The sequence below is a fragment of the Pseudomonas sp. Sample_11 genome (genome assembly GCF_004307505.1).
GTDB classification, from domain to species: domain Bacteria; phylum Pseudomonadota; class Gammaproteobacteria; order Pseudomonadales; family Pseudomonadaceae; genus Aquipseudomonas; species Aquipseudomonas atacamensis.
Genome location: NZ_RCOD01000088.1, coordinates 1 through 57671, shown reverse-complemented (window position 1 = coordinate 57671; position 57671 = coordinate 1). Strand labels below are relative to the sequence as shown.

Sequence of the window (57671 nt, the reverse complement as noted above, 5' to 3'; positions counted from 1 at the left end):
TGCGCATTGGGTCGCGGTGAAAGCGCTCAACGATGACGGTAAACAGGTGCTGGCCTTCGTCCGTCGCGGCACGCCGGGTCTGCGCATCGTCGATGACTGGTCGGGCTTCGGCCAGCGCACCACGGCGAGCGGCACGATTCTGCTGAACAACGTGCGCGTCGAGTCGAGCCTGGTCATCGACAACTGGAAGATCAACGACAAGCCGAACACCCAGGGCGCAGTGTCGCAGCTGATTCAAGCAGCCATTGACGCCGGCATCGCCCGTGGCGCCATCGACGACGCCCTCGACTTCGTCAAAACCCGCGCACGGCCATGGATCGACGCCAAGGTCGAGCGCGCCAGCGATGACCTCTACGTGATCGCCGATATCGGCAAACTGAAAATCGAACTGCACGCCGCCGAAGCGCTGCTGCGCAAGGCCGGCAAAGTGCTCGATGAAGTCCACGCCGCGGCGCTGACTGCCGAATCCGCCGCACGCGCTTCGATCGCCGTGGCCGAAGCAAAAGTGCTGACCACCGAGATTTCGCTGCTGGCCAGCGAAAAGCTCTTCGAACTGGCCGGCAGCCGCGCGACCCTCGCCGAATTCAATCTGGATCGCCACTGGCGCAACGCCCGCGTGCACACCCTGCACGACCCGGTGCGCTGGAAATATCACGCGGTCGGCGCCTATCGCCTGAACGGCACTTTGCCGGCTCGCCATTCCTGGATCTGAGACGACCAGTCATCTGGAGAACCCCCTATGACGCTTTCCCATCACGTCGCGCTCATCACCAGCGATGAGCAAGCCCTGATCGTCGCCAGCGACCTGGCCGAAGATTTCAAACGCGACAGCGCCCTGCGCGACCGCGAACGCCGCCTGCCATTGGCCGAGCTGGAAGTGTTTTCCCGCTCCGGCCTGTGGGGCATCAGCGTGCCGAAAGAATATGGCGGCGCGGGCGTATCCAACATCACCCTGGCCAAAGTCATCGCACTCATCGCTCAGGCCGACGGTTCGCTCGGGCAGATTCCGCAGAACCATTTCTACGCACTGGAAGTGCTGCGCGTGAATGGCAGCGATGAACAGAAACAGCGCCTGTACGCCGAGGTCCTCGCCGGCCAGCGCTTTGGCAATGCCTTGGCAGAACTGGGCACCAGAACCGCTCACGACCGCGTCACCCGTCTCACCCGCGATGGTGATGGTTATCGCATCAACGGTCGCAAGTTCTACTCGACCGGGGCGATTTACGCGCAGCGCATTCCGACGTCGGTGGTCGATGAAAACGGCGTACAGCAACTGGCCTTCGTCCCGCGCGAGAGCAAGGGCCTGACGGTAATCGACGACTGGAGCGGCTTCGGCCAGCGCACCACTGGCAGCGGCTCGGTAGTGTTCGAAGATGTGTATGTAGCGGCGGAAGACGTGCTGCCGTTCCAGAGCGCTTTCGAGCGCCCGACCACGGTCGGCCCGCTGGCGCAGATTCTCCACGCCGCCATCGACACCGGCATTGCCCGCGCTGCTTACGAAGACGCCTTGCATTTCGTGCGCAGCAAGACCCGTCCGTGGATCGATTCCGGCAACGACACGGCCACCGAAGATCCGCTGACATTGAAGAGCTTCGGCCACTTGAGCATTCGGCTGCACGCCACGGAAGCCTTGCTCGAACGTGCCGGCGAAATCCTCGATGCCGCGCAAGCCGACACCAACGCCGAAACCGTCGCCGCCGCCTCGATCGCAGTCGCCGAAGCGCGGGCGATCAGCACGGAAATTTCCCTCGCCGCTGGCAGCACCCTGTTCGAACTGGCCGGCAGCCAGGCGACGCTGAGTGAACACGGCCTCGACCGGCACTGGCGCAACGCGCGCGTGCACACCCTGCACGACCCGGTGCGCTGGAAATATCACGCCGTGGGCAATTACTACCTCAACGATGAAAACCCTCCGCTGCGAGGGACGATCTGATGACTGCTGCGAAAAAGAAGATTCTGCTCAACGCGTTCAACATGAACTGCATCGGCCACATCAATCACGGCCTGTGGACGCACCCGCGCGACACCTCGACCCGCTACAACACGATCGAGTACTGGACCGAACTGGCGCAGTTGCTTGAGCGTGGATTGTTCGATGGCTTGTTCATTGCTGACATCGTCGGCGTCTACGACGTCTACCAGAACTCGGTGGACGTCACGCTGAAAGAGTCGATCCAGTTGCCGGTCAACGATCCGCTGCTGCTGGTTTCAGCGATGGCCGCCGTCACCAGAAACCTCGGCTTTGGCCTCACCGCCAATCTCACTTACGAGCCGCCGTATCTGTTCGCCCGACGCATGTCGACGCTCGATCATTTGAGTCGCGGCCGGGTCGGCTGGAACATCGTCACCGGTTACCTGGACAGCGCCGCCAAAGCCATGGGTCTCAGCGAGCAGGTCGAACATGACCGCCGCTACGACCAGGCCGAAGAATATCTGCAGGTCTTGTACAAGCTCTGGGAAGGCAGCTGGGAGAACGGCGCGGTGCGCAACGATCGCGAGCAGCGCATCTACGCCAACCCGGACAAAGTGCACAAGGTCGAGCACCAGGGCGAGTTCTATCAGGTCGCGGGTTATCACCTCTGCGAGCCGTCACCGCAGCGCACGCCGGTGCTGTTTCAGGCCGGCAGCTCCGACCGCGGCTTGCTCTTCGCCGGGCGTCATGCCGAGTGCGTATTCATCAGCGGCCAGAACAAAGCATCGACCAAAGTGCAGGTCGACAAGGTCCGCGCCAGCGCCGTCGAAGCCGGACGCAATCCTCAGGATATCAAGGTGTTCATGGGCCTCAATGTGATCGTCGGCGCCACCGCAGAAGCAGCGTGGGCCAAGCATGCCGAATACCTGAGCTATGCCAGCGCCGAGGCCGGCGTGGCGCATTTTTCCGCGTCTACCGGCATCGACTTTGCCCAGTACGAAATCGACGAACCGATCCAGTACGTGAAGAGCAATGCGATTCAGTCGGCGACGAAAAACCTGCAGAACAATGACTGGACCCGGCGCAAATTGCTCGACCAGCACGCCCTCGGCGGCCGTTACATCACCGTGGTCGGCTCGCCCGAGCAAGTGGCGGATGAACTCGAATCGTGGATCGCCGAAACCGGTCTGGACGGCTTCAACCTGACCCGCATCGTCACCCCGGAAAGCTATGTCGACTTCATCGAACTGGTGATTCCCGAGTTGCAGCGGCGCGGCTCGTACAAGACTGCGTATGACAGCGGGACCTTGCGCGAGAAATTGTTTCACGGTGAGGCGCAGTTGCCTGAGCAACACAGCGGATCTTCGTACCGGCATTAAAAGCTTCGCGAGCAGGCTCGCTCCCACATTTGAAATGCGTGCCTCTGTGGGAGCGAGCCTGCTCGCGAAGAGGCCCTCCCCGGCACAACAAATTCATGCACTGACTGGAAAAACCACCATGACCAAAAAAACCCTGTCCCACCCAGTCAAAGCACTGGCCTTGGCCTTCGGCCTGTTCAGCTCGGCTATCTTCGCCGCCGACGCCCCGTTGAAAATCGGTACCACCGCCGCTTTCGCCATTCCGCTGGAAGCCGCCGTCGAGGAAGCTTCCAAACAAGGCCTGAAAGTCGAGCTGGTGGAATTCACCGACTGGATCGCGCCCAACGTCAGCCTCGCCGCTGGCGACATTGATGTGAATTATTTCCAGCACATTCCGTTTCTGGAGAATGCCAAAGCCGCGTCCGGTTTCGATCTGGTGCCGTTCGCACCCGGGATCATCAACAACGTCGGTCTGTATTCGAAGAAATACAAAAGCTTCGATGAACTGCCCGAAGGTGCCAGCGTCGCCATCGCCAACGACCCGATCAACAGCGGTCGCGGTCTGCAATTGCTCGCCAAGGCCGGGTTGATCACCCTGAAACCGGGCGTCGGTTACAAGGCCACCGAGGACGACATCGTCGCCAATCCGAATAAGATCAGGATCCTTCAGGTCGAAGCCGTGCAGCTGGTGCGCGCGTACGACGACGCCGACCTGGTCCAGGGCTACCCGGCCTATATCCGACTGGCGAAGACCTTCGATGCCGGCTCGGCGCTGCTGTTCGACGGTCTCGATCACAAGGAATACGTGATCCAGTTCGTCATCCAGCCGAAGAGCAAAACCGACCCGCGCCTGATCAAGTTCGTCGACATCTATCAGCATTCGCCGGCCGTTCGCGCGGCGCTGGACAAGGCCCACGGCAAGCTCTATCAGGCCGGTTGGGAAAGCTGAACATGACCGCGGCGATCCAACGGCGACTGGAGCTTCCAGAGCCACACAATGCTGAAAAAACCGAGCTGCACCCCGAGTTGAATCGCGCCCACGTACGCTTTATCGGCGTGGGCAAAACCTACAACGGCCGGCAAGGTCCGGTCGCGGCTTTGCAGGGCATCGACCTGGCGATTCAACGCGGCGAAGTGTTCGGCATCATCGGCCGCAGCGGCGCCGGCAAGTCGTCGCTGATCCGCACGATCAATCGCCTGGAGCAGCCAACGTCGGGGCGGGTGCTGATCGATCAGGTGGATATCGGCGAGTTCGATGAAGACCGCCTCGTCGCCCTGCGCCGGCGCATCGGCATGATCTTCCAGCACTTCAATCTGATGTCGGCCAAGACCGTCTGGCAGAACGTCGAGTTGCCGCTGAAAGTCGCCGGCGTGCCGAAGGAGCAGCGCGACAACAAGGTTCGCGAACTGCTCGAACTGGTCGGCCTGCACAGCAAGCACAAGGCCTATCCGGCGCAACTCTCAGGCGGGCAGAAACAGCGTGTCGGCATCGCCCGCGCGCTGGTGCATGACCCGGACATTCTGCTCTGCGATGAGGCGACATCGGCGCTGGATCCGGAAACCACGCAGTCGATCCTCGGCCTGCTGCGCGAGATCAACAAACGCCTCGGCCTGACCATTGTGCTGATCACTCACGAGATGGCAGTGATCCGCGAGATCTGCGATCGCGTTGTCGTGCTCGAGCACGGTCATGTGGTCGAAAAAGGCCCGGTATGGCAAGTGTTCGGCAATCCGCAACACGCAGTCAGCCAGACCTTGCTCGCGCCGCTGCAACACGCCTTGCCGGAAGAATTGCAAAGCCGTTTGCAGGCGGCATCCACGGCTTCTGATGCAGCGGTGGTGTTGCGTTTGCAGTTCAACGGCAGTGCCGCTGATGAGCCGGATCTGGCCGCGTTGTTCGCGGCATTGGGTGGCCGAGTGAAGCTGCTTCAGGGCGGCGTGGAACGGATTCAGGGTCACGCGCTGGGGCAGCTGTTGCTGGCCGTCAGCGGCTCGGCGTACAGCGCCGAGCAATTGCGCGAGCGCGCCGGGCAGTGGGCGCAACGAGTGGAGGTATTGGGCTATGTGGTTTGATCGCTTGCTGCAGGGTTTTATCGACACCTTCCTGATGGTCGGCGTGTCGTCGCTGATCGCGCTGCTGGCGGGGATTCCCATGGCGGTGATTCTGGTCACCAGTGACAAGGGCGGGATCTATGAGGCGCCGCTGTTGAACCGTGCGCTGGGCGCCTTCGTCAATCTGTTCCGCTCGATCCCGTTCCTGATTCTGATGGTCGCGCTGATTCCATTCACCCGCCTGATCGTCGGCACTACCTATGGCGTGTGGGCCGCTGTGGTGCCGCTGACAATCGCGGCAACGCCGTTCTTCGCACGGATTGCCGAAGTGAGTCTGCGTGAGGTCGATCATGGCCTGATCGAAGCCGCGCAGGCCATGGGTTGCCGGCGCTGGCACATCGTCTGGCATGTGCTGCTGCCCGAGGCGCTGCCGGGGATTGTCGGGGGGTTCACCATCACCCTGGTGACGATGATCAATTCGTCGGCCATGGCTGGGGCAATTGGTGCTGGGGGGCTGGGGGATATCGCTTACCGCTACGGCTATCAGCGCTTCGACAGCCAGATCATGTTGACGGTGATCGTCTTGCTGGTGGCGCTGGTGGCGGTGATTCAGTTGGGTGGCGACAGGCTGGCGCGAGGACTGAATAAGCGCTAAGGTCGATGGCGGCAGGTGGCCATCAACCAGGCCCATGTGATCGCAGTATTTTGGGCAACGCCCTTCGCAAAAATCAGATGCTTCCTACACCACTTTTGTCGTTTCGCCAGCCCGAAGCACGCGGGTTTGCAGGACGATTCCTAGAATAATTTGCCCGCTTGTACCCGAAATATCCTGTAGCTAATCTCCGGTCGTCACTGTTTTGCGGTGACTGGATTCAGTTGTCCGGCCGGCAACTGATCCGCGTGCAGCCGCCGTCCTGCTCGTTTAGTCGCGAAATGGTTGGCTCCCACTTGAAGTCAGGAGTTTACCCATGGAAAAGAAACTTGCCGATCCGCCACTCAGCCTTACCTCAAGCAAGCGGTTCACCGAGGATTTGCTCAAGGATCGCTCTGCACTGTGCCGCGCCGTCGACTCACATCTGGCCGGCAATCAGGTCACGTTGGCTGGACAGAAACGCGTCTACAGCATCAGCGAAGATGTGACGCTGGAGGACGCCCAACTGTATGTTGCCGATCTGCTGCGCTGCGCTTCGGTGACCGTCCATCAATGCGGTGACCAGCTCGGGGGCGCGGATCGAGCCATGGTGTTCTCGGTCTGGCATCTGCTGGAAATGGCCAAGGCGATGATGGACCGCTCGATCGATTGTCTGGGAGCGAAGCAGCACTGAAGCCTGGCACCCATTGCCGCCTGCACTGGCCCCAGCGCAGGCGGCGTTTTTTTGCCGGTGAAAAAGCTTATAGTCCGCCCTCACACCGCCAATACAGCGCCGATCATGAAGCAAACCCCCAGCGACCTCGAACAGATCACCGCCACTACCCTCGGTCACTACAACTCGGTGGCTGAGGATTTCCGCGAAGGCACGCGCGACCACGATGTCAGCCAGAACATCGAGGCCTTGCTGCGCCACATTCACGGTGAAGCACCTTTCACGATTCTCGATTTTGGCTGCGGTCCGGGCCGGGATTTGCAAACCTTCACGCGCATGGGCCACGTCGCGATCGGCCTTGATGGCTCACAGGAATTCGCGCGCATGGCCCGCCAGGACAGCGGTTGCGAAGTCTGGCAGCAGGACTTTCTCAAGCTTGATCTGCCGGCCGAGCGCTTCGACGGCATCTTCGCCAATGCCGTGCTGTTTCATGTGCCGTTGCAGGTGTTGCCGCAAGTGCTACGGCAACTGCACGGCACCTTGAAACCGGGTGGCGTGCTGTTCAGTTCCAATCCGCGTGGCGACAACCAAGAGGGCTGGAACGGGCCGCGCTATGGCTCGTATCACGATCTCGAGGCCTGGCGCGGCTTGCTGACGGCGGCGGGGTTTGTCGAGCTGGAGCATTACTACCGGCCAGCGGGGTTGCCGCGCGAACAGCAGCCGTGGCTGGCGAGCGTGTGGCGCAAAGTCTGAATCAGGGCGCCGCTTGTACCTGATACTGGCTGTCGCTGCCGTCCGCTAACAGTGCAGTCATGCTGTGTCCCGGTAACGTCCGGCCCTGCCAATTGCGTGGAGCGGCGTCGAAATTGGCCAGCAGTCGCGTGCCGTCGGCAAACGTCGTCTGCTGGACCAGGCGATCCTCGCTCAACCAGTCAAAAGCGGTCAGCGCTTGCGTCGCCAGACGTTCGTGCAGCGGACGAAAGAATCGATCCTGACGCACGATCAACGGCAAGCGCTGATCAAGGCTGGCCGCACTCAGGTGGTACAGCGGCGGTACGTTGTAGAGCAACTGCGTGAGCTCGTTTTCCACCCGCACGTCGCTCAGTTTCAGGTTATCGAACAACCAGTGATGACTGGTGATGACAGAGCCGTGGAACACCGCCTGATACAACGGTAAACGGCTGGCGGGGGCGAAATGAACGCGTCGGTAGTCAGCCTTCAACCGGGTCGGTTTGAAGAACACCGCTGGCTGCTCCGGTGGGTACCATTGGCCGACGAAAAAGTCCGCTGTGCCCGGCTGCTGCATGTCGCGATCGCCCCAACCGATCACTGGCGTCTGCATGCCATGTGCGAACAAGACCCCTTGAGCGGTGGCCGCATTGCCATCCTCGGAGCCGCTCGGCAGCTGCAACACTTCGCTGATCCAGCGCGATGCTCCGACGTTGCCCGCGGCATTCTGCGCCTGGGTCATCGGTGCGCCGGGACGATAACTGTCAAAGAGCATCCCAGCGGCATAGGCATCGAGAAACCAGCTGTTGAAGCCGGCAACCTTCTGGATTGCATCGATGCGCCGCTCAAGCAACGGTCGCACACATCGCGGATCGGTATAGTGACCGGACTGCTGAAACCCGCTTTTCAGCGCACCGTTTTGCTCCACGATCGCACACTCGGTATTGGCCCGATCGCCGAGGTGCGCGGTGGTCCAGTCCGGATTTTCGTCCTCGCGCAACGCGGTTTCGTAGGAGTCATAGGGGGCAATCAGATACCCCGCAGAGACGGCGGCGCGCACCGCCTCCGGGTGCCAGAGTCCACCTTCCCAGCCCTCGCCGAGCCCAAGCCATAAACGCGAAAGTCCAGCGCTCTGCAAGCGTTCAATGGTTCGCCGCGACAAGGTGCGCCCCCAGCGCGCAGGATCAGGCGCCAACGTATCCTTCAGAACAACGGCCAGCTGCACGCGCACCTCAGCGTACCCGTTGACCAGCGCCTGCATGTCCGGCACCGCACGCGCCTGCCAGGTTTTGCGCGCCTGAACGTTCAGCGCGCGATTGAGACTGCGCAGCATCACAGTCTGTTGATAGCGATTGAGTACGGTCTCGCTGGCGAGCAACCGCAGCGCTTCAGCATCCATTGCTGCCCGAAGTTCACTGACCAGCACACCCGAGCCGCGCAACCGGGCAATCAGCAGCGGCCAGTTGCGCACATCGTCAGGGCCGAGCAGGTCGTTGCCCCATAGATAGACATGCGCGGCGCCGATCAGCTTGGCGGCTTGCGGGGTCTTGATCAGCTTGTTCGCCAAGGTTTCATATTGATCGCTTTCAATGAGCCACTGCTTGTAGCGCTTGGCCCCGGCCAAGGGATCGACATCGCCGAGAAACAGGCTGAAGGTCAGCGGTTTTGAGGGTTCAAGCGATGTGAATCGATGCCGGGCCGACAGCCCCAGTGCATCACCATTGGTCTTGAAGCGCAGTTGGTTGTTGTAAGGATTGGTCAGCAGCCAGTGCAGGCTGAAATTCTCGTACTCCATCCCCCAAAGCGGCAGGCTCAAGTCCTGGGTGGTATCGAGCGCGCCCTGCGCGAGCAGGAACTTCTGCCACACCCGGTCACCGCGCGGCACGTAGCGCCCTTCGGCAAGCGGCCAGATCAGCGCCTGGCCCATTGCACTGGCGGGCTGATGAATAAACTCGATCTGCGAGGGCGAGTTAGCCGTAATCGAAAACGTCAGGTCACGCTGATTCAGGTCAACACTGAGCAACCAGCGCCCATCGTCCCATTGCCAATCGATGCGATTGCCGCGCCTGACCATGTCGCTGACCTTGTGCCGCAGCACACCGGCCGAGGCCTGCACCGGCGCAGCGCCGGCAGCTTCAACGCGCACCGCCAGCGTCGCAGGATCGACCTGCACCCGCCAAAGCTGGTTTTCCAGCAGCACTTCGGCCAGTACTGCCGGCGACAGGCTCAAGCCAGCGAGCAGCAACCATCCGCGTAACCAGCCGGAAACAGTCGACATGGCACGTCCCTCTTCGAATGAAGAAGGGACGTTAGCGCAGTCCGCTCACCCTGTAAGTCAGACCTTTCCCAAAGATCGCAGGGGCTAGCTCACTGCGCCGGCTTTTCATCCTTCTGCGGTTCGCGAATCTTGTACCAGGCCACATACAGCGCCGGCAGAAACAACAGCGTCAGCAGCGTCGCCACGACGATGCCGCCAATCATTGCGTAAGCCATCGGCCCCCAGAACACTTCGCGGGCGATCGGGATCATGCCCATGCTCGCTGCCGCTGCGGTCAGCAGGATCGGCCGGCGTCGGTGTTCGGTCGCTTCCACGACTGCATCCCACGGCGCATAGCCTTTCTGCTCGAACTCATCGATCTGCGTCACCAGAATCACCGAGTTGCGGATGATGATGCCGATCAGGGCGAGAATCCCGAGGATCGCCACGAAGCCCATCGGCGTGCCCGTCGGCACCAGCGCCAGGACCACACCAATCAACCCTAGCGGCGCGACACTGGCGACCAGGAACATCTTCTGCACGCTGTGTAACTGAATCATCAGGAACGTCGCCATGAGGAACAGCATCAGCGGCAGCACCTTGGCAATCGGCCCCTGGGCCTTGCCGCTTTCCTCGACCGTACCGCCGGTGGCGACCTTGTAGCCGACCGGCAGTTTGGATGCGAAAGCGTCAATCGACGGCTTGAGCAGTTTCACCAGATCGGTCGGCTGAATCTCGTCGCGCACCGAGGCCTTGATGGTGATGGTCGGCAAGCGGTCACGACGCCACACCAACGGCTGTTCCAGTTCATAGCGCACGGTGGCGAAGGCCAGCAGCGGAATCGAGGTGCCGCTCGGCGTGACGATCTGCAGGTTCTGCAGGGTCTCCGGCGTGCCGCGTTCGGAATCCACCGCGCGACCGACCACGTTGATCAGGTAGATATCGTCATCGACCTGGGTCAACGGCGAGCCGCTGACAATGCTGTTCATCAGGTTGGCGACGTCTTCGGACGACAGCCCCAGTTGCCGCGCCTTGTCCTGGGCGATGTCGATGCGCAGGACTTTGCCCGGCTCGTTCCAGTCATAAATGATCTCGCCGATGTGCGGGTTCTTGTCCAGTTCGGTGGCCAGGTCGATGGCGTGTTTGCGCACCTGATCGACATCTTTGCCGCTGACTCGATACTGAATCGGACGCCCCACCGGCGGGCCCATTTCCAGGGCCTGCACGTAGCTGCCGATGCCGACGAAGTCTTTGTGCAGCCGCTCACGCAAGCGCTGGCTGAGTGCCTCGCGGGCTTCGAAGTCCTTGCTGACGATCACCAGCTGCGCGTAGTACGGGTTCTGCAATTGCTGATCAAGGGGCAGGTAGAAACGGATCGCGCCCTGACCGATGTAAGTGCTCCAGCGCACGATGTCCGGGTCGCCCTTGAGCGTCGCTTCGAGCTTGTCCACCGCTTTGCGGGTTTCGTCGATCGAGGCGTTTTGCGGCAGGTTCAGGTCGACGAGAATTTCCGGGCGGTCGGAAGCGGGGAAGAACTGGTTCTGCACGAAACGCATGCAGAACACCGCCAGCACGAACAGCAGCACGGTGACGCCGATCGCCCACCAGCGATTACGCATGGCCCACAACAGACCGCCATTGAACGCCCGGCCAACGCGACCCGGCTCGGCATCGTGGGCCTTCACCTTGTCACTGAGAATGTGCACGCCGATCACTGGTGCGAAGAACACCGCGACCACCCACGAGACGATCATCGCCACGGCGATCACCGCGAACAGTGTGAAGGTATATTCACCCGCCGAACTGGCGTTGAGGCCGATGGGCACGAAACCGGCGACAGTCACCAGCGTACCGGTAAGCATCGGGAATGCCGTCGAGGTGTAGGCGAACGTCGCCGCCTGCTCCTTGCTCTCGCCCATTTCCAGGCGGGTGACCATCATCTCCACGGTGATCATCGCATCGTCCACCAGCAGGCCGAGGGCGATGATCAGCGCACCGAGGGAAATCCGCTGCATGGTGATGCCGCTGTATTCCATGAACACGAAGACCATGGCCAGCACCAGCGGAATCGAGCAGGCCACCACCAGACCGGCGCGCACGCCGAGGCTGATGAAACTCACCACGAGCACGATGATGACTGCTTCGAACAGTGCGCTGGTGAAACCGCCAACGGCCTCTTCCACCACCACCGCCTGATCGGAAACGGTGTGCACGCCGACGCCGACAGGCAAGTCAGCGGTGAGCTGGTCGATGCGCTCGTGCAGCGCCTTACCGAATTCCTGAACGTTGCCGCCCTTCTGCATGGCAATCGCCAGGCCGATCGCCGGTTTGCCGTCGAAGCGGAATTCCGGTGTCGCCGGATCGACGTAGCCACGGCTGATCTCGGCGATGTCGGCCAGACGATAGAAGCGATCGTTGAGTTTGAGATTGACCTCGGCCAGATCTTTCTCCGACTCGAACTGGCCCGAGGTGCGCACGGAGATCCGCTCCGGCCCCGCCTCGATCACCCCGGCCGGAGTCACTGCGTTCTGCGATTGCAGGCTCTGCACCACTTGGCGCTGGTCGATACCCAGTGCGGCGAGTTTGCGCGTGGAGAAGTTCAGGTAAATCGTTTCGTCCTGCTGGCCGACCATTTCGATCTTGCCCAGCCCCGGCACGCTGCGGATTTCGGCGCGCGCCTGTTCCACGTAATCGCGCAACTGACGCATGGTCAGGCCATCGGCGGTGAAGGCGTAGACCGAGCCGTACACGTCACCGAACTCATCGTTGAACCCCGGCCCCTGAATGCCCTGGGGAAACTGGCCGCGAATGTCGTCGATCTTCTTGCGCACCTGGTACCAGATTTGCGGGATGTCCTCAGCGCTGGTGGTGTCGCGCAGGTACACGTACACCGTCGATTCGCCGGGGCGGGTGTAGCTTTTCACGTAGTCGAGGGAATCGAGCTCTTCGAGTTTTTTCTCGATGCGGTCGGTGACCTGCTTGAGGGTTTCTTCCTGGGTCGCGCCCGGCCATTTGGTCTGGATCACCATGGTCTTGATGGTGAATGACGGGTCTTCTTCGCGGCCGAGATTGAAGTACGAAAACACCCCCATCAGCAGCCCGACGAACATCAGATACCACACGAAAGACTGGTGCTTGAGGGCCCATTCGGAGAGGTTGAAAGAGCCTTTCATTGACTGTCCTCGTCAAGTTTTACCGATTGTCCGGGTTTGAGACTGTTGACGCCGGCGCTGACCACGCGCTCGCCATTCTGCACGCCACCGGCCAGCACCACGCTGTTGTCGCCACGGCTGACCACGCTGACGTCGCGCGGGTTGACGGTTTTGTTTTGCGTGTCGATCACCCAGATGCGGGTTTTGCCGTCTGCTTCCTGCAACGCCGTCAGCGGCAGTTCGATGCGCGGCTTGATCGCCGAGCTGAGGGTCACGCTGATCGCGGTACCGAGGCGGAAACCGTCCGGCGTATCCGACAGGGTCAGGCGCGCGCGGCGGGTGCGCGTGGCGCTTTGTGCCTGGGGTTCGATCTCGCGGATGATCGCCGTGGTGTTGATGCTCGGGTCGAGCTGCGCAGCCACCGAGAACACCACGTCGCTGGGCAACTGATCGACCAGCGTATCGGGCAGATCGATCACCGCTTCCTTGATGTCCGGTTGCGCCAGCGTCACCACTTGTTGCCCGGCAGTTACCACTTGCCCGGCTTCGGCGTTCCACGCGGTGACCACAGCTTTGTGATCGGAGCGCAGCTCGGTGTAGCTCAACTGATCCTTGCTCTGGCTGACCGCCGCGCGTGCCTGATCAAGCGAGGCCTGAGTGGTTTTCAGATCGGTATTGGCGACGTCCAGTTGCGCCTGGGCACCGACGCCGCGATCAAACAGCGCTTGCTGACGACGTGCATTGGCCTGGGCGTTGATCAGCTGCGCCTGGATCCGCGCCAGATCGCCCTGGGCCGAGCGCAACTGGTTCTGCTGATCGGACGGATCAAGGGTGGCGAGCAAGGTGCCCTTCTGCACCTCGGCGCCGACATCGACGTTGCGGCTGGCGATGCGCCCACCGACGCGGAAACCGGTGTTGCTCTCATAACGCGCCTGAATGCTGCCGGCAAAGCGTCCGAGGCTTTCTTCGCTCAGCGCTTTGACCGTGACCGACAGCACCGGACGTACCGGTTCCGGCGGGGTTTCCTTTTCCGAGCAGGCGCCCAGCAGCAACGCCATGCACAACAGGCCGAGGCGCTTCATGGCTGCGCTCCCGGTTGCAGATCCTTGTAGGTGTTTTCGGCAATCTCGACTTTCATGCCGGGGTGCAGCAACTGGCCGCCGGCGACAATGACTTTCTCGCCGCCCTTGAGGCCTTCGCTGATGATCACTTTGCCGGTCAGGTAACGGCCGACCGTGACCGTGTGCAGTTGCGCTTCACCCTTGTCATCGACCAGCCATACCGCCGGGTCGCTGATGTTTTTCGTCAGCGCCGACCAGGGCAGTTCCACCGCCGATTTGCCGGTGCCCTTGGCGGTGGCACTGACCACCGAACCGAGCTGCATGCCCGGCGGCAGCTTGTCGAGGCTGACCTTGACCTGCACGGTGCCCGATTGCGCCGACACCGATGGCGTGATCTCACGCACGGTGCCGGTGGTTTTGATCTCGGGATTGTCGAGCAGGCTGACCACGATCGAGCGATCGGACGGCCGCTCGGCCAGCAGCGATTCGTAGACATTGAATACCGCGTCGCGGTCGCCATCGCGGGCGAGGCTGAAAATCGGCGCGGTGGCCTGCACTACCTGGCCGACTTCGGCCTGGCGCTCGGTGATCACCCCGGGTGCATCGGCGATCAGTGCGGTGTAGCTGAGCTGGTCCTTGGCGTTGGCCAGTTGCGCTTGCGCCGCGCTCAATGCGCTCTGACTGCTGCGCAGCGCGGCTTGTGCCGAATCGTATTCGCTCTGGCTGGTGTAGCCCTTGGGCAGGAGTTTTTGCTGACGCACGAAAGCGGCTGCCGCTTGCTTCACGCGGGCCTGTTCGGCGACGACTTGGGCCTGAGCAGAATCGACGTTGGTCTGCAGATCCTTCGGATCGAGTTTGGCCAGCACCTGTTTGGCGGTGACGCGGTCGCCGACATCGACCATGCGCTGGATGATTTTGCCGCCGACGCGAAATGACAGCTGGGTCTGCACCCGCGCCTGCACATCACCGGTAAGGGTCACCGCGGCGGCGTAGTTGGCCGGTTCGACCTCTTGCACAAAGACCCGTGGCAAGTATTCCTCAGCAGGCTTCTTGTCGCCGCAAGCGGTGAGCAACGCCATGGCGCTCACGGCCATCAGCACTTTCAATCCGGGACCCGCCATGCACACTCCTTGGCCTTAAATGCTGCTGTCGAGACGATACGACTTCAGAGCTTAGAACAGGGTTCCACGGTTGCGGACGCCAACACCAGATTTATCTCATTAAAGGTATGCTCCCCGCGTATCGCAGTGACCCGGAGAAGGATTTCATGCTCAACACCCTGGCCGTGGCCAATTACCGCTCGATCAACAAACTGGTGATTCCGCTCGGGCGCCTGAACCTGATTACCGGGCCCAACGGCAGCGGCAAGTCCAACCTCTATCGCGCCTTGCGCCTGCTGGCGGAAACCGCCCAGGGCGGCGTGGTCAACGCGCTGGCGCGCGAAGGCGGGCTGGACTCGACGTTCTGGGCCGGACCGGAAACCATCAGTCGACGCATGCGCAACGGTGAAGTGGCCATCGAGCCGACGGTGCGCCACGGCGCCAAGCGCTTGCGACTGGGATTCGCCGGCGAGGATTTCAGCTACGCCATCGGCCTGGGCCTGCCGGAGCCGAGCACTTCATGCTTTGCCCTCGACCCGGAAATCAAGCGGGAATGCATCTGGGCCGGCCCGGTGTTCCGCCCGGCGAGCCTGCTGGTCGACCGCAACGGTCCGATGATCCGCGCCCGCGAAGGTCGCGCCTGGGATGTGCTGGCGCAACACACGCCGAACTTCGACAGCCTGTTCGATCAGGTCGGCAATCTGCGCAGCTCGCCGGAAGTGTTCCAGATGCGCGAATTCATCCGCCGCTGGCGCTTTTATGATCACTTTCGCAGCGATGCCGACGCGCCGGTGCGTCAGCCGCAACTGGGCACTCGCACGCCCGTGCTGCACCACGACGGCCGCGATCTGGCGGCGGCCCTGCAGACGATAATCGAGATTGGCGATCCGCAGGCGTTAACAGCGGCGATCAGCGATGCGTTTCCCGGCGCGCGACTGAAAATCGCGCCGTTGGCCGGTGGACGCTTCGCTATCGAGTTTTATCAGGAAGGCTTGTTGCGGCCATTGTCGGCGGCGGAATTGTCAGACGGAACCTTGCGCTATCTGCTGCTGGTTGCGGCGTTGCTGACACCGCGACCGCCGACACTAATGGTGCTCAACGAACCGGAAACCAGCCTGCACCCGGACCTGCTGCCGGCGCTGGCGCGGCTGATCATTCGCGCTTCGGAGCAGTGTCAGGTGTGGGTGGTGTCACATGCACGGCGACTGATCTCGGCGTTGCAGGAAGACCCGGAATGCAATTGCATCGTGCTGGAGAAGACGCTGGGCCAGACCGGGATTGTCGGGCAGCGGGTGCTGGATGAGCCGGCGTGGCATTGGCCGGATTGAGCGTTTCAGCGAAAAGCCCCTCACCCTAACCCTCTCCCAGAGGGAGAGGGGACTTCACCGAGTTGTTTGCGAGAGTTACGCCGACCTGAAAGCCTGAAGTCGAACCTGATTTTGAAAAGCCCAGACATCGGCTCCCTCTCCCTTGGGAGAGGGCTGGGGTGAGGGGCGAGCCTCAGCGCTGATCCAACGGGCAATCACCCCAACCCCTTGCCCCCTTCACCAATCACACTCTCAGGCCGGGTGTCATCACTCAGCTCTTTGCGCACATATTGGGTGACCGAATTTTGCTTGGCCCATTTGGGCTGCCCACATTCATATCGCTTAAACATTATTCTGCGGGTTTGCCGGAAACGAATAAGACGGCTATTTTTCTTTGCGCTGTAGGACGGATCTTTTTTTCACGAAAGACCTCCAAGGACCCACAGCTTTTGGCCAGACTCTCCGGCCCATTCACCACAAGGAAGAACAACATGGACGTAAAAGTGCCGCAGCGGCTGGATCCGCAGGACATTGTGAAATTGCTCAGGGCGCTGCGCCGGGCGTTGAAGACGCAGGTGGCCTGAGCCTTTGATCGTTCCCACGCGCAGCACAGGAATGCAGCCCGGGACGCTCCGCGTCCCATCAAGAGCCGAACGCGGAGCGTCCGATGAGGCATTCCCACGCAGAGCGTGGGAACGATCTTTTCAACGGCTTGAAACGCACACACAAAAACGCCGATGACCATCACTGGCCATCGGCGTTTTCACGTCTGAAGCGGATTTGCTCAAGCGTCAGATCAGAACGCCGGCAATACCGCGCCGCTGTACTTCTTCTCGATGAAGGCTTTGACTTCCGGGCTGGTCAGGGCCTTGGCCAGTTTCTGGATCGCGTCGCTGTTCTTGTTGTCCTCACGGGCCACCAGGAAGTTCACGTACGGCGAGTCGGCGCCTTCGATCACCAGCGCATCTTTCTGCGGGTTGAGCTTGGCTTCCAGCGCGTAGTTGGTGTTGATCATATCCAGATCAACTTCCTTCAGCACGCGCGGCAGCAGGGCCGATTCCAGTTCCTTGAACTTGAAGTTGTGCGGGTTCTTGGCAATGTCTTTCGGCGTTGCCAGAGCGTTTTTCGGATCTTTCAGTTCGATCAGACCAGCCTTCTGCAGCAGGATCAGCGCACGGCCGCTGTTGCTGCCTTCGTTGGGGATGGCGATGGTTGCGCCGTCCGGCAGTTCAGCCAGGGTCTTGTACTTGCTCGAGTAGCCACCGAACGGTTCAACGTGGACGCCCTGCACGGTCACCAGGTACTTGGATTTGTCATCCTTGTATTTACCCTGGTTGAAGCTGTTCAGGTACGGCAGGGTCTGGAAGTAGTTGGCGTCCAGACGCTTCTCGCCGACCTGTAGGTTCGGTTGCACGTAATCGGTGAAGACCTTGATTTCCAGATCCACGCCCTCTTTGGCCAGGGTCGGTTTGATCAGCTCAAGGATTTCAGCGTGGGGCACCGGCGTTGCGGCAACTACCAGTTTCTCGCCGGCGTTGGCGAAAGAAGCCGTCAGAGCAGCCGCCAATGCGGTAAACAACAGAACCTTTTTCATGCAGTGTCCTTATCGAAAATCACGGTCGTCATCGACGACGGCATTTAATACGTGTGCCAGTGAAGTGATATCGCTGGCGTGAGGCGGACAATACCCGGATTTTTTATTCCCGGACAATAACGTTTATTCAGCTTCATATTCCATTTTGTTCATGTTGAAGAAAACGCTCACACCGCCTCGCTCAAGCGAATCAGCCAATCTTTCAAGGCCTTACGCTCTGCACTGCTACCGCCGATGTGGGTCTGCCTGACCAGACGTTCGATCTGAACCTGCGGCGCAGACGCGTCCGGCAGGTTCAGATGTTCCGGCAGGATCTCGTCGCCGGTGCTGACCAGCAGGGCAAAGTGGATGACGTTTTCCAGTTCGCGAGTGTTGCCCGGCCAGCTGTGTTGTTCGAGTACATGCTGAGCGGCTTCGCTGATCAGCGGCACGGGCAGATCGAGACGCTGGCTGTAGATGCCGAGGAAATACTCCGCGAGCGAGAGAATGTCGCCGGTGCGTGCACGCAACGCCGGTAGCTCCAGATGACCTTCACTGAGGTAGTGATAGAGACGCTCGTGGAATTTCCCCGCGTCCACGGCCTGGGCCAGATCGATGCTGGTCGCCGCAACCAGGCGCACATCCACCGGGCTCGGCTGATGCGCACCGACGCGGGTGACTTCGTGGTTTTCCAATGCCGCGAGCAACTTGATCTGGATCGGCAGCGGCAGGTCGCCGATCTCATCCAGGTACAAGGTGCCGCCGTTGGCCGAACCAAACCAGCCGGCGCGGCTGCTGGCCGAACCGCTGTAACTGCCGGCGGCGTAGCCGAACAGCTCGGCGTCGGCGTAGGTCGGGCTGATCGCGCCGCAGTTCACCGAAACGAACAGACCGCTGCGGTCGCTGGCGCGGTGGATATGCCGGGCGAGCAGCTCTTTACCGGTGCCCGTCTCACCGCGAATCAACACTGAAATCGAACGGGTCGCCAACTGCTCCAACTCCTCGCGCAATTGCCGCGAACGCGGGTCGACAAACACCAGCGCCTTGGCGCGAATGCTCAGGGGGCTTTTTTCCGCATCGGGAAAGGTCAGCAAGGGCTGACCGAAGGTTTCAAAACTCATGGCAGGCTCCCGCCCAAAACCGCCAGCCGACGGGGGCGTTGAAAAATTAGATCAGGCGCGACGGCGGGCGTGATGTTCGAGGCGGTTTTGCAAGCGATAGAGATAGGCGAAACCCTGCTCCCAACGCTGATGCCCGGACTTGACGTTGATGTGCCCGGCCCCGGCCAGAATCCCCGCCTCCGCACCCCAGTTGCGCGCCAGTTCGAGCGCGCGCGGGGCACTGACGGCGGCGTCGTTGTCGGAGCTGATGACCTGACTTGGGAACGGCAGCAGGTCCGTCGGTATTGGTGCGAAATTGCGCAGCGCCGGCGCGCACGCAGGACGCTCGACATCGGCGGGCGCAACCAGCAACGCCCCGCGCACCTGACGCAGGTATTGCAACGGCGCTGTCGCCGCCCAGTGGGCAACGGTGATGCAGCCGAGACTGTGAGCGATGAGAATGACCGGCGTGCTGTCGGCGGCAATCGCTTCGGCCAGCGCGGCGACCCAGTCCTCACGGCGCGGCGTCAGCCAATCGGCCTGTTCCACCCGTGCGCTGTTCGGCAGGCTGTTCTGCCAGTGGCTTTGCCAATGATCTTCTGGCGATCCTTGCCAGCCAGGCACAATCAGGTAACGGATTGATTCATTGCGCATGGGGAAGCTCTCCTGCGGCGTGTCTGTTCCGGGTCGAGTATAAGGATGGGAGTTATATTCGTTAAGGAATAAGAAGCTATTTATTAATACCCATAATGCATATGAGGCGCGAATCCTGTGGGAGCGAGCCTGCTCGCGAATGCGGTGCATCAGTCGGCGCTGATGTTGTGGTCAATGGCGCCTTCGCGAGCAGGCTCGCTCCCAGAGGGTGAGTGTGTTGTGGCAATAACGCGGGATAAAAAAAGGGCCGCACCCTGCCAAGGAGACGGCCCCGGAAAAGCAAAAACCTGTCACCGCGCAGTAATCACCGACAACCTGGTAATCCCCGCCCGTTCGATCGAAGCCATGGCTCGCGCCACTTCGCCGTAGTTCACCCCGTCATCGGCCTGCAATTGCACGCGCACTTCCGGGTCCTTGGCCTTGGCCGACTTGAGGTTGAATTCCAGCAAGTCCGGCTGAATCTGGTCCTTGTTGATAAACAGCTTGCCGGCGCCGTCGATGCTCACCACCAGCGGATCCTTCTGCTCGACCGGCGCCACCGCTTCGGTCTTCGGCAGGTTGATCGGGATCGCGTTGGTCAGCAGCGGCGCGGTGACGATAAACACCACCAGCAGCACCAGCATCACGTCTACCAGCGGCGTCACGTTGATTTCGCTGAGCACCTCATCAGTGTCTTGCGTGGAGAAGGCCATATCAGGACGCCTCCTTCACTTTTGCCGCGTTGCCCGACGTCGCCACCTTGTGTGCGGTCGGGTGGATCAGCACGCGGAACGCGCTCTTCTGCGCCAGGCTGTAGAAGTCGTGGGCGAAATCATCGAGATCCGCCGCGGTCAATTTCAGACGACGCAGAAAGTAGTTGTAAACCAGCACCGCCGGCACCGCGACGGCGATCCCCACGCCAGTCGCGACCAGTGCCGCACCGATCGGCCCGGCCACCGTTTCCAGGCTCGCCGAACCGGCGGCGCTGATGCCTTTCAAGGCCTCCATGATTCCCCACACCGTGCCGAACAAACCAATGAACGGCGAGGTGCTGCCAATACTCGCGACCACCGCCAGACCGGTTTCCAGCGAACGGCGCTCGCGGACGATCTGCTGGCGCAAGGCACGCTCGAGGCGATCCTGATGGTTGATCGCCTGGCTCAGATCATTCGCCTGCGGCGCCTCGCCCACCTGGATCGCTGCATAGCCAGCCTGCGCCACTCGCGCTGCGGCGCCGGGCTGGGTTTCGCTCAACTCTGCCGCGGCGTCCAGACTCGACGCCGCCCAGAAACGTTTGTGAAAGCGCCGATCCTGAGCTTTCAGACGACCGAACTGCACAGCCTTGAGCAACGCCAGGCCCCAAGTGACAACGGAAAAAACCACCAGCAGCCAGATCACCGCGCTTTCGATGGATTCCAGTGGAGATGCCAGTAACGTCATGATGTGTTCCCTCGTGTAAACATTTCGCGCGAATTTGGTTTCGGTTTAATGAATCTTGAAATCGATAGGCACGCTGACCCAGCCGTCCTGGGCGACATCACCCTGCTTGGCCGGGACGAAGCTCCAGCGCTTCACAGCGTTGAGCGCGGCGTCGTCGAGCTGCTGGCGGCCACTGCTTTTGGCAATCTGAATCTCGCCCGGTTTGCCGCTGGCCAACACATGCACCCGTAACAACACCGTGCCCTCCCAACCGCGACGCTGGGCCAGCGACGGGTATTCCGGTGCCGGGTTTTTCAGATACGCGGCGTTGGCTGACGCCGGGGTAACGGGCGCCGGTGCCGGTGGCGCAGCCGGCGCTGGTGCGGCGACGGGCGCTATCGGTTTCGCTGGCGCTAGCGGCTGCTCTACTGCCTTTGGCGCCGGTTTGGGCGGCGGTTTCACCATCGGTTTGGGTTTGGCGATCGGCTTGGGCGGCGGCGGTTTCACCGCCAACTCATCCTCCACTGGCGGTGGCGGTTCGACCACCGGCGCCGGTGGTGGCGGCACCACAACCTGCGGCGCTGGCGGAGCCGGGCGCGAAAACTCGATGGTCATCGGCGGAATTTCCGGCGGCACTACCGGCAGCACCGGCGTCGGTTTCTGGCTGACCCAGTAAATCACCGCGCCATGCACCACCAGCGCGAGGACACCGAGCAGAAGGGTTTCGCGCCGACTCAAAATACCCTTGGGCGCTCGCTGCAAACGCAACTGCCCCAACGGCACCCGGTGCGGCCGGCCAAGATCGACCAGTTCGCCACTCGGCGTATGCCGCCACAGCAATTCCCCTGCGCTGACGGCGGTCTGGACATTGCCCATTGTTCAACTCCCTGCGGTCTCTTTCGTTCTATGAGCCAAAGCGATCGACCCGCCAATCCTGACGCCCCCACGGCGTAGTCGATGGGGCGATCATTGGCTGTGGTCGCTTATCACCGAAAGTAATCTTTAACGTTATGCATAGGCCTTCAAGGAATATGCAAATCGCCAGTTTTCACCGAAGCCGCGCACCACAAGGGCTGCAGCGATCGGCCATAAACCCCATGCTTTTGCGGCATGAAAAGTATTCGGATACGGCATCCGTTAACGCCTTAAAAGGCTGGTTTTGGTTCGCTGAATGCCGACGTCAGGCGCGATTGCCGCCGTCGCTGTCGATCAGCTGCGTCTGCTTGCCGGCGCCGCTGAGGATTGGTTGAACGGCCATGTCCAGGTCAGCGCCTTGAAAGCTCAATTAAAAGTCGTAGCGACCGGTAACGCCGAGGGTTCGCGGGGTGCCGAGCAGGCCTTCATAGCCGCCGTTGCCGCCGGTCCACAGAGTCGTGTAGTAGGTTTTGTCGAAGGCGTTTTTCAGCCACAGCGAGACATCCCACTGGCCCTGATTGAAATCACCGCGCAGGCCAGTAGAAAAGTTGACCACCGCGTAACTGGGGATCTGCCCGTAGTCGGAATCCTCGACCGTGCCCACCGCTTTGGAGCGGAACGCGTAGCTGCCGGTGACGTAGGGTTCGAAGCCGTTAGCCAGATTCCATTTGTATTCGCCGTTGGCGTTGCCGATCCATTTCGATGCGCCGACCACTTGATGACCGCTGAGGTCGCAGGAGGCCGGTGCGCCTGGGGCCTGGCTGACTTCCGGCGGGCACGGTGCATCCTTGTACGAGAGGTAGCTGACGTCGTTGTACGAACCGTTGAAATTCAGCGTCAGCCCACGCAGCGGCACCACGGTGCTTTCGAACTCGATGCCGCGCGAGCGCACCGAACCGGCGTTGGTCAGGTATTGCACGCGGTTGGCGGCGTCATAGGCATTGGTCTGGTACGCGTTGACCTGGGTCCAGAACACGTTGGCGTTGAGTTGCAGGCGGCGGTCCCACAGGGTGCTTTTGAAGCCGAGTTCGGCGTTGTTGGCGCGCTCGGTGCCGATCAGTAACGAGTCGGCACCTGCGGTCGGAGCAGAGCCGACCGCGAGGTTGACCCCGCCGGATTTTTCGCCATGGGACAGGGTGGCATAACCGAGCACATCATCGGTGATGCGATAGCTCAGGTTGAGCAGTCCCGAGGGGCTGGAGCTGTACTGATTCAAGTCACCGGAATCGTAGGCGCCGGCACGTCCACGGCGCGCAGTGGCTGCCGCGCCCGCCACCGCCACACCGCCGAGCGGCGCGTTGCGGCTGACCGAAGCGTTTTTCTCTTCGTAGGTGCCACGCACCCCGGCGGTGAAATCCAGGCGTTCGCTCAGGTGCCAGGTGCCTTGGGCAAACAGGGCGAAACTGTCGGTCTTGATATGGCCGTTGCCGACGCTGGTGACATTGGCCAGGGCGCCGGCCGGCGTGCCGTTCCAGATGTCGGCCTGCGGGCCGTAATAGGCGAAGGATTTGTTGTCCAGGTCCGAGCCGAAATAGTAGGCACCGACCACGTAATCAAAGAACTCGCCCTTGGGCGAGGCCAGGCGAAATTCCTGTGAATACTGTTTGTCTTCCACCGAAACGCCGGCGTTGTAGCTGGCCGGCACGTTGAGGCCGTCGTCATTGCGCGGGGTGAAATTCCAGAATCGGTAGGAGCTGATCGAAGTCAGGGTGAAATCGCTCGGCAACGTCCAGTTGGCTTCCACCGAAGTGCCGCCCTGATGCACGGTGACGTGCTGGTCATTGTCGAGGTTGACCTTGCGGTGCCGTCCGTTGACCAGCGTCGCCCCGGCCGCGCTGGCCCGCGATTCATACAGATTGACGCCGTTGATGGTCGGCCCGGTGTTGTACAACACGCGGGTGCCGGCGCTGGAATCTTCTTCGTTGTAATCGCCGATCCAGCGCAGATTGAAATCTTCGTTGGGCTTGAACAACAGCTGCGCGCGGAAGCCCTCGCGGGAGCCACCGTTGAGGTCGTGGCCGTCGTATTCGTTCTTGATATCGCCATCACTGCGCGTGCGATAGGCGGAAAAGCGTCCGGCCAACTGATCGTTGAGCGGCCCGGAAATCGTGCCCTTGGTCTGAAAATAACCATCCTCGCCGACCGAGGTTTCGATGCTGCGTTCAGGCGTGAAGGTTGGCGCGCGGGTGCTGATGTTGATCACTCCGGCGGTGGTGTTCTTGCCAAACAGCGTGCCCTGCGGCCCACGCAGAACTTCGAGCTGCTCGATGTCCATCAGATCGAACACCGCCATCCCCGGACGGCCCAGATAGACGTTGTCGATGTAAAGGCCAACGCTGCCTTCCAGACCATCACTGGCCGGGTTGTTACCGAGGCCACGGATCGACACGCTGGACTGCCGCGCATGCATGTAAGCGACGTTGACGCTGGGCACCAGTTGCTGCAAATCCTGAATCCGATAGACCCGTTGCGTCTCCAGGTTCTGCCCGCTGACCACGCTCATCGGCGTCGGCACGTCTTGCGAGCTTTCTTCGCGGCGGCGGGTGGTGACGGTCACCGTTTCCAGCTGTGAACCATTGGCCGCCGCTGTGCCTGCCGGAACCGGCGCCGGTGTTTCGGTTTCTGCGGCATAAGCGTGAGTCCAGCTGGCGCTGCCTGCCAGCAACAGGGCCAAAGGCAGGCGTTTGAGCCGTCGGGTTGATGGGGGGGACGCAAGGTTCAACGGACTCATGGCGCGGCTCCTGGTCAAAAAACACACAGACATCTTCAGCGCTGCATATTCTTTTAAGTTATTTATTTATGGATTTACAAATATTTACTGCATAAGAGATTGCCTTTATAAGGAGTCGACCTAATGCATATCCAATGCATTTCCCGGATATTTTTTATGTGAAAAATGCATATCGATTTGCGCCAACTTCGTCACTTCATCGCGCTCGCTGAACAACGCAGCTTCGTCGCTGGCGCGCAGGCGGTGAACCTGTCGCAGTCGGCGTTCAGCCGCAGCATTCAGGCGCTGGAACACAGCGTCGGCTGCCAGTTGGTCGACCGTGGACGCAAGGAATTGCCGCCGACCAAACAGGGCCAGGTCCTGCTCGAACACGCACGGCGACTGGTCAGTGGTGCGCAGCAGATGGCCAACGAGATCAGCCAGTTCAACGGCCTCGAAGCCGGGGAGTTGCGCTTCGGTTGCGGGCCGGCGCCGGCGGCCGGATTGATCCCACGCGCGATCGGCGCGTTCATCGGTCGCTACCCGAAAGCACGGGTGCAGTTTCAGGTCGATGACTGGCAAAGTCTGAGCAAACGCCTGCTCAGCGAAGAGTTCGAATTCTTCGTCGCCGATACCCGGCAATTCGAGGCCGATCCGGATTACCAGACCTACCGCTTGCGGGCACGCAAATGGCATTTCTGCTGCCGCGCCGGGCATCCGCTGGCGGTGTTCGAACGCATCACCGCCGAGCAGTTGCTGAGTTATCCACTGGCGGCCAGCATCCGCCCGCCGAACCTGCGCAAGGTCATCGTCGACCTCAGCGGCCGCCCTGATTTCACCCCGAATGTGGAATGCGAAAACGGTTCGACGCTGTTGAGCGTGGTGCTGCGTTCGGAGGCGATCGGAATTGTCGGCGCGTATTCCGATACGCTGCATCTGGCCAAGGGTGAGCTGGTCTGTTTGAAGATCGAAGGCCTGGCCGATGATCTGGAGGAGCTGTACACCCGCTACGGCATTGTCAGCCGCGCGGGGTATCGGCTGTCGCCGCTGGCCGAAGCGATGATTGAGCAGATCAAAGTGGTTGATGCGGAGGATGAGGAGGTGTGTTCGCTGGAGAATTTCGCTGTCTGAGCTGGCCCCTTCGCGAGCAGGCTCACTCCCACAGGAATACGCATTTCAAATGTGGGAGCGAGCCTGATCGCGAAGAGGCTGATGCAATCGCTGCATAAAAACCATTCCCCAAATGCACTTGCCGAACACCCTCACCGACAGCGAAAACCCTCACCTGTCCCACTGACCGGTGAACTCCATGCCCACCCCATCCAACCCCGTGCGCAACGTGCTGTACATCATGTGCGATCAACTGCGCCGCGATTACCTGTCCTGCTACGGCCACCCGCATCTGCATACACCGAATATCGATCGCCTCGCAGCTCAAGGGGTGCGTTTCAGCCGTGCCTATACCCAAGGCACGATTTGCGGTCCTTCAAGGATGTCGGCCTACACCGGGCGTTATGTCAGCAGCCATCAAGTGGCCTGGAACGCGGTGCCGTTGCCGCTGGATGAATTGACGATCGGCGATTACCTGCGACCTCACGGCATCCGCACCGCGCTGGTCGGCAAGACCCATGCGACGGCCAATGTCGACGCCTTGCAGCGTCTGGCGATCAACCCGGAAAGCGCGCAAGCCGAGTTGCTCAATGAGGTCGGCTTCGAACCGTACCTGCGCCACGACGGCATCTACCCCGACGATCCGCTGTTCGACGACAAGCGCGAATCCGCCCCCTACACCCATTACCTGCGCGAGCACGGTTTCGATGGCCGCAACCCTTGGCACGACTGGGCGAATGCCGCCGAAGGCGAGAACGGCGAAATCCTCAGCGGCTGGAAAATGCGTCATGCGAATTTGCCAGCACGAATTCCCGAGCAACACTCAGAGACTGTCTACACTACAAATCGCGCCATCGACTTCATCACCGAGCAAGGCGAGAAATCCTGGTGTTTACACCTCTCGTACATCAAACCGCATTGGCCCTACATCGTACCGGCACCGTACCACGCCTTGTACAGTACGAAATCGATTCTCGAAGCGGTCCGCGCGACGCCCTCCGCAGCCAGCAAACACCCCGTATACACTGCCTTTCGCCAACATGAGGAAAGCCTCAACTTCTCCCGCGATTCAGTACGATTGACTGTCATCCCCACCTATATGGGCCTGATCAAGCAAGTGGATGATCAGTTGGGGCGGCTGTTCGATTTTCTTCAGAACAACGGCCGTTGGGATGACACGTTGATCGTGTTCACTAGCGATCACGGCGATTTCCTTGGCGATCATTGGCTCGGTGAGAAGGAGTTTTTGCTCGAGCAGGCGGTGGGCGTGCCGTTGATCGTGCGCGACCCTCGGGCGGCGGCGGATGTCACTCGTGGCACTGTCGATGAGCGGCTGGCGGAAACCATTGATGCGTTGCCGACGTTTCTTCAAGCGTTAGGATTAGCGGGCGCGGAGCACCGGCTCGAAGGGCGCTCATTGATCCCGCTGCTGCACGGGGAAAATCCCGATTGGCGCCGCTATGCAATCAGCGAATACGACTACGCCTTTCAGGCCCCGGCGCGGGAACGCCTCGGCCAGCCGATCGACCGTTGCCGCATGACCATGGTGCGCAGCGAGCGCTGGAAATACCTGGCGTACGACGGGTTTAGACCGCAGTTGTTTGATCTGTTGAATGATCCGCAGGAGCTGAATGATCTGGGTGAGGACCCGGCGTACGCGGCGGTGCGCGAGGAGCATGCGGGGTATCTGTTTGAGTGGATGCGTGGATTGAAGCGGCGGACGACGATCAGCCATCCGGAGATCGATTTGCGCGGGCAGCGGTTTCGTTATGGTGAGCCGGAAACCGAGAAGGTTGTTCAGATTGGTGTGTGGTAGCTGTGATCAAATGATCGTTCCCACGCTCCGCGTGGGAACGCAGCCCGGGACGCTCCGCGTCCCAAAACCGGACGCAGAGCGTCCGTTGAGGCATTCCCACGCAGAGCGTGGGAACGATCAATGTGGGAGCGAGCCTGCTCGCGAAGAGGCCAATCAGACGCCGACGATATCCGGACCTTTGATGGTCTGGCTGCGCTGCCCACTCACCCCCACTGGCACCTCGCCCTTGAGCGTCACCCGGCGCACCACGCGATCCTGGGTGCCGTAATCATCAATCGCGTAATGCTGCGTCGAGCGGTTGTCCCAGATCGCCACATCTCCAGCCTGCCAGCGCCAGCGCACGGTGTTTTCCTGGCGGATCACATGGCTCTGCAGCAAGCCGAACAGGTGCGCCGAATCCGCCTGTGAATAACCTTTGATGCGTTTGACGAAATGCCCCAGCAGCAAGCTTTTCTCGCCGCTGATCGGGTGCACGCGCACCACCGGGTGCTCGGTTTCGTAGACAGTCGAGGTGAAGACTTTGCGATAGCGCTCCAGCTTCTCTGCCGAGACGTCCGGCTTCGCACCGGCGTAGTCGTACTCGTTGCTGTGCACAGCGGTCAGTTTGTCGGCCAGCTCACGCAGCTCGCTCGGCAAGCCGCTGTATGCCGTTGCGGTGTTGGCCCACAGCGTATCGCCGCCGAAGGCCGGGGCGACCACCGAGCGCAGGATCGAGGCTTTCGGGTAAGCGTCGACGAAAGTCACGTCGGTGTGCCAGGAGTTGGCGCGCTGACCTTCGGCGCCGTCCAGCTCGAGCAGGTAACGGGTGCCTTCGCGCGATGGCACGGTCGGGTGTGCCACCGGTTCGCCAAGCAGATGGGCGAAGGCTTCCTGACGCTGATCGTCGAGTTGCGTCTGCTCGCGGAAGAACAGCACTTTGTATTCGACCAAGGCTTGCTGGATGGCTTCGACAGTGGCGGCGTCCAGCTCACCGGACAGGTGCACGCCGCGGATTTCGGCACCGATACGACCGGCTACCGGGTGAATTTCCAGCGCGTGAGAAACGGGTTTTACGGCGAGTGCAGCATTGCTCATGGGAAGACCCTCATCGACGGTTTGCGGTTTTGGCGGCAGCGAAACAACGCTCTATCTATATTCCATTTATATCTAATAGATATTCACATGCTTCGTTGACGGAATAAGAGCTTGCATTTAAAACCTCAAGCAACCCTCGTCGCAAATGCCTTCGAGCTATTTTTAGGATGCCGGAAAAGCATATGGATCTTCGCCAGTTGCGCTACTTCATCGCCCTCAACGAACACCGCAGTTTTGTCCGTGCGGCCGACGCCATGGGCATCACTCAACCGGCGTTCAGCCGCAGCATTCAGGGGCTGGAGCAGGAGTTCGGTTGCGTGCTGGTCGATCGCGGCAACAAGGATCTGCGCCCCACGCCCGAGGGCCAGGTGGTGCTGCAACACGCCTTGAGCCTGGTGCAGGGCGCAGCGTTGCTCAGCGCTGAAGTGACGCAAATGACCAAGCTCGACGCCGGCGAAGTGCATTTTGGTTGCGGGCCGGCGCCGGCGGTGAAACTGGTGCCGGATGCGGTGGCGCAATTCATCAATGCGCACCCGAAAGTGCGCACCTGTTTTCAGGTGGATAACTGGGAAAAACTCAGCCGCGCGCTGAGCCGCGAAGAGATCGAATTCTTCATCGCCGACATCCGCCATTTCGAGTCCGACCCTAATTTCCAGACGCAACCGCTGACGCCCAAGCGCGGGGTGTTTTTCTGCCGGCCGGGGCATCCGTTGCTGGCCAAGGAAAGCCTGTCGACCAACGACATGTTCGACTTTCCCCTGGCCGCCACCCTGATCCCGCCAGGCATTCGCAAGCTGCTGGCGAACCTCAGCGGGCGCATCGATTTCTCACCGACCATCGAGACCGAGCACTTTCCGGCGCTGGTCAAAGTGGTACTGCAATCCAACGCGATCGGCGTCGGCACGGAGGAGGCGTTTATTGCGGATGTCGCCAAGGGTTCGCTGGTGCTGTTGCACTGGCGCAACCTGCCGCAGAACCTCGAAAGCATGAACGCCCGCTGCGGCATCGTCAGCCGCACCGGATTCCGGTTGTCGCCGGCGGCGAGGGCAATGATCGAGACGTTGGTCGCGGTGGATCGGCAGGACGTCAGCGTCGCCGTCTGAAAAACCTTCGTGGCACACGCCGATCGTTCCCACGCTCTGCGTGGGAATGAAACCCGTGACGCTCTGCGTCACAAAGGACGCGGAGCGTCCTCGGCTGCATTCCCACGCGGAGCGTGGGAACGATCTGGAAAGACGCTGGAGATCTAAAGCCTGGCTGCAGAAAGCTCTGGTGCCACCCAATCGCTGACCTTGAACGGCTTGCGGATCAGCTTCTGCTGCGCCGCCAGGTCGACCTTGTCTTGCAGGCCGCTCAAGAACACCGGATCCAGTGTCGACGGGAAAATCTCGCTGAGATTCTGGTCTTTCAGATCCTGAGCCAGAATCACCGGCGGATAACTGGCCAGCCCTGATACCAGCTGCACATACGCATCCTTGTTGCTGTCCTGCGTCAGCCACTCGACCGCTTGCTGCTGCGCCTTGAGCAGTTTCGCAATGACCTCAGGATGGGCGTCGACAAACTTGCCATTACCCAGCAACACCGCCTGCACGCTGCCAGCGCCGCCAAGGTCCTTGGTGTTGAGCGGCAATTCCGCCAGGCCTTTGGCTTGCAAGGCACTCAGCGCGGAGCTGCCCCACGAGGCATCGATCTGCTTGGCCGCGAGCGCCGAGACCGCCGCGTTGAAATCCAGATTGATGACCTTCAGATCCTTCTCGCTCAGGCCCTGACTGGCCAGCGCCGCATCGAACGACAGTTGCGTTGCCGTTCCGCGAAAGATCGCCACGCGTTTGCCCTTGAGATCCTGCAGGGTCTTGATTCCCGAGCCGGGCACCACGCCGAGGTATTGCTTGACCCCACGTGCCGTGGCGCTGAGCAGGCGCGTGTCCAGACCATTGGATTTGCCGATGATCGCGGCCAGATCGCCGAGATAGGCCAGATCGACCTGGCCATTGGCAAACGCCTCATTGATCACCGGCCCGGCGCCCTTGAAGAAACTCCACTGGATCTTGATGCCCTGCTCGGCGAAGGCCTTTTCGAAGATCTGCTGATCGCGCAGCACATCGACGATGCCGCCGCCGCTGTGTTGAGTTCCGGCGCTGAGGTCGGGCACGGCGATGCGGATTTCCTTGAGTTCTTCGGCTTGGGCGCCAAGCGCAAGAAAGCCTGCAAGCGCCGGGGCGGCCAGCAGGCTGATGATTCGTTTGAAGGGAAGGTTCATGGGTGCGGCTCCTTGATCGCTGAGGAGCCGAAAGTAGGCTGGATGCATACCTTCACTTAAATACTATAAATGCACATTTTTATATCCATATGACCTAAGTGAGGGCGTGTGCGGCTTGCAGCGCGATATGCATTAACAGCATCGAAAATATTCTTCGAATGCATTGGATGCGTCAGGGCTGTAAGCCTTAAATGGCTTCGCTTATCTCCAAATTGATATTTTAATCGCCGGCTTATAACTATTTTAGTGTGGCTAATACCGCTAAAGATCGCAGCCTTCGGCAGCTCCTACAGGGGATTGCGATTCATGTAGGAGCTGCCGAAGGCTGCGATCTTCTGGTCTTGACTCGATCTTGATCCAACCCGACAACGGAGGTCACCCATGGCCCGTCAATCTCTGCTCAGCCTGCCGCTGGCCGCGCCGCCGCTGAAAAGCCGTCGAACCTGGCCGAGCCTGAATCAACGCCTGTTGCCCTGGCTGTTGCCCGTCAGCCTGTTCGCCCTGTGGTGGCTGGCCGCGCGCAATCAGTGGATGAGCGAGCAGATCCTGCCGGCGCCATCGCTGGTGTGGAGCAGCGCTGTGGAACTGGCCCAAGGCGAGTTGTGGAGTCATTTGTGGATCAGCCTGCAACGGTTGTTCTGGGGCTTTTTGGCCGGCGTTTCGACCGGCGCGGTGCTTGGCGCCGCACTGGGCTTCAGTCGACGTCTGGAGCGCCTGGTTTTTCCGACATTCGCCGGATTGGCGCAGGTGCCGACGCTGGCGTGGATTCCGCTGTTCATGGTGTTTTTCGGCATCGGCGAACTGCTGAAACTGGTGGTGCTGATCAAGGCCATTGTGGTGCCGGTGACCTTGCACACACTGGTTGGTGTGCGCGATGCACAACCGAAACTGCGCGAAGCCGCCGCCGTGTTGCGCCTGCCGCCGCGTCTGCTGATTCGTCGTCTGGTGCTTCCCGCTGCGCTGCCGGCGTTCATGGCTGGCGTGCGCCTGGCACTCGCCGCCGGCTGGACCTCTTTGCTGGCGGTCGAGCTGCTGGCCTCCAGTGAAGGCATCGGCTATCTGATGGTCTGGGCGCGGCAGTTGTTCATGCTCGACATCGTGTTCGTGTGCATCGTGGTCATCGGTCTGATCGGCGTGGCGATGGATCGCGGCATCGGCCTGCTCGACTGCAAACTGGTGCACTGGCCGCACCCGGCCACCGCGCAAATCACTCGCGGCCCGCGCTATCAGGGCTGGCAACGCCTGCAATCGTGGCTGTTCCCGCTGGGCCTGTTGGCGCTGTGGCAACTGGCCAATGATCAGCAGTGGGTCGACGCGAAAATTCTGATCAGCCCTGCGGCTGTGCTGAGCACGACATGGGACGGACTGCTCGACGGCACGCTGGTCAACGGCATGGCGCTGAGCCTGAGCCGCACCCTCGGCGGCTTGCTGATCGGTGGCGGCCTCGGTTTCGCCCTGGGCTTGCTGCTCGGCCTGTCGCGTTTCAGCGAACGCCTGCTCGGTCCGACACTCGCCGCACTGCGCCAGATTGCGATTTTCGCCTGGGTGCCGCTGCTCACCGCGTGGTTCGGTCTCGGCGAACTGGCCAAGTGGGTGTTCGTCGCTCTCGCCGCCTTCTTCCCGCTGTTCGTCGCCACCCAGCGCAGCGTCGCCAATCTCTCGCCGCAACTCAACGAAGCCGCGCAAGTGCTGCGCCTGAGCCTCGGCCAGCGCCTGCGTCGACTGGTCCTGCCCGGTGCTGCGCCGGGGATTTTCGCAGGGCTCAGATTGAGCCTGATCTACGCCTGGCTCGGCACCATCGGCGCTGAATATTTCATGCCGTCCAATGGCGGCATCGGCAGTCAGATGATCGGCGCGCAGCAGCTGCTGCGTATGGATCTGATCATGGCCGGCATGCTGCTGGTCGGCCTCACCGGCGCCCTGCTCAACCTGATCGGCCAACGCCTGGAAATTCGCGCGACCCGCTGGAGACACGCATGAACGCACCAATTGTCAGCTTCAACCACGTAGGCAAATCCTTCGCCGTAAACGGTTTCGAACTGGAGGCGATTCGCGAATTCAACCTGGACATTGCCGAGGGCGAATTCGTCGCCATCGTCGGCTCCAGCGGCTGCGGCAAATCCACATTGCTGCGTTTGCTGGTCGGCCTCGACACCGAGTTTCGCGGGCACATCAGTGTCGATGGCAAGGCCGTCAGCGGCATCGGCGGCGAGCGCGGTATCGTCTTTCAGGAACATCGTCTGTTCCCGTGGCTGACAGTCGCCGACAACATCGGCCTGGGCCTGGTCAATGAACCGCTGAGCGGGGCGCAGAAACAACAACGCATCAAGGATTTCATCGAACTGGTCGGCCTCAGTGATTTCACCCAGGCCTATCCGCATCAACTCTCCGGCGGCATGGCGCAACGCGTGGCGATCGCGCGCGGCCTCGTCGCCAGCCCGCGAATCCTGTTGCTCGACGAACCCTTCGGCGCCCTCGACGCACTGACCCGCCAGCAAATGCAGGACGAGCTGCTGGCGATCCGCGAGCGGGCACAGATCACCACGATTCTGGTGACCCACGATGTCGAGGAAGCGATTTTTCTGGCCGACCGCGTGGTGGTGATGGAGCCGCGTCCGGGGCGGATCAAGCAAGTGGTCGACATCGCCCTGCCGCACCCGCGCCAACGCAGCGGTTACGACTTTCATCAGCTGCGCGAAGAACTGCTGCACGAGCTGACCAGTGATGACCATTACCAACCGAGCGCACCGGTGCAGATCCGCGATCTGCCGCTGACGTTCATTGCCTGCTGAACAGGAGTTTCGCGATGCCGCAACGTCCCAACTTTCTAGTGATTCTGGCCGACGACCTGGGCTTTTCCGACATCGGTGCGTTCGGCGGCGAAATCGCTACGCCGAACCTCGATGCGCTGGCCGAGAACGGCCTGCGCCTGACCGATTTCCACACCGCACCGACCTGCTCGCCGACGCGCTCGATGCTGCTGACCGGCACCGATCACCACATCGCCGGTATTGGCACCATGGCCGAAGCATTGACCCCGGAACTGATCGGCAAACCCGGTTACGAGGGCTACCTGAATGACCGCGTCGTCGCCCTGCCCGAGCTGCTGCGCGAGGCCGGCTATCAAACCTTGATGAGCGGCAAATGGCACTTGGGTCTGAAGGCTGAACTGGCGCCCCATGCGCGCGGTTTCGAGCGCTCGTTTTCACTGTTGCCGGGCGCTGCCAACCACTATGGTTTCGAGCCGACCTACGATGAGCAAACGCCGGGCCTGCTGAAATCCACCCCGGCGCTGTACATCGAGGACGATCAGTTTGTTGACGAGTTGCCGAAGGATTTCTATTCCTCCGATGCCTTCGGCGACAAGCTGCTGCAGTACCTCAGGGAACGCGATCAGACCCGGCCGTTCTTCGCTTACCTGCCCTTCTCCGCGCCCCACTGGCCGCTGCAGGCACCGGCCGAGATCGTCGAGAAATACCGTGGCCGTTATGACGCCGGCCCGCAAGTGCTGCGCCTCGAACGCCTGGAAAAACTCAAGGCACTGGGTCTGATCGAGGCAGACGTCGAACCGCACCCGCTGATTCAGCTCAGCGCGCAGTGGGACGCGTTGAGCGATGAGCAAAAGCAGATTTCCGCACGAGCCATGGAGGTCTACGCGGCGATGGTCGAGCGCATGGACTGGAACATCGGCCGGGTGGTCGATTACCTGCGCCAGCAAGGCCAGCTCGATAACACGTTCATCCTGTTCATGTCCGACAACGGTGCCGAAGGCGCGCTGCTGGAAGCGTTCCCCAAGTTCGGCCCGGAGCTGATGACCTACCTGAACCAGCATTACGACAACAGCCTCGACAACATCGGCCGGGCCAATTCCTACGTCTGGTACGGGCCGAACTGGGCGCAAGTGGCAACCGCGCCGTCACGCTTGTTCAAGGCTTTCACCACCGAGGGCGGGATTCGCGTGCCGGCGCTGCTGCACTATCCGAAACTGCCGCTGAAAGGGCAGATCAGCCATGGTTTCGGTACGGTGATGGATATCACCCCGACCATTCTCGATCTGGCTGGCGTGCGGCATCCGGGCAAACATTGGAAAGGCAAAGCCGTGGCGCCACTGCGCGGTAAATCATGGCTGGGCTTCCTGTCCGGCGAGACCGCGCAGGTGCATGACGAGCATACGGTCACCGGTTGGGAATTGTTCGGGCGCCGGGCGATTCGCCAAGGGTCGTGGAAAGCCGTGTGGATTCCTGGACCGGTCGGGCCGGCGACCTGGCAGCTTTATGATCTGGCGAGCGATCCAGGGGAGATTCATGATCTGGCGTTGAGTCAGCCGCAGAAACTCACTGACTTGATCGGGCATTGGCAGCGGTATGTGGAAGAGACCGGGGTGATCCTCAGTGCTTCGCCGTTTCAGCCGGATTGAACCAAGATCAAAAGCCCCCCTCACCCCAGCCCTCTCCCTGAGGGAGAGGGGGAAAGGGAGCAGATCTTCATGCTTTTCCAACCTGAGGTCGGCTCGAAATTTCAGGTCGATGTATCCAGCATAAACAGCTAGATCAGTCCCCTCTCCCCTGGGAGAGGGTTAGGGTGAGGGGCATCTGTCAGGCCTCCACCGCCTCCCCGGACACCACTTCCTCATCTCCGCGCACAAACCGGTTCGCCCGGCCAAACGTGCCGAAATCATTGAACCGCACACCCATCTCGCGCATCACCTTGTGCGCCACCGGCACAGTCATCTGACGAATGTAAAACGGCTCCTTGACCACGAAATGATGAATCCCGTGACTGCTGCCGAAGTTGAAGCAGAACGCTTGCAACGGCCACAGCCACCAAGGGTTCAGCACCTGGCATTGCTGCAGCACATTGCCCGGTTCGACGTCGCCGTAGTAATGCATGTTCGAGCTGATGAAGTGCAGGCAAAAAGTGCGCAGCACATTCGGGCCGATGATCACCACGGCGGCGATATCGATTACCTGCATCACCGACAGCGTGGTGGCCGACCATTCGATGGACGAGCCGAGCAAATGCGCAATGCCATTGGCCGCGTGAAAGCCGAGAAACACATACCACGCGCCCCAATGCAGCAGCGCCAGCGGTGCGTAGACCTTGAGCACGCGTTTGCCGATGCTCCACTTGTGTGCCCAGGTCTTGGCGCGGAGCAGGCGGATAAAGGCCGACATCAGGTTGTCGCCAACCATCAGCAGACGGGCAAATCCCCACGGCTCGCCGTTGGTGATTGCGCGCTCTTCCATGTCGGCTTCAGTGCCGGAAACCTTGTGATGGTTGAGGTGCAGATGACGACGGATCCACGGGTTGATTGTGCTCGCCCGCGCCAGCCAGACCAGGCCCATCATCAGGTTGTGCGGCACGCGCTGCTTGCGGAAGTACATGCTGTGGATCAGGTCATGTTCCAGCTCATGGGTCAGCGAGGCGAAAAACCCGTTGAGCAGCAGGCACACCCACCAAGCCATATGGCCAGTGATGTACAGCGCCGCCGAGCCGATCATCCCGGCCAGCGCGAACGCCAGAATCCCCGCACCGAGGGCATCCTGATGCTGGAGAATCGGGTAGCGCTCACGCAATTGCGCACCTTTGGCCAGCACCACTTGGCGAATATGTGCCGAGCGCTGCGCCGCATTCAGTCGTTCGGGGCTTGCAGAAGTACCGTCCATGCTTCCATCCTCGGGTCTAAGATGAATGCATCGTGCCTTGCCGGGGTTCGATCCGCGCTAGCCAAGAACGCCAACCTGTTGACCGGACGCGCCAATCCGCATGAAGGAACCGACCTCCCTCGCCAGCTGGACCCGCGCCTTGCGCAAACAACTCGACGCGCTCGGGCTGGACAGCCTTGCCTTGTGCCAACAGGCCGGGCTCGACCCAGCGCTGATGGACGACCCCAATGCGCGCTATCCGCTGTCCGGTACCACGCGCCTGTGGGCACTCGCCGTGCAGGCCAGCGGCGACCCGGCGCTGGGCTTGCGCGTGTCGCGTTTCGTCAGCCCGACCACCTTCCACGCGCTCGGTTATGCGCTGGTGGCCAGCGGCAGCTTGCGCGAAGTGTTCGAGCGCATCGTGCGCTATCACCCAGTGGTCAGCGATGCGCTGGAACTGGAGCTGAGCCGCAGCGAAGACCGTTATCAATTCCGCCTGAAAATCCCGCCCGGCAACCCGGCGCCGGCCGTCGAAGCCATCGACGCCTTCGCGGCGATCTACGTGCGCACCTGCCGCAATCGCCTCGGCCGTGACTACGCACCGCTGGCGGTGTACTTGCGCCGCCCCGAACCGAGCGATGCCCAGCAATGGCACAAAGTCTTCCGCGCGCCGGTGCATTTTTGCTCCGCCGAAGACCGCCTGGAATTCGCCCTCGGCGACTTCGACAGCCACCTCGACGACGCCAACCCGGAACTGGCCGAACACAACGAAGCCGTACTCAAACGCACCCTCGCCCAGCTCAAACCGCTGACCTGGGAGCGCAAGGTGCGCGATGCCATTGAAGAACAACTGCCCGAAGGCGAACCGAGCGCCGAACGCATCGCCCAGGCCTTGCACCTGAGCCTGCGCAGCCTGCAGCGGCATCTGGCGGATGAGGGCTGTCGCTTCGACACCCTGCTCAACGAAAGCCGCGAAAACCTCGCGCTGCTGCACCTGCGTGACCCGCAGTGCTCGTTGAGTGAAGTCAGCTATCTGCTGGGGTTCGCCGACACCAGCAGCTTCAGCCGCGCGTTCAAGCGCTGGACAGGGATGACGCCGGGGCAGTTTCGCGATCAGTTGCGCTGAGTTTCAACTGTTGCGCAGGCTGCGCGCCAGACCGGCCGACCATTGTTCGATCATTGCAGCGCCCACCTCCGCGAAGGCAGGATGATTTGCGCTGTACTCCGCCATTTCGCCCAGCGCTTGCTGCACACCGTGCGCGACCATATGCAGTAACTGGTTACAACGCGCTTCACTCAGATTGCAGGCCGTACGACCAAACCTGGTAAGCACTTTATGCTTGGGCCACGCCTTCGAACCGCCCAACAGCAGTGCCATGCTATCGCTCTTGATGTACACCGACGTGGTGATGATGTCGTACGCCGGAGCCAGCCTGATCAATGAGTGCTCGCCACAATCCTCATAGAGCACGCCAAAGTTTTTCAGGTGGGCATCGCCGTTTTTCAATGCCGCCGATAAAGCGACAATTTTGAAGAAAGCTTCCAGTGCGTGCTTGAGCAATGAGGGCGAAACAAACGCCTTGATCTGCCGTGCGACTCCTTCGTAAGAGCCGTCGTATTTGGCCTTCGACGGCCAGCCGTTGAGCACGCAAAAGTCTTCGAAACCGAGGTATCCGGTGTCGCTCAAGTCAAAACGCTCGATGACGAGAAACTTGCCATGCTCGCTGAGTTCGAAATGCGGCACGTCGAGGCCACAAAGTTGCGCAGCGCGCATGCAGAAAAATTCGTTGGTTGCCAGCTCGGGATACTCTTCGGCACGGAAGGCTTTGACCAGATGAGTCGAGCCTCGGTGCGTCAGTCGGTCTATTGCAGCGGCACTGTCACGCACCAATACTTTGGGCTGCACGCCTGAAACCCCGGAATACTGCCCGTAAGTCTGCAAAAGATCTTCGAACAAACCTTGCGCACCATCATGAACCAATAACTCAGCGAGCGAGGTTTCAGGCGGACGATCAATTGTCGATGCGCTCGTGATCGAAAGACGCCCGAGTTGATGCGGGCCGACGATACCTAGCAAAGCGAAGTCATCGAAGCCGCGCACGGCTTTGCTGAACCGCCGCATCAACTCATCGCGCAACGCACCCTCAGGCAGGTTCATCTCGAATATCGGATGGATGCCGCGTTCACAACCATAACTTTCCAGGCGTGTCGGCATGGTCAGCGAAACGGCATTTTCATCAATCGCATCGTCCCGATAGCTGAACACGCTGTCGACACCTGCGTTCCCGCGCCCCAATCTTCCAACCTCATGGCCGCCGACGCAGACTTGCAAGCGGTCCAATGCCTCAGCCATGGAAGTTCACCTTGCGCAGCGTGTCGAGTGTCGGCCGTCGAGAGGCGCGGGGGATTGCGGCCAATTCGTAGCCGAATCCGTTAAGAATCGCTTCGACTTTACGCAGACCGATTTCCGAGATTGTGTTGTTTTCAATCCCCGAGATTGTTGCGCGGCTCATGCCGTATTGCTGCGCCAACGCTTGCTGGGACAGCTTTTCAGCCTTACGCAAACTTCTGATCAACTCGCCAATTTTCTCCATCACTGCCCCAAATGCATTTTTTACAATGCAAATCCACCAAAAAGAATTTAATTGCATTATAAACAATGCAATTAAATGAGCTTAGCGTAGATGGTCAGCCATCGCTAACGTCTTAACACCGCCCCACAAACCCCAGCTCAAAAACAGTGCCGTCGGCGTCACTCCTCACCCGCACCTGCCCACCATGCAACTGCATGATCGACTGCACGATCGCCAAACCCAGCCCACCCGAATCTCCCGGTTCCGCACGTGAAGGATCGACGCGGTAGAAGCGGTCGAACAGTTTGCCCAGATACTCAGGCGCGATGACCGGGCCGTGGTTGTGCACTTGCAGCCAGCACATACCCGGTTCATCACGGCGTTGCAGGCTGATCAGGGTGCCGGGGTCGGCGTGGCGTACGGCGTTGGCCAGCAGGTTGCCGAGGGCGCGTTGCAGCAGTTGCTGGTCGGCGAGCAATTCGCCGTGCATGCGGTTTTGCAGCTGGAGATTGCGATCATCGGCCAGGGCTTCGAAGTAATCGCAGAGTTCGTCGCCGACGTTGCGCAAGTCCAGTGTGTGCAGATTGAGCGCACGTTCGGCCTGTTCGGCGCGGGCGAGGAACATCAGGTTCTCGGCCATGCGCTTGAGCCGTTCGAACTCTTCCATGTTCGAGGCCAGCACTTCCTGATATTCGGCCGTGCTGCGCGGATGGTTCAGCGCCTGGCCGTTGCTGGCCAGCAAGGTGTGCAGCGGCGTGCGGATTTCGTGGGCAAGGTCGGCGGAGAACTGCGACAGGCGCTGCACGCTGTCGTCCAGCCGCGCCAGCATGGTGTTGAGCGCGTGCACCGGTTCGCGCAGTTCGCTCGGCGTGCCGTCGACCGGCAGGCGTCGATCGAGGCTGCGCAGATCGATACTGCGCACCGCTTCGCTCAACTGATGCAAGGGCTGCAAGCCACGCCGCAGCAACAGCAGGCCCAGAGCGAAAGCGAGCAACGCGCCGAGGCCGACGGACAGATACAGACGCAGGCGATAACTGCCGAGCATCTGCTCGCGCTCGCTGAGCACTTTGCCGGCGATCACCGTCAGGGTTTCACCGTTGGGGCCTTGGGCCTGGCCGGACAGCAAGGCCAGCTCGGCGCCGTCACTGGCCTGCCAGGTGAGCACGTCACGGCGCTGCGGCATTTGCTCTCGCGGTAATGCATTGAGCGCCGGCAATTCACGTTGGCGCGGGTTGATCGCGATCACGCTGGAACCGTCGGCCCGGCGCACCAGCAGCAGACTGTCGAGATTACCGAGCATGTTCTGATACAACCGTGGCCGTGCCTGCAACGCGTCGAGGCTATCGCTGTCGGCGAGCAAGGCGCGCACTTGCTCGAGGCGACCGAGCAGGGCCATGTCGTCACGAAAGGCCAATTCCGAGGCCAGCGAGCGGTAGAGAAACACGCCGATTGCGCTCAGCACCAGCGCGCAGACCATGGCGAAGGCCAGCGCCAATCGCCAGGCGATCGACTTACTCCACATCGTCCGGCGCTTCCAGTTGATAACCGACGCCGCGCACGGTGTGGATAAGTTTCGGCATGTACGGATCATCAACCTTGGCGCGCAGACGCCGGACGGCGACTTCGACCATGTTGGTGTCGCTGTCGAAATTCAGGTTCCACACTTGCGAGGCGATCAGCGTGCGCGAGAGCACTTCGCCCTGGCGGCTGGCGAGCAGCTGCAACAGGGCGAACTCCTTGTTGGTCAGGGCAATGCGCTGGCCGCCGCGACTGACCCGGCGGCGCAATACGTCGATTTCCAGGTCGGCAATGCTGTACGACTCGGCTTCGCGCATCGGCCCGCGTCGCAGCAGCGTGCGCACGCGCGCGAGCAGTTCGGCGAAGGCGAAGGGTTTGAGCAGGTAGTCATCGGCGCCCAGCTCAAGACCACGGACGCGGTCTTCGATGGCGTCCTTGGCGGTGAGAAACAGCACCGGTGTAGCGCCGCGCTGGCGAATCAGTTGCAACAATTGCCAGCCGTTGAGGCCGGGCAGCATCACGTCGAGGATGATCAGGTCATATTCCTGCTGCTCGATAAAATAGCGGCCGTCGAGGCCATTGAGCGCCACATCCACGGCGAAACCCGACTCGCCCAGGCCCTTGGCAAGGAAATTCGCGGTTTTGGCTTCATCTTCTACGACCAGCAAACGCATGGCACACCTCGATTGATCAGGTACACAGGCTAGGCGTGTTCGCCGCCGTTGCCCATTACAAACTTGTAATCCGCCTGACGGGGTTCTGACGAAGTACGCCGGTTAAGGTGCAGACCTTCTCAATCGGAGCCTGCACATGACCGTCAAATACCTTGTCGCCAGCCTGATCCTCGGCCTCAGCGGCGCCGCGAGCGCCACGCCAGAACTGCCGCGCCACGCCGATCTCGACCTGAAAACCGCACGCTGGCTGGCGGACAAGGCGATGAGCAGTTGCACCGGCACGGTGTCGGTGCTCGACCGTGGCGGCAACCTGCTGGTGACTCTGCGTGGTGACGGCGTTGGCCCGCACAACACCGCCGCCAGCCAGCGCAAGGCCTACACCGCGCTGTCGACCAAGACGCCGACGCGGCTGTTCGCCGAGCGCGCCCGCAGCAACCCGGAAACCGCCAACCTCAACACCCTCGATGAATTGCTCTTGCTCGGCGGCGGCATTCCGCTGTTCGCCGGCAGCGAACTGGTCGGCGCGATGGGCGTGGCCGGTTCCGGCGGCGGTGAGCAAGACGAAAACTGCGCCCGCGCCGCCGCCGACAAAGCCGGCCTGACCATCACCCGTTCCCACTAAGGAGATCCACCATGACCACTCTGCGTACGACTCTCGCCGCCCTTGGCCTGAGCGCTGTTTCGAGCCTGGCGCTGGCCGCCGGCAATCCGTTGAGCGTGCACGTGCTCAACCTGGAAAACGGCCTGCCGTCACCGGGCATCAACGTCACCCTGGAAAAACACGTCGGCGAAAACTGGCAGCCACTGGCCCAAGGCACCACCAACGAACAAGGGCGGATCGCCGAACTGTTCCCGGCCAAACAGCCATTCGAAGCCGGTGAATACCGCGTGGTGTTCAAGACCGGCGAGTACTACCAGAAGATCAAGCACGAGACGTTCTTCCCGGAAATTCCGGTGATCTTTCAGGTCAAGCAGACAGATCAGCACTACCACATCCCGCTGCTGCTGAGCCCGTACGGTTTCTCGACCTATCGCGGTTCGTAATCCAAACGCAGATCCTTTGTAGGAGTGAGCCTTTGTGGTGAGGGGATTTATCCCCGCTGGCGTGCGCAGCAGTCCCTTTTTCAGGGCCGCTTCGCGCCCCAGCGGGGATAAATCCCCTCGCCACAGGTGCCAGTTCCGACATTGGATCGGCGTGAGTTTTTAGATCGTGGCCAAGGCACGCAGTCTTGCGGCATCGAGGATTTCGATCTCGCCGTAGGCCAACCCGATAATCCCCTGCCCCTGCAGATCCTTGAGGATCTGATTGGTGGTCTGCCGCGACAGCGACAGCATCGCCGCCAATTGCTCCTGCGGCAGTTGCAGCACCCGACGCGGTGCGTCGAGTTCGCCGTAGCCTTCGGCGATCATCAGCAAGCGATGCGCCAGACGTGCCGGGGCTGGCAGCAGGCTCAGCTGTTCGAGATTGATGAAGGCCAGGCGCAATTTGTGGCTCATCAACAGCGCCAGATGCCGCCAGTACTGCGGCTGTTCGTCGAGCAATTTGAGCAACGCCGCCTGGGGAATATTCAGCAAGGTACACGGCCCGACCGCATAGGCGTCATGGGTGCGTGGCTGGCCGTCGAACAGGCAGATTTCGCCGAACCAGTGCGGCGCCTCAACCAGACTCAACAACGCCTCCTTGCCTTGCTCGCTGACCGCGCCGATACGCACTGCGCCATCGAGCACCGCGTACAGACCGCACGGCGCATCGCCACGCTGGAACAGTCGTTGTCCCGCCGTCAGCCGCCGCTCCCGGGCCAGCGCCAGCAGGCTATCCTGAAAAGATGCAGGCAGATGGCTGAACCACTGGCCGCTGAGCAACCGTGCACGAATTTGCATAACCACTCCTGGAGTGTCGCCTGCCCGACAGAGCGAACGCGGATCCCGAGGGATGATGCATTCAACCCCACTGGAGGAACAACAATGAAAAGCCTCGTCGACCACCTCAGTCAATACGCCGCCTACCACCGCGACCCGCGCAACATCGCCAGCCACTTTATCGGCATTCCGCTGATCGTGGTGGCGGTGGCTGTCCTGCTGTCACGGCCGCAATGGACACTGGGCGGGTTGTGGATATCTCCAGCCGTTTTAGTGGCGCTGGCCTCGGCGTGGTTTTACCTGCGCCTGGAGTTGAAGCTCGGCGTGTTGATGACGGTACTGATGGGCCTGTCGGTGTGGGCCGGACATGCACTGGCGCAGCAGAGCACCCTGGTCTGGCTGAGCAGCGGCCTGGCGATGTTCGTGATCGGCTGGGTGATCCAGTTTGTCGGGCATCACTATGAAGGGCGCAAACCGGCATTTGTCGATGACATCAGCGGGCTGATTGTCGGGCCGTTGTTTGTCGTGGCCGAGCTGGCGTTCTTGCTCGGGCTGCGGCAGGAATTGAAACAAGAGATCGAGTTGCGGGCGGGGGTGGTGCGGATCAATCCGAATCGCAAAGCGGCGGCTTAGGCCGCTTGAAAGATCGCAGCCTGCGGCAGCTCCTACGGTTGAAAAGCGTTTCCCTGTAGGAGCTGCCGAAGGCTGCGATCTTTTGATCTTAGAGGTTAGCGACTTTCTGCCAGACCTTCGGCTTGAAGAACAAGGTCTCACCCTTGGCCAGGCCGATCAGGCTGTCGTGATCCTTGACCACTTCCGCTTCGATCAGATCGGTCTGCCCCTCCACTTTCAAGGTCACCCGGGTAGTCGCGCCCAGCGGGCGGATATCGCGCACTTCAGCGGCGTGGTGATCTTCCAGCTCATGCTTGGACAACGATACTTCGTGCGGGCGGAACAGCACGTGGTTGTCGTCGCTCAGCAGCAAGCGATTCGAGTCGCCGAGGAAGTGATAGACGAAATCGCTGGCCGGGTTTTCGTAGACGTCGCCCGGTGAGCCGATCTGCTCGATCACACCCTTGTTCATCACTACGATGCGGTCGGCGACTTCCATCGCTTCTTCCTGGTCGTGGGTCACGAACACCGAAGTCAGGTTGATGTCTTCGTGCAGCCGCGCCAGCCAGCGCCGCAGTTCCTTGCGCACCTTGGCGTCGAGGGCGCCGAACGGTTCATCCAGCAGCAGCACTTTCGGCTCCACCGCCAGGGCACGGGCCAAAGCGATGCGCTGACGCTGGCCACCGGACAACTGCTCCGGGTAGCGATCCGACAGCCAGTCCAGTTGCACCATGTTCAGCAATTCATGAACCTTGGTGGCGATCTGGCTTTCGCTCGGGCGCTGGTTTTTCGGTTTCATGCGCAGGCCGAACGCGACGTTGTCGAACACCGTCATGTGGCGGAACAAGGCGTAATGCTGGAACACGAAACCAACGTTACGATCACGCACATCGTGGCCGGAAACGTCCTCGCCGTGAAAAACGATGTTGCCCTGATCCGGAGTTTCCAGACCGGCAATAATCCGCAGCAGCGTGGTCTTGCCGCAGCCCGACGGGCCAAGCAGCGCGACCAGCTCACCGCTGTGGATATCCAGGCTGATGTTGTCCAGCGCCTTGAACGCGTTGAAATTCTTGCTGACGTTACGCACTTCGATCGACATGAATTATTCCTCCGCGGCGCTGGCGCGCAGGCGGTTGATACGGTTTTCGCTCCACTGCTTGAGCAGCAGGATGAAGAGCGCCAGGATCAGCAACAGGCTCGCCACGGCGAACGCGGCAACGTGGTTGTATTCGTTGTAGAGGATCTCGACGTGCAGCGGCAAGGTGTTGGTCACCCCGCGAATGTGCCCGGAAACCACCGACACCGCACCGAACTCGCCCATAGCCCGCGCGGTACACAGCACCACGCCGTAAATCAGGCCCCACTTGATGTTGGGCACGGTGACGTGCCAGAACATCTGCCAGCCATTGGCGCCGAGCAGACGCGCGGCTTCTTCCTCTTGGGTGCCTTGTTCCTGCATCAGCGGAATCAGTTCACGGGCCACGAACGGCACGGTGACAAAAATCGTCGCCAGCACGATGCCCGGCAGGGCGAAGACGATCTGGATGTCGTGATCCTGCAACCACGGCCCGAACAGGCCCTGCGCACCGAACATCAGCACGTAGACCAGACCGGCAATCACCGGCGACACCGAGAACGGCAGGTCGATCAGCGTCACCAGCATGCTCTTGCCACGGAACGAGTATTTGCTCACGCACCATGCCGCACTGACGCCAAACACCAGGTTCAGCGGCACCGAGATCAGCACGGCGAACACGGTGAGTTTCAATGCCGAAAGCGCGTCCGGCTCAAAGATCGCGGTGAAGAACGCACCGAGGCCATTCTTCAAACCCTGCGACACCACGATGAACAACGGCAGCAACAGAAACAGGAAAAAGATCAGCCAGCCAAGACCGATCAGGATTCTGCGCGAAGTGGCACTGCCACGGCGCGCAGCGTTGGCCGAAGAGGCGGCCGCAATGGACGATTGGGACATGTTCGCGCCTCCTTAGGGGGTTTCGATGCGCCGCTGCAGCAAGTTGATCAGCAGCAACAGGATGAAGGAAACCACCAGCATCAGTACGCCGATGGCGGTAGCGCCGGTGTAATCGTACTGGTCGAGTTTGACCATGATCAGCAGCGGCAGGATCTCGGTTTTCATCGGCATGTTGCCGGCAATGAAAATCACCGAACCGTACTCGCCGACGCCACGCGCAAAGGCCAGCGCAAAACCGGTCAGCCAGGCGGGCAGCAAGGCCGGAACCAGAATGTGGCGGAATACCTGCCATGGCTTCGCACCCAGGCACGCCGCCGCTTCTTCGACTTCACGGGGAATATCGGCCAGCACCGGCTGCACCGTGCGCACCACGAACGGCAGCGTGACGAAGGTCAGTGCGAGGGTGATGCCCAGCGGGGTGTAGGCGATTTTGAAACCGAGGTCAGCGGCAAATTGCCCGACCAGCCCGGCCGGCGCGTACAGCGCGGTCAGCGCGATACCGGCCACGGCTGTCGGCAGGGCGAACGGCAGATCGATCATCGCGTCGATCACCTTGCGCCCGGGGAAGGTGTAGCGCACCAGCACCCAGGCCAGCAATGTACCGATGATGCCGTTGATGATCGCCGCACACAGCGCGGTGCCGAAGCTCAGCTTCAACGCCGCCAGCACCCGCGGTGCGGAGATGATCGTCCAGAACTGATCCCAGGTCAGCTGGGCGGCGTGGACGAACATCGCCGCCAGCGGGATAAGCACAATCAGGCTGAGGTACACCAAGGTGTAACCCAGCGTCAGCCCGAAGCCGGGTATGACGGGGGAGATACGACGCGACATAAGAGTCCCTGGTTAAAAGCATTCCGCTGAACGCATCAATGTGAGAGCGAGCTTGCTCGCGAAGAGGGAGTATCAATCAACTCTAGGTCGTCTGACACTCCGCTTTCGCGAGCAGGCTCGCTCCCACATTTGCCGCGCCTGGCTTCAGGCTTGCTGTGTGGCTGAAGTCAGATTACTGCGCCTGATAGATCTGGTCGAACACGCCGCCGTCGTTGAAGAATTTCGGCTGCGCGGATTTCCAGCCGCCGAAGTCCTTGTCGATGGTCACCAGTTCCAGTTTCGGGAACTGCTGGGCGTACTTGGCCGCTACGTCCTTGTCACGTGGACGATAGAAGTTTTTCGCGGCGATTTCCTGGCCGGCCGGGCTGTACAGATGCTTGAGGTAGGCTTCGGCGATCTGCGCGTTGCCCTTCTTCTCGGCATTCTTGTCGACCACCGCCACGGGTGGTTCGGCGAGGATCGACAGCGACGGCACGACGATATCGAACTTGTCTGCGCCGCCGTCTTCTTTCAGCGCCAGGAACGCTTCGTTTTCCCAGGCCAGCAACACGTCGCCCTGACCGTTGTTGACGAAGGTAATGGTCGAACCACGGGCGCCGGTGTCAAGGATCGGCACGTGCTTGAACAGAGCCTGTACGTATTCCTTCGCCTTGGCTTCATCTCCGCCGTTGGCTTTCAGGCCATAGGCCCAAGCGGCGAGGAAGTTCCAGCGCGCACCGCCCGAGGTTTTCGGGTTCGGCGTAATCACCGAGACGTCGTTCTTGACCAGATCGCCCCAGTCCTTGATGCCTTTCGGGTTGCCCTTGCGCACCAGGAACACGATGGTCGAGGTGTACGGCGTGCTCGCTTCCGGCAGACGCTTCTGCCAGTCGGCGGGCAGGCTCTTGCCGAGCTTGGCGATTTCATCGATGTCGCCAGCCAGGGCCAGGGTCACCACGTCAGCCCGCAGACCGTCGATCACCGCACGGCCCTGCTTGCCCGAACCGCCATGGGACTGCTGGATTTTCACCGTGTCGCCGGCATGATCCTGCTGCCAGAACTTGATGAATTCGGCGTTGTATTCCTGATACAGCTCCCGCGTCGGGTCATACGACACGTTGAGCAGCTCGTAATCCTTGGCAACGGCGGAACCGGCAAACACGGCACTGGCCAGCGCGGCCAAAGCATAACGGCGAATCGACGACATGGTGAAAGCTCCTGGAATTCCTGGTGGTGGCTTGTTCTTATGTATTGCTGGAATCGGTCCCGTTTCAAAGATCGCCGCCTTCGCCAGCTCCTGCACACAGCCCCCTGTAGGAGCCGCCGAAGGCTGCGATCTTTTGATCTCAGCCCGGTTGCTTACCGGGTTGCTGCAAACGGAATTTCTCTTTGCGTTCGATCTGTACGACTTGCGCGTTGTGCACAGTGATCTCCACCGCGCCGAACCGCAGATCGCGCAGGGCGCTCTGGATTTCCCGCAAGATGGTGCTTTCGTCCTGACCGTCAACGCTGCGAAGGGATGCGCTCATGGTGCTGCTCCTTTGAAGGGGATTTGCCTGGCAGTGGGCGGCACTGCGTTCGGCGTGGGAGCAATATAAGAGAGGCATGGATATTCTTAAAAAGACTATTTAAGAATGTTTATATAACTAGAAAACATTATGAGCGAGGGCAAGGAGTTTGCGCTGATTTGAACTCGTCAAGAGAACTTGTGGCGAGGGGATTCATCCCCGTTGGACTGCGTAGCAGTCCCATTTCTTGGGGCCGCTACGCGACCCAACGGGGATAAATCCCCTCACCACAAGGTCGGTGATAGCCAGATAGGTCTTTTCAGCCAATCAATGGCGTTTTCGCCCAATCAAGCCGATCCGCAGACACCGGCCGCCCAAACCAGTAGCCCTGCCCCAGATCGCATTCCTGCGCCAACAGAAATGCCGCCTGCTCAGCCTGCTCGATCCCCTCGGCATGCACCTGCATACCCATGCTCCGCGCCAGCGCGATGATCACCCGGACAATCGCCACGTCATCCTCATCCCACGGCAACCCGGCGACGAAGCCCTGATCGATCTTGAGTTTCTGCACCGGCAGGCGCTTAAGCCGCAGCAACGACGAATAACCGGTGCCGAAATCATCGATGGCCAGACGCACACCCAGCTCGCGCAAGCGATGCATCTGTTCCAGCGCCACTTCGGGATCGTCCATCACCGCGCTTTCGGTAACTTCCAGCTCCAGATACGCCGGATCCAGCCCGGTGTCGTGCAGCACCTGCGCCACCTGCTGGTAAAGCTCACGCCGGGCAAACAGCCGCGACGAAACATTCACCGCGACGAACGCCAGCACCACACCGCTCTGCTGCCATTGGCACATCTGTCGGCAGGCCTGCTGCATCACCCAGGCATCGATCTCGGCGATCAGCCCGGTGCGCTCGGCAATCGGAATGAATTCTGCCGGCGACACCAGCCCGCGCTGCGGATGCTGCCAGCGCACCAGTGCCTCGACGCCGATCAGACGGCTGCTGTGCAGGTCATGCACCGGTTGGTAGTAGACGCGCAACTCCTCCTGCTCCAGTGCACGGCGCAGCTCGAAGGCGATTTCGACCCGTTGCTGGGCATGGGCGGTCAGTTCTTCGGTGTACAGCGCGTAGCCATTGCGCCCGCTGCTTTTGGCCTTGAACAGCGCGCTGTCGGCGTTGCGTAACAACTGCTCTGCGCTGAGGGCATCGCTGGGAAACAGGCTGATACCGATGCTTGCGTTGATGAACAGTTGATTGCCATCTACCAGCACCGGCTCCTTCAAGGCGTCCAGAGTCCGTTGCGCCAGCGCGGCGGCCTGGGCCGGCTGTGGACAACTTTCCGCGAGCACCGCGAACTCGTCACCGCCGAGCCGTGCGAGGGTGATGCCGGGGCCGAACAATGCCTGCAACCGCGTCGCCACCGCTTTGAGCAATCGGTCGCCGACGTTATGCCCGAGGCTGTCGTTGATCATCTTGAAATGATCCAGATCGAGCATCAGCAGCGCGCAGCCACGCTTGTGTGTCTGCGCGGAAGACAACGCCTGCTCGGCGCGGTCGCTGAACAGCAGGCGATTGGGCAGATCGGTCAACGGATCGTGATGCGCCAGGTGTTTGAGTTCGGACTCGGAATCCTTGATCGCACTGATGTCGGAGAACACCGCCACGTAATGGCTGAGCCGGCCGAAATCATCGTTAATCACCCGAATGGTCTGCCACTGTGGATAAATCTCGCCGGTCTTGCGCCGGTTCCAGATCTCGCCGCTCCATTCACCTTCAGCCTCAAGGGTGGCGAACATCGCCTGATAGAAGCCCGGCGGATGATGGCCGGACTTGAACAGACTCGGCTGCTGGCCGATGACTTCGTCGCGCCGATAACCGGTGATCTCGATAAAGGCGCGGTTGACGTGGACGATCAGGCCCCGGTGATCGGTAACCAGCACGCCTTCACGGGTGCAATCGAACACGGCGGCCGCCTGACGCAGACGCTCACGGTCGCTGTGGCGCTCGCGCAGGCGGGCACCGATGCCGAGAAACCGACACAGCCGCGCCCGCGCGAGAAAAATCAGCCCGGCGCTGATCGTAGCCAGCAGATAACCGTTGATCAGTTGCCAATGGGTCAGCTCACGGGAGTCATCGAAGAATCTGCTTAATAAATGATCAGAAACTTGCAGCCACAGGGCGGCCAGTACGAGGTAGAGCAGCGCTGCACGCAAGGCATCGCGGTAAGTCGCAGACATTCGGTCGTCCATGTCCCTACAAAAAGGTTGGAATTATAGGTCAAGAAACATTCAGCGACTTCTTATCTGAAAGGGCGACTGGTTTTATCTGTGTGCTTAGTGATAATGCAACGGCTGTTTTTATCTTTATCGAGGGCCCTATAGCCTATGTGGTACGAAGGTTTTCTTGGCTTGTCGGCCTGGTCACTGGTCGCGGTCACCCTGCTGATGACCCATGTGACGATTGTTGCCGTCACGGTCTATCTGCACCGTTACTCGGCCCACCGCTCGCTCGAGCTGAATGCGGGTCTCAAGCACTTTTTCCGTTTCTGGCTGTGGCTGACCACGGCGCAGAACACCCGCGAGTGGACCGCCATCCACCGCAAACATCACGCCAAATGCGAAACCGAAGATGACCCGCACAGCCCGGTCATCAAGGGTCTGTCCACGGTGCTGCGCACCGGTGCCGAGCTGTACCGCAGCGAAGCGCAGAACCCGGAAACGCTGCGCATCTACGGCAAGAACTGCCCGGAAGACTGGATCGAACGCAACGTCTACAGCCGCTATCCGCTGCTGGGCGTGGCGATCATGGGTGTGATCGACCTGCTACTGTTCGGCACCATCGGCATCACCATCTGGGCGATCCAGATGATGTGGATTCCGGTGTGGGCCGCTGGCGTGATCAACGGTCTGGGCCATGCCGTCGGCTACCGCAACTTCGAATGCCGTGACGCGGCGACCAATCTGGTGCCGTGGGGCATCCTGATCGGCGGCGAAGAGCTGCACAACAACCATCACACCTACCCCAACTCCGCCAAGCTGTCGGTGAAGAAGTGGGAATTCGACCTCGGCTGGGCGTGGATCAAGGTCTTCTGCTTCCTGCGTCTGGCCAAGGTGCAGCGGGTCGCACCGATTGCCCACCGCGTCGAAGGCAAGGGCAGCCTGGACATGGACACCGCCATGGCGATCCTCAACAACCGCTTCCAGATCATGGCCCAGTACCGCAAATTGGTGATCGGCCCGCTGGTCAAGCAAGAGCTGGCCAAGGTCGATCATTCGGTGCGCCACCAGTTCCACCGGGCCAAACGCCTGCTGTCGCGGGAAACCAGCCTGCTGGAAGACCGTCATCACTTGCGCATCCAGACCATGCTCGAACACAGCCATGCGCTGAAAGTGATCTACGAGAAACGCCTGGCTTTGCAGCAGATCTGGGTCAAGACCAGTTCCAATGGCCACGACATGCTCGCTGCCATCAAGGAATGGATTCACGAGGCCGAGGCCAGTGGCATCCAGTCGTTGCGTGACTTTGCTGATCAGCTGAAAACCTACTCGCTGCGTCCTGCGACTGCCTGACCGGCAATGAGGCTGTGATCTCGAAGATCGCAGCCTCGTTGCACACGTCGCCTCCTTAACCCCGCCGCCCGGCGGGACTCGGTAATGGCCGGGAACTTCGCCGAAAATCCCCTATCTCAAAGACACTTCGCCATCCCGGCGGGCTGTCCTGTGGCCGTTGTCGACATTGCGGCGCGCCCTTTGAGATTTGTGCCGATGGTCAACAACAACCAGAAAGACACATCCTTCACCCAATGGCCTGAGGCCGCGCAAACGCTGATGGCGCTGATGCATGCGCAGGGCGAAGTCGCGCGCCTGAGCGAGCGCGAACAATTGATCAGTTCGCTGCTGGTCAGCGTCAACGCCGTACTCTGGGCTTTCAACTGGGAAACCCGCCAGGTGCTGTACGTCAGTCCGGCCTATGAACGGATCTTCGGCCGTTCCGCCGCGTTGTTGCTGGCAGACTACAACCAATGGCGCGACAGCATTTACCCCGATGATCTGGAGTACGCCGAGCAGAGCCTCGCCGAAGTCCTGCACCGAGGTGCGGTGGAAGATCGCGAGTACCGCATCATCGCGGCCGATGGCCAGGTGCGCTGGCTCAGCGACAAATGCTTTATCAATCGCCAGGACGAGCCCGGGCAGCCGGTGATCATCGTCGGCATCGCCGAAGACATCACCGACAAAAAACACATGGAAACCGAGCTGCAACGCTTGGCCACCACCGATGTGCTGACGCAAAGCAGCAACCGCCGCCATTTCTTCGAATGCGCCCACCGCGAGTTCGCCGAGGCCCGCCGCCAAGGCACACCGCTGGCCTTCCTGCTGCTGGACATCGACGATTTCAAAGTGATCAACGACAGCTACGGCCACCCCGAAGGCGACAATGTGCTGCAACGGATCGCCGAATGCGGGCGCGGCTCATTGCGCCGTGGCGACCTGTTCGGGCGGATTGGCGGTGAGGAGTTCGCCGCGGTGTTTCCCGGCTGCGCGCCGGAGATGGCCGTGCAAGTGGCGGAGCGCCTGCAACAGGAGATCCAGCGACTGCGCTTCAACCACGACGGCCAAGCATTCAGCATCACAGTTAGCCAGGGCCTGACCAACCTCACCGACGAAGACAAGAGCCTGGACAGCCTGTTCGCCCGCGCGGATGCCGCGATGTACGAGGCGAAACGGCAGGGCAAGAACCGGATCATTGCGGCCTGATCCGTATTTTGTGGCTGCCGCAATTCCTGTGGGAGCGGGCTTGCCCGCGATGAGGCCTGCACCTTCAACAAAAATGTTGCCTGCGCTGGCGCCTTCGCGAGCAGGCTCGCTCCCACATTGGAATGTGGTGATCTGTCATTTGCGCATCCGCATCAACTCCGGCAGCCCGATCTTGAGCAATCGCGCCGTCCGGCTCTTCGCCAGCTCCTCTACGCCTTCGTGCTCGGTCAGCCGCGCCATCTGCGCAGCCATGTGCATCACCAGCGCCTCGCGACTGTAAACGCCACCACCGAGCTGGTAGGCCGAAGCAATCAACTCGCGCAACTCCAGCGGCAGACGCCAGCGGGTGCGCAATGCCGAGCCATAAGAGGCGCCAAACTTCGCCAACGCTTCACCGACCTCCTCCAACTCGTCCAGTTCGCCGCCAGCTTGCTGCCATTCCTGCAGGCAGCGCAGCAGCGCCAGATCACCGAGCCGATGCAGCATGCCCGCGCAATAGCAGCGCTCCTGATCCAGATCGAGCAGGCGTGCCAGCGTGCGGGCGTATTCCGCCGTGTGCAGTGACAGCCCCCAATAGCGCTCGGCGTAATCCGCCAGGCATGGATCGCTGAGCCGCGCGCTGCGTTTGAGCGCCAGCCCGAGAATCAGGTTCATGCTCTGCCCGGTGCCGAGTCGGTGCAGCGCCTGGGCCAGGGTTTGCACCGGCGCGCCGTAGTGTTGCGCGGCACTGTTGGCGGCTGCGATCAGCACGGCGGTAATCTGCGGATCGGTGCGGACCTCTTCCTCCAGCAGCTTGAGGTCGAGCCCCTCGGGATTGAGGCTGCGCTTGACCGCCACTTGCACGTCGGTCATCAACGGCGCGCCATCGGCCTGCTCGCGACGCCGCTCAAGGAACACCGACAGGGTCATGCCCGGCGCCAGTGCCGGCACTTCGCAAACCACTGCTTCGCCAGCGTTGAGCAGCAACCCCTGCAAGCGCTCGGTCAGGCCTTCCATGTTCAACGGTTTGGTCAGGTACGCCGTCGGCGCCAGCGGAATCGCTTCGCGCACGCTGGCGCTGTCGTTGCGGCTGCTCATCAGAATGAACGGCAACGGCGGATTGCGTTTGCGCTGGCGGACGCTGCGCAGCACATGCAATCCGTCGATGCCAGGCAGCTCCCAATCGACGATGGCCAAGTCATAGGGCACCTCGTTGAGCAACGACATCGCCTGCTGGCCATCGGCACACAAATCCAGGCGCGCATCGCAGCGCACGTTGAGCAGCACTTGTTTGAGCAGGTCGCGGGACCAGGGATCAGCCTCGGCAATCAACACCCGGGGTACGGCGGGTAAATCAACGGCAGTCATGCGCGCTCTCCTTGCAATGTCTGAACCTTAGCCAATGCTGGCGATTCGATACAGCGCAAACCCGTCCGATGTGTTTCAAGGGACGAAAAAAACCCGCCGAAGCGGGTTTTTGTCGAGCGGGTCACAGCAATGGATCAGAGTTCAGAGAAGCACTCTTCGATGATCGCCAGGCCTTTGTCCAGTTGCTCGTCCGGCGACGTCAGCGGAACCAGCACACGCAGCACGTTACCGTAAGTGCCGCAGGACAGCAGGATCAGGCCCTTGTCACGCGCCTTGGCCACCACGGCAGCCACAGCAGTCGGGTTCGGCTTGTGGCTGTCGCCGTTTTCGAACAGCTCGACCGCGATCATTGCGCCCAGCGCACGCACTTCACCGATCACCGGGTACTTGGCCTGAATCGCCTTCAAACCGGTGACCAGGCGCTCGCCGACAGCCTTGCAGCGGTCCAGCAGTTGCTCTTCTTCAAACACTTCCATGACTGCCAGCGCAGCGGCGCAAGCGATCGGGCTACCGGCGTAAGTGCCGCCCAGGCCGCCTGGAGCAATGGCGTCCATGTATTCGGCCTTGCCGCACACGCCGGCCAGCGGGAAGCCGCCAGCGATGGACTTGGCGAAAGTGGTCAGGTCGGCGGCAACGCCCATCTGTTCCATGGCGAAGAAGGTGCCGGTACGGCCAGCGCCGGTCTGCACTTCGTCAGCGATCAGCAGGATGCCGTGCTGGTCGCACAGCGCACGCAGACGCTTCATGAATTCCTTCGGCGCGACGTAGAAACCGCCTTCGCCCTGCACCGGCTCGATGATGATTGCAGCGATGTCTTTCGGCTCGGCGTCGTTCTTGAAGATGCGTTCGATGGAAGCGATCGAATCGTCGATGCTCACGCCATGCAGTTCGTTCGGGTACAACGCGCGGAAGATGCCGCCTGGCATCAGGCCCATGCCCGCCGAGTACGGCACAACTTTACCGGTCAAACCCAGGGTCATCATGGTGCGACCGTGGTAAGCGCCGGTGAAGGCAATCACGCCAGCGCGGCCAGTGGCGGCACGGGCGATCTTCACGGCGTTTTCAACGGCTTCGGAACCGGTGGTGACCAGCAGGGTTTTCTTGGCGAAATCACCTGGCACCTTGGCGTTGATTTTTTCGCACAGCTCAACGTACGGCTCGTAGGCCAGTACCTGGAAGCAGGTGTGGGTCAGCTTGTTCAGCTGTTCAGTCACGGCGGCGATGATTTTCGGGTGCACGTGGCCGGTGTTCAGTACAGCGATACCGCCAGCGAAGTCGATGAACTCGCGACCTTCAACGTCGGTCACGGTGGCGTTCTTTGCCGACTCGGCGAAGATCGGGTGAATCTGGCCAACACCACGAGGTACGGCATTGGTGCGGCGGGCCATCAGTTCAGCGTTAGTCTTGCTCATTACAGTCCTCATTCGCCGCTCATCGGGCGGCGTGGTTCAAGGATGAAGCGGGAGGAATCGGCGGTGGCAGCATGCGATGATCGACTGCCACGGCGTTCCTGGCCGCAGAGAAATTTCCTGTTTGAAACGACGCAAAGGGACAGCGCTCTCGTGCCCTTTGCGTTTGCAGCAATCCCTTTCCCGGCTTAGATGCCCAGGCAGAGGTATTTGATTTCCAGGTAGTCTTCGATGCCGTACTTGGAGCCTTCACGGCCCAGGCCCGAGGCCTTGATGCCGCCGAACGGCGCGACTTCGTTGGAGATCAGCCCGGTGTTGACGCCGACCATGCCGTACTCCAGCGCTTCGGCGACACGGAACACACGGCCGAGGTCACGAGCGTAGAAGTAAGAAGCCAGACCGAATTCGGTGTCGTTGGACATGGCGATCACTTCGGCTTCGTCTTTGAAGCGGAACAGCGGCGCCAGCGGACCGAAGGTTTCTTCCTTGGCCACGGCCGCGTTTTTCGGCACGTTGGTCAGGATGGTCGGCTCGAAGAAATTGCCTTCCATCGCCTTGCCGCCCGCCAGTACGGTGGCGCCTTTGCTTACGGCGTCAGCGATGTGTTCCTGAACCTTGGCCACGGCTTTTTCGTCGATCAGCGGTCCGGTGGTGGTGCCGTCTTCCAGACCGTTGCCGATCTTCAGTTTGGCCACAGCCACTTTCAGCTTCTCGGCGAACGCATCGTAGACCGCGTCCTGAATGTACAGACGGTTGGCGCAGACGCAGGTCTGACCGTTGTTGCGGTACTTGGAAATGATCGCGCCTTCGACGGCCTTATCCAGATCGGCGTCGTCGAACACGATGAACGGCGCGTTGCCGCCCAGTTCCAGCGAGACTTTCTTGATGTCCTTGGCGCATTCGGCCATCAACTGGCGACCGATTTCGGTCGAGCCGGTGAAGGACAGTTTGCGCACGATCGGGTTGCTGGTCAGCTCGCTGCCGATGTCACCGGCGCTGCCGGACACCACGCTGAACACACCCGCCGGAATGCCCGCGCGCTGAGCCAGTTCGGCGAGGGCGAAAGCGGAAAATGGAGTTTGCGATGCTGGCTTGAGCACCATGGTGCAACCGGCGGCCAGCGCCGGGCCGGCCTTGCGGGTGATCATTGCCGCCGGGAAGTTCCACGGGGTGATCGCAGCGGTGACGCCGATCGGCTGCTTGATCACGATCAGGCGCTTGTCCGGCTGGTGGCCTGGAATCACATCACCGTAGATGCGCTTGGCTTCTTCGGCGAACCACTCGATGAACGATGCGGCGTAAACGATTTCGCCCTTGGCTTCGGCCAGCGGCTTGCCCTGCTCGAGGGTCATCAGGCGCGCGAGGTCGTCCTGGTTCTCGATCATCAGTTCGAACCAGCGACGCAGCTTGCCGGCACGCTCTTTGGCGGTCAGCGCACGCCAGGCCGGCAGCGCCTTGTCGGCGGCCTCGATGGCACGGCGGGTTTCAGCGGCGCCCATCTTCGGCACGGTGCCGAGGATTTCGCCGGTGGCCGGGTTGTTGACCTTGATCGTCTGACCGTTGTCGGCATCGACCCAAGCGCCATCGATGAAGGCTTGCTGGCGGAACAACTGGGTGTCTTTAAGCTGCATGTCGGCTTTCCTTAACAGCACCGCGGCCTGCGCGGAGCAAATTATGATTGTAGAAAGGCGCCTCGCAAGGCTGCCGTCAGGGAAATCAGTGAGCGGATTGTGGCGCATCAACAGTGCACGACCGGGCGCACTTGCGCTGCAACATCCCGCCAAAGAGCGTTTGAAATCTCAAACGGATCGTAGGTTCAAAGGGGGTAAAGGACAATAGGTCGTTCGAAAAAAAGAACAAAAATGCCGCTTTTCAGATCAACGTACCGAAAACCCTTGCCGCAGGAAAAACCTTAGATCAACCCCGGCAAAGCGCCAAGCGAGGGTTTTGCAGGACGTTACCGCTTTAAGGAATGCAGCGATTTTGTGTCGACACGCACACTGACAAAACCCGCCAAACCCGGCATGGACGCCCCGAGCCGACCTAGGTATGATGTCGCCCGCTGCACCAGTAGCTCAGCTGGATAGAGTACTGCCCTCCGAAGGCAGGGGTCGTGGGTTCGAATCCCGCCTGGTGCACCAT

Annotated in this window: 49 protein-coding genes and 1 tRNA gene (1 of these 50 running past the window's edge); 22 read left to right on the top strand and 28 right to left on the bottom strand. The window is 61.0% G+C overall.

Features of this window, described 5'->3' with window-relative positions; genetic code table 11:
- The 8 genes from D8U60_RS23960 to D8U60_RS23925 form a co-directional block, all read left to right on the top strand.
- On the top strand, positions 1-712 hold the 3' portion of the coding sequence (locus D8U60_RS23960) for an SfnB family sulfur acquisition oxidoreductase (RefSeq protein ID WP_130901089.1). Its footprint begins 530 nt before the window's first position; 712 of the gene's 1242 nt are visible here — the last part of the coding sequence; its start codon lies beyond the left edge, outside the window; the stop codon is at positions 710-712.
- A gap of 27 nt (positions 713-739) precedes the next feature.
- Positions 740-1933: an SfnB family sulfur acquisition oxidoreductase gene (locus D8U60_RS23955; RefSeq protein WP_130901088.1), complete on the top strand. Its 1194-nt coding sequence runs from the start codon at positions 740-742 to the stop codon at positions 1931-1933.
- Positions 1933-3291 (top strand): LLM class flavin-dependent oxidoreductase, encoded by a 1359-nt coding sequence (locus D8U60_RS23950; RefSeq protein ID WP_130901087.1) that lies wholly within the window; start codon positions 1933-1935, stop codon positions 3289-3291. The genes D8U60_RS23955 and D8U60_RS23950 overlap by 1 nt, the downstream gene beginning before the upstream one ends.
- 118 nt (positions 3292-3409) lie before the next feature.
- The gene (locus tag D8U60_RS23945; protein WP_130901086.1) at positions 3410-4219 is read left to right on the top strand and encodes a MetQ/NlpA family ABC transporter substrate-binding protein; all 810 of its coding nucleotides are present in this window, start codon (positions 3410-3412) and stop codon (positions 4217-4219) included.
- A 2-nt stretch (positions 4220-4221) separates the two neighbouring features.
- On the top strand, positions 4222-5343 hold the full coding sequence (locus D8U60_RS23940; protein ID WP_130901085.1) for an ATP-binding cassette domain-containing protein: 1122 nt from the start codon (positions 4222-4224) through the stop codon (positions 5341-5343).
- Positions 5333-5977: a methionine ABC transporter permease gene (locus D8U60_RS23935; RefSeq protein ID WP_016772208.1), complete on the top strand. Its 645-nt coding sequence runs from the start codon at positions 5333-5335 to the stop codon at positions 5975-5977. The genes D8U60_RS23940 and D8U60_RS23935 overlap by 11 nt, the downstream gene beginning before the upstream one ends.
- A gap of 313 nt (positions 5978-6290) precedes the next feature.
- Positions 6291-6647, top strand: a complete 357-nt coding sequence (locus D8U60_RS23930) for a hypothetical protein (RefSeq protein WP_016772210.1) — start codon at positions 6291-6293, stop codon at positions 6645-6647.
- A gap of 105 nt (positions 6648-6752) precedes the next feature.
- Positions 6753-7379, top strand: coding sequence for a class I SAM-dependent methyltransferase (locus D8U60_RS23925; RefSeq protein ID WP_071174050.1), 627 nt, complete (start codon positions 6753-6755; stop codon positions 7377-7379).
- A gap of 1 nt (position 7380) precedes the next feature.
- Here the strand turns inward: D8U60_RS23925 and D8U60_RS23920 are convergent, their stop codons facing one another.
- The 4 genes from D8U60_RS23920 to D8U60_RS23905 all read right to left on the bottom strand — a co-directional run bounded on the left by D8U60_RS23920 (position 7381) and on the right by D8U60_RS23905 (position 14946).
- On the bottom strand, positions 7381-9633 hold the full coding sequence (locus D8U60_RS23920) for a glycoside hydrolase (protein ID WP_130901084.1): 2253 nt from the start codon (positions 9631-9633) through the stop codon (positions 7381-7383).
- A gap of 89 nt (positions 9634-9722) precedes the next feature.
- The gene (locus D8U60_RS23915) at positions 9723-12785 is read right to left on the bottom strand and encodes an efflux RND transporter permease subunit (protein ID WP_024011164.1); all 3063 of its coding nucleotides are present in this window, start codon (positions 12783-12785) and stop codon (positions 9723-9725) included.
- Positions 12782-13846: an efflux RND transporter periplasmic adaptor subunit gene (locus D8U60_RS23910; protein WP_130901083.1), complete on the bottom strand. Its 1065-nt coding sequence runs from the start codon at positions 13844-13846 to the stop codon at positions 12782-12784. Before D8U60_RS23910 ends, D8U60_RS23915 begins: the two co-directional genes overlap by 4 nt.
- Positions 13843-14946: an efflux RND transporter periplasmic adaptor subunit gene (locus tag D8U60_RS23905; RefSeq protein WP_130901082.1), complete on the bottom strand. Its 1104-nt coding sequence runs from the start codon at positions 14944-14946 to the stop codon at positions 13843-13845. Before D8U60_RS23905 ends, D8U60_RS23910 begins: the two co-directional genes overlap by 4 nt.
- A 146-nt stretch (positions 14947-15092) precedes the next feature.
- On the opposite strand from D8U60_RS23905, the gene D8U60_RS23900 reads away from it, so the two are divergent.
- Positions 15093-16253 (top strand): AAA family ATPase, encoded by a 1161-nt coding sequence (locus D8U60_RS23900; protein WP_122698835.1) that lies wholly within the window; start codon positions 15093-15095, stop codon positions 16251-16253.
- 775 nt (positions 16254-17028) lie between these two features.
- On the opposite strand, the gene D8U60_RS23895 is transcribed toward D8U60_RS23900, so the two are convergent.
- The 7 genes from D8U60_RS23895 to D8U60_RS23860 all read right to left on the bottom strand — a co-directional run bounded on the left by D8U60_RS23895 (position 17029) and on the right by D8U60_RS23860 (position 24603).
- Positions 17029-17826, bottom strand: coding sequence for a MetQ/NlpA family ABC transporter substrate-binding protein (locus tag D8U60_RS23895; protein ID WP_130901081.1), 798 nt, complete (start codon positions 17824-17826; stop codon positions 17029-17031).
- Between the two features lie 167 nt (positions 17827-17993).
- Entirely contained in the window at positions 17994-18926 is a 933-nt protein-coding gene (locus D8U60_RS23890; protein WP_130901080.1) for a sigma 54-interacting transcriptional regulator, read from the bottom strand.
- A 51-nt stretch (positions 18927-18977) separates the two neighbouring features.
- Positions 18978-19559, bottom strand: a complete 582-nt coding sequence (locus tag D8U60_RS23885) for an alpha/beta hydrolase (protein ID WP_130901079.1) — start codon at positions 19557-19559, stop codon at positions 18978-18980.
- 290 nt (positions 19560-19849) lie between these two features.
- A complete protein-coding gene (locus D8U60_RS23875; RefSeq protein ID WP_130901077.1) occupies positions 19850-20251 on the bottom strand; it encodes a biopolymer transporter ExbD in 402 nt (133 codons plus the stop codon).
- A gap of 1 nt (position 20252) precedes the next feature.
- A complete protein-coding gene (locus tag D8U60_RS23870) occupies positions 20253-20978 on the bottom strand; it encodes a MotA/TolQ/ExbB proton channel family protein (protein ID WP_110644764.1) in 726 nt (241 codons plus the stop codon).
- A 45-nt stretch (positions 20979-21023) separates the two neighbouring features.
- On the bottom strand, positions 21024-21833 hold the full coding sequence (locus D8U60_RS23865; protein ID WP_130901076.1) for an energy transducer TonB: 810 nt from the start codon (positions 21831-21833) through the stop codon (positions 21024-21026).
- A gap of 409 nt (positions 21834-22242) precedes the next feature.
- Positions 22243-24603, bottom strand: coding sequence for a TonB-dependent receptor (locus D8U60_RS23860; RefSeq protein ID WP_130901075.1), 2361 nt, complete (start codon positions 24601-24603; stop codon positions 22243-22245).
- A 165-nt stretch (positions 24604-24768) separates the two neighbouring features.
- On the opposite strand from D8U60_RS23860, the gene D8U60_RS23855 reads away from it, so the two are divergent.
- Together D8U60_RS23855 and D8U60_RS23850 are read left to right on the top strand one after the other, a co-directional pair.
- Positions 24769-25713 (top strand): LysR family transcriptional regulator, encoded by a 945-nt coding sequence (locus tag D8U60_RS23855; RefSeq protein WP_130901074.1) that lies wholly within the window; start codon positions 24769-24771, stop codon positions 25711-25713.
- A 178-nt stretch (positions 25714-25891) separates the two neighbouring features.
- The gene (locus tag D8U60_RS23850; RefSeq protein ID WP_130901073.1) at positions 25892-27508 is read left to right on the top strand and encodes an alkaline phosphatase family protein; all 1617 of its coding nucleotides are present in this window, start codon (positions 25892-25894) and stop codon (positions 27506-27508) included.
- 153 nt (positions 27509-27661) lie between these two features.
- Here D8U60_RS23850 and D8U60_RS23845 read toward each other — a convergent pair whose 3' ends face one another.
- Positions 27662-28582, bottom strand: a complete 921-nt coding sequence (locus tag D8U60_RS23845) for a TauD/TfdA family dioxygenase (protein WP_024011146.1) — start codon at positions 28580-28582, stop codon at positions 27662-27664.
- Positions 28583-28764: 182 nt separating this feature from the next.
- On the opposite strand from D8U60_RS23845, the gene D8U60_RS23840 reads away from it, so the two are divergent.
- Complete coding sequence (locus D8U60_RS23840) at positions 28765-29685, top strand: LysR family transcriptional regulator (RefSeq protein ID WP_130901072.1); 921 nt, start codon at positions 28765-28767, stop codon at positions 29683-29685.
- A gap of 143 nt (positions 29686-29828) precedes the next feature.
- On the opposite strand, the gene D8U60_RS23835 is transcribed toward D8U60_RS23840, so the two are convergent.
- Positions 29829-30842, bottom strand: a complete 1014-nt coding sequence (locus tag D8U60_RS23835; protein ID WP_016772231.1) for an ABC transporter substrate-binding protein — start codon at positions 30840-30842, stop codon at positions 29829-29831.
- Between the two features lie 381 nt (positions 30843-31223).
- On the opposite strand from D8U60_RS23835, the gene D8U60_RS23830 reads away from it, so the two are divergent.
- The 3 genes from D8U60_RS23830 to D8U60_RS23820 are packed head-to-tail and all read left to right on the top strand — an operon-like array spanning position 31224 to position 35259.
- Complete coding sequence (locus tag D8U60_RS23830) at positions 31224-32822, top strand: ABC transporter permease (RefSeq protein WP_130901071.1); 1599 nt, start codon at positions 31224-31226, stop codon at positions 32820-32822.
- Positions 32819-33634 (top strand): ABC transporter ATP-binding protein, encoded by an 816-nt coding sequence (locus D8U60_RS23825; RefSeq protein WP_130901070.1) that lies wholly within the window; start codon positions 32819-32821, stop codon positions 33632-33634. The genes D8U60_RS23830 and D8U60_RS23825 overlap by 4 nt, the downstream gene beginning before the upstream one ends.
- A 14-nt stretch (positions 33635-33648) precedes the next feature.
- Entirely contained in the window at positions 33649-35259 is a 1611-nt protein-coding gene (locus D8U60_RS23820) for an arylsulfatase (protein WP_130901069.1), read from the top strand.
- Between the two features lie 178 nt (positions 35260-35437).
- Here D8U60_RS23820 and D8U60_RS23815 read toward each other — a convergent pair whose 3' ends face one another.
- On the bottom strand, positions 35438-36508 hold the full coding sequence (locus D8U60_RS23815) for a fatty acid desaturase (protein ID WP_130901068.1): 1071 nt from the start codon (positions 36506-36508) through the stop codon (positions 35438-35440).
- A 100-nt stretch (positions 36509-36608) separates the two neighbouring features.
- Between D8U60_RS23815 and D8U60_RS23810 the strand changes: the two genes are divergently transcribed.
- Complete coding sequence (locus tag D8U60_RS23810; RefSeq protein WP_130901067.1) at positions 36609-37613, top strand: AraC family transcriptional regulator; 1005 nt, start codon at positions 36609-36611, stop codon at positions 37611-37613.
- Between the two features lie 3 nt (positions 37614-37616).
- On the opposite strand, the gene D8U60_RS23805 is transcribed toward D8U60_RS23810, so the two are convergent.
- From D8U60_RS23805 to D8U60_RS23790, 4 genes are all read right to left on the bottom strand, one after another.
- Positions 37617-38840, bottom strand: a complete 1224-nt coding sequence (locus D8U60_RS23805; RefSeq protein ID WP_130901066.1) for a type II toxin-antitoxin system HipA family toxin — start codon at positions 38838-38840, stop codon at positions 37617-37619.
- Positions 38833-39081 (bottom strand): helix-turn-helix transcriptional regulator, encoded by a 249-nt coding sequence (locus tag D8U60_RS23800; RefSeq protein ID WP_064361629.1) that lies wholly within the window; start codon positions 39079-39081, stop codon positions 38833-38835. Before D8U60_RS23800 ends, D8U60_RS23805 begins: the two co-directional genes overlap by 8 nt.
- A gap of 112 nt (positions 39082-39193) precedes the next feature.
- Entirely contained in the window at positions 39194-40582 is a 1389-nt protein-coding gene (locus D8U60_RS23795) for a heavy metal sensor histidine kinase (protein WP_130901065.1), read from the bottom strand.
- The gene (locus D8U60_RS23790) at positions 40572-41252 is read right to left on the bottom strand and encodes a heavy metal response regulator transcription factor (RefSeq protein WP_041477440.1); all 681 of its coding nucleotides are present in this window, start codon (positions 41250-41252) and stop codon (positions 40572-40574) included. The genes D8U60_RS23795 and D8U60_RS23790 overlap by 11 nt, the downstream gene beginning before the upstream one ends.
- A 136-nt stretch (positions 41253-41388) precedes the next feature.
- Between D8U60_RS23790 and D8U60_RS23785 the strand changes: the two genes are divergently transcribed.
- Both D8U60_RS23785 and uraH read left to right on the top strand, forming a co-directional pair.
- Entirely contained in the window at positions 41389-41874 is a 486-nt protein-coding gene (locus D8U60_RS23785; protein WP_041477439.1) for a heme-binding protein, read from the top strand.
- Between the two features lie 11 nt (positions 41875-41885).
- A complete protein-coding gene (gene uraH, locus D8U60_RS23780; protein WP_130901064.1) occupies positions 41886-42296 on the top strand; it encodes a hydroxyisourate hydrolase in 411 nt (136 codons plus the stop codon).
- A gap of 159 nt (positions 42297-42455) precedes the next feature.
- Here the strand turns inward: uraH and D8U60_RS23775 are convergent, their stop codons facing one another.
- On the bottom strand, positions 42456-43133 hold the full coding sequence (locus tag D8U60_RS23775) for a Crp/Fnr family transcriptional regulator (RefSeq protein ID WP_122698853.1): 678 nt from the start codon (positions 43131-43133) through the stop codon (positions 42456-42458).
- 84 nt (positions 43134-43217) lie between these two features.
- Here D8U60_RS23775 and D8U60_RS23770 point away from each other — a divergent pair, with 84 nt between their 5' ends.
- Positions 43218-43745, top strand: a complete 528-nt coding sequence (locus D8U60_RS23770) for an Mpo1-like protein (RefSeq protein ID WP_130901063.1) — start codon at positions 43218-43220, stop codon at positions 43743-43745.
- A gap of 88 nt (positions 43746-43833) precedes the next feature.
- Here D8U60_RS23770 and D8U60_RS23765 read toward each other — a convergent pair whose 3' ends face one another.
- From D8U60_RS23765 to dibA, 6 genes are all read right to left on the bottom strand, one after another.
- On the bottom strand, positions 43834-44823 hold the full coding sequence (locus D8U60_RS23765; RefSeq protein ID WP_016772244.1) for a sulfate ABC transporter ATP-binding protein: 990 nt from the start codon (positions 44821-44823) through the stop codon (positions 43834-43836).
- A gap of 3 nt (positions 44824-44826) precedes the next feature.
- Complete coding sequence (gene cysW, locus D8U60_RS23760) at positions 44827-45699, bottom strand: sulfate ABC transporter permease subunit CysW (RefSeq protein ID WP_007917679.1); 873 nt, start codon at positions 45697-45699, stop codon at positions 44827-44829.
- Between the two features lie 12 nt (positions 45700-45711).
- The gene (cysT, locus tag D8U60_RS23755) at positions 45712-46530 is read right to left on the bottom strand and encodes a sulfate ABC transporter permease subunit CysT (protein WP_016772245.1); all 819 of its coding nucleotides are present in this window, start codon (positions 46528-46530) and stop codon (positions 45712-45714) included.
- 172 nt (positions 46531-46702) lie between these two features.
- A complete protein-coding gene (locus D8U60_RS23750; protein WP_130901062.1) occupies positions 46703-47716 on the bottom strand; it encodes a sulfate ABC transporter substrate-binding protein in 1014 nt (337 codons plus the stop codon).
- A 139-nt stretch (positions 47717-47855) separates the two neighbouring features.
- Positions 47856-48038 (bottom strand): sulfur starvation response protein OscA, encoded by a 183-nt coding sequence (gene oscA, locus D8U60_RS23745; RefSeq protein WP_007917682.1) that lies wholly within the window; start codon positions 48036-48038, stop codon positions 47856-47858.
- Positions 48039-48336: 298 nt separating this feature from the next.
- Positions 48337-50256, bottom strand: coding sequence for a phosphodiesterase DibA (dibA, locus tag D8U60_RS23740; protein WP_130901061.1), 1920 nt, complete (start codon positions 50254-50256; stop codon positions 48337-48339).
- A gap of 147 nt (positions 50257-50403) precedes the next feature.
- On the opposite strand from dibA, the gene desA reads away from it, so the two are divergent.
- Entirely contained in the window at positions 50404-51588 is a 1185-nt protein-coding gene (gene desA / locus D8U60_RS23735) for a delta-9 fatty acid desaturase DesA (protein ID WP_016772248.1), read from the top strand.
- Between the two features lie 195 nt (positions 51589-51783).
- Positions 51784-52773 carry a sensor domain-containing diguanylate cyclase gene (locus D8U60_RS23730; RefSeq protein WP_122508376.1) on the top strand — a complete coding sequence of 330 codons (990 nt, stop codon included), beginning with the start codon at positions 51784-51786 and terminating at the stop codon, positions 52771-52773.
- Positions 52774-52908: 135 nt separating this feature from the next.
- On the opposite strand, the gene D8U60_RS23720 is transcribed toward D8U60_RS23730, so the two are convergent.
- The 3 genes from D8U60_RS23720 to gabD all read right to left on the bottom strand — a co-directional run bounded on the left by D8U60_RS23720 (position 52909) and on the right by gabD (position 57160).
- A complete protein-coding gene (locus tag D8U60_RS23720; RefSeq protein ID WP_130901060.1) occupies positions 52909-54120 on the bottom strand; it encodes a response regulator in 1212 nt (403 codons plus the stop codon).
- A gap of 134 nt (positions 54121-54254) precedes the next feature.
- Complete coding sequence (gene gabT / locus D8U60_RS23715) at positions 54255-55532, bottom strand: 4-aminobutyrate--2-oxoglutarate transaminase (RefSeq protein WP_016772251.1); 1278 nt, start codon at positions 55530-55532, stop codon at positions 54255-54257.
- 185 nt (positions 55533-55717) lie between these two features.
- Positions 55718-57160, bottom strand: a complete 1443-nt coding sequence (gene gabD / locus D8U60_RS23710) for an NADP-dependent succinate-semialdehyde dehydrogenase (protein WP_024011131.1) — start codon at positions 57158-57160, stop codon at positions 55718-55720.
- Positions 57161-57593: 433 nt separating this feature from the next.
- Here gabD and D8U60_RS23705 point away from each other — a divergent pair.
- Positions 57594-57670, top strand: a tRNA-Arg gene (locus D8U60_RS23705).
- The last annotated feature ends 1 nt before the right edge of the window (position 57671 follow it).

Coding starts and splice junctions, on each gene's coding strand:
- D8U60_RS23765 (WP_016772244.1), bottom strand. CDS start 44,823: ATGTCGATCGAAGTGCGTAACGTCAGCAAGAATTTCAACGCGTTCAAG.
- desA (WP_016772248.1), top strand. CDS start 50,404: ATGTGGTACGAAGGTTTTCTTGGCTTGTCGGCCTGGTCACTGGTCGCG.
- D8U60_RS23905 (WP_130901082.1), bottom strand. CDS start 14,946: ATGGCGGGTCCCGGATTGAAAGTGCTGATGGCCGTGAGCGCCATGGCG.
- D8U60_RS23895 (WP_130901081.1), bottom strand. CDS start 17,826: ATGAAAAAGGTTCTGTTGTTTACCGCATTGGCGGCTGCTCTGACGGCT.
- D8U60_RS23945 (WP_130901086.1), top strand. CDS start 3,410: ATGACCAAAAAAACCCTGTCCCACCCAGTCAAAGCACTGGCCTTGGCC.
- D8U60_RS23770 (WP_130901063.1), top strand. CDS start 43,218: ATGAAAAGCCTCGTCGACCACCTCAGTCAATACGCCGCCTACCACCGC.
- D8U60_RS23915 (WP_024011164.1), bottom strand. CDS start 12,785: ATGAAAGGCTCTTTCAACCTCTCCGAATGGGCCCTCAAGCACCAGTCT.
- D8U60_RS23825 (WP_130901070.1), top strand. CDS start 32,819: ATGAACGCACCAATTGTCAGCTTCAACCACGTAGGCAAATCCTTCGCC.
- D8U60_RS23850 (WP_130901073.1), top strand. CDS start 25,892: ATGCCCACCCCATCCAACCCCGTGCGCAACGTGCTGTACATCATGTGC.
- D8U60_RS23930 (WP_016772210.1), top strand. CDS start 6,291: ATGGAAAAGAAACTTGCCGATCCGCCACTCAGCCTTACCTCAAGCAAG.
- D8U60_RS23775 (WP_122698853.1), bottom strand. CDS start 43,133: ATGCAAATTCGTGCACGGTTGCTCAGCGGCCAGTGGTTCAGCCATCTG.
- D8U60_RS23920 (WP_130901084.1), bottom strand. CDS start 9,633: ATGTCGACTGTTTCCGGCTGGTTACGCGGATGGTTGCTGCTCGCTGGC.
- D8U60_RS23730 (WP_122508376.1), top strand. CDS start 51,784: ATGGTCAACAACAACCAGAAAGACACATCCTTCACCCAATGGCCTGAG.
- cysW (WP_007917679.1), bottom strand. CDS start 45,699: ATGTCCCAATCGTCCATTGCGGCCGCCTCTTCGGCCAACGCTGCGCGC.
- D8U60_RS23885 (WP_130901079.1), bottom strand. CDS start 19,559: ATGCGCAATGAATCAATCCGTTACCTGATTGTGCCTGGCTGGCAAGGA.
- gabT (WP_016772251.1), bottom strand. CDS start 55,532: ATGAGCAAGACTAACGCTGAACTGATGGCCCGCCGCACCAATGCCGTA.
- D8U60_RS23815 (WP_130901068.1), bottom strand. CDS start 36,508: ATGGACGGTACTTCTGCAAGCCCCGAACGACTGAATGCGGCGCAGCGC.
- D8U60_RS23890 (WP_130901080.1), bottom strand. CDS start 18,926: ATGAGTTTTGAAACCTTCGGTCAGCCCTTGCTGACCTTTCCCGATGCG.
- D8U60_RS23935 (WP_016772208.1), top strand. CDS start 5,333: ATGTGGTTTGATCGCTTGCTGCAGGGTTTTATCGACACCTTCCTGATG.
- D8U60_RS23865 (WP_130901076.1), bottom strand. CDS start 21,833: ATGGGCAATGTCCAGACCGCCGTCAGCGCAGGGGAATTGCTGTGGCGG.
- D8U60_RS23860 (WP_130901075.1), bottom strand. CDS start 24,603: ATGAGTCCGTTGAACCTTGCGTCCCCCCCATCAACCCGACGGCTCAAA.
- D8U60_RS23840 (WP_130901072.1), top strand. CDS start 28,765: ATGGATCTTCGCCAGTTGCGCTACTTCATCGCCCTCAACGAACACCGC.
- D8U60_RS23720 (WP_130901060.1), bottom strand. CDS start 54,120: ATGACTGCCGTTGATTTACCCGCCGTACCCCGGGTGTTGATTGCCGAG.
- D8U60_RS23800 (WP_064361629.1), bottom strand. CDS start 39,081: ATGGAGAAAATTGGCGAGTTGATCAGAAGTTTGCGTAAGGCTGAAAAG.
- D8U60_RS23900 (WP_122698835.1), top strand. CDS start 15,093: ATGCTCAACACCCTGGCCGTGGCCAATTACCGCTCGATCAACAAACTG.
- D8U60_RS23790 (WP_041477440.1), bottom strand. CDS start 41,252: ATGCGTTTGCTGGTCGTAGAAGATGAAGCCAAAACCGCGAATTTCCTT.
- D8U60_RS23830 (WP_130901071.1), top strand. CDS start 31,224: ATGGCCCGTCAATCTCTGCTCAGCCTGCCGCTGGCCGCGCCGCCGCTG.
- D8U60_RS23805 (WP_130901066.1), bottom strand. CDS start 38,840: ATGGCTGAGGCATTGGACCGCTTGCAAGTCTGCGTCGGCGGCCATGAG.
- cysT (WP_016772245.1), bottom strand. CDS start 46,530: ATGTCGCGTCGTATCTCCCCCGTCATACCCGGCTTCGGGCTGACGCTG.
- D8U60_RS23910 (WP_130901083.1), bottom strand. CDS start 13,846: ATGAAGCGCCTCGGCCTGTTGTGCATGGCGTTGCTGCTGGGCGCCTGC.
- D8U60_RS23845 (WP_024011146.1), bottom strand. CDS start 28,582: ATGAGCAATGCTGCACTCGCCGTAAAACCCGTTTCTCACGCGCTGGAA.
- D8U60_RS23875 (WP_130901077.1), bottom strand. CDS start 20,251: ATGGCCTTCTCCACGCAAGACACTGATGAGGTGCTCAGCGAAATCAAC.
- D8U60_RS23855 (WP_130901074.1), top strand. CDS start 24,769: ATGCATATCGATTTGCGCCAACTTCGTCACTTCATCGCGCTCGCTGAA.
- D8U60_RS23955 (WP_130901088.1), top strand. CDS start 740: ATGACGCTTTCCCATCACGTCGCGCTCATCACCAGCGATGAGCAAGCC.
- uraH (WP_130901064.1), top strand. CDS start 41,886: ATGACCACTCTGCGTACGACTCTCGCCGCCCTTGGCCTGAGCGCTGTT.
- D8U60_RS23820 (WP_130901069.1), top strand. CDS start 33,649: ATGCCGCAACGTCCCAACTTTCTAGTGATTCTGGCCGACGACCTGGGC.
- D8U60_RS23870 (WP_110644764.1), bottom strand. CDS start 20,978: ATGACGTTACTGGCATCTCCACTGGAATCCATCGAAAGCGCGGTGATC.
- D8U60_RS23950 (WP_130901087.1), top strand. CDS start 1,933: ATGACTGCTGCGAAAAAGAAGATTCTGCTCAACGCGTTCAACATGAAC.
- D8U60_RS23750 (WP_130901062.1), bottom strand. CDS start 47,716: ATGTCGTCGATTCGCCGTTATGCTTTGGCCGCGCTGGCCAGTGCCGTG.
- D8U60_RS23810 (WP_130901067.1), top strand. CDS start 36,609: ATGAAGGAACCGACCTCCCTCGCCAGCTGGACCCGCGCCTTGCGCAAA.
- gabD (WP_024011131.1), bottom strand. CDS start 57,160: ATGCAGCTTAAAGACACCCAGTTGTTCCGCCAGCAAGCCTTCATCGAT.
- D8U60_RS23835 (WP_016772231.1), bottom strand. CDS start 30,842: ATGAACCTTCCCTTCAAACGAATCATCAGCCTGCTGGCCGCCCCGGCG.
- D8U60_RS23925 (WP_071174050.1), top strand. CDS start 6,753: ATGAAGCAAACCCCCAGCGACCTCGAACAGATCACCGCCACTACCCTC.
- D8U60_RS23940 (WP_130901085.1), top strand. CDS start 4,222: ATGACCGCGGCGATCCAACGGCGACTGGAGCTTCCAGAGCCACACAAT.
- oscA (WP_007917682.1), bottom strand. CDS start 48,038: ATGAGCGCATCCCTTCGCAGCGTTGACGGTCAGGACGAAAGCACCATC.
- D8U60_RS23785 (WP_041477439.1), top strand. CDS start 41,389: ATGACCGTCAAATACCTTGTCGCCAGCCTGATCCTCGGCCTCAGCGGC.
- D8U60_RS23795 (WP_130901065.1), bottom strand. CDS start 40,582: ATGTGGAGTAAGTCGATCGCCTGGCGATTGGCGCTGGCCTTCGCCATG.
- dibA (WP_130901061.1), bottom strand. CDS start 50,256: ATGTCTGCGACTTACCGCGATGCCTTGCGTGCAGCGCTGCTCTACCTC.